The sequence below is a fragment of the Gammaproteobacteria bacterium genome, from assembly GCA_016712635.1.
Classification (GTDB): Bacteria; Pseudomonadota; Gammaproteobacteria; order SZUA-140; family SZUA-140; genus JADJWH01.
Genome location: JADJQS010000002.1, coordinates 627,001 through 684,671, shown reverse-complemented (window position 1 = coordinate 684,671; position 57,671 = coordinate 627,001). Strand labels below are relative to the sequence as shown.

Annotated in this window: 48 protein-coding genes and 2 pseudogenes (2 of these 50 only partly in view); 25 read left to right on the top strand and 25 right to left on the bottom strand. The window is 67.3% G+C overall.

What is annotated here, in order from left to right; genetic code table 11:
- Window positions 1-1,182: the 5' portion of an excinuclease ABC subunit UvrA gene (gene uvrA, locus IPK65_06510; protein MBK8162796.1), read on the bottom strand. 1,689 nt of this gene lie to the left of the window's left edge; the window shows 1,182 of its 2,871 coding nt (coding positions 1-1,182); the start codon lies at window positions 1,180-1,182; its stop codon lies beyond the left edge, outside the window.
- A gap of 84 nt (window positions 1,183-1,266) precedes the next feature.
- Here uvrA and IPK65_06505 point away from each other — a divergent pair, with 84 nt between their 5' ends.
- From IPK65_06505 to IPK65_06490, 4 genes and pseudogenes are all read left to right on the top strand, one after another.
- Window positions 1,267-2,661, top strand: coding sequence for an MFS transporter (locus IPK65_06505; protein ID MBK8162795.1), 1,395 nt, complete (start codon window positions 1,267-1,269; stop codon window positions 2,659-2,661).
- A 28-nt stretch (window positions 2,662-2,689) separates the two neighbouring features.
- Window positions 2,690-3,153, top strand: a pseudogene (gene ssb / locus IPK65_06500) (single-stranded DNA-binding protein).
- 88 nt (window positions 3,154-3,241) lie between these two features.
- Entirely contained in the window at window positions 3,242-4,912 is a 1,671-nt protein-coding gene (locus tag IPK65_06495; GenBank protein ID MBK8162794.1) for an NAD+ synthase, read from the top strand.
- Window positions 4,913-4,927: 15 nt separating this feature from the next.
- Window positions 4,928-5,266, top strand: a complete 339-nt coding sequence (locus IPK65_06490) for a P-II family nitrogen regulator (protein MBK8162793.1) — start codon at window positions 4,928-4,930, stop codon at window positions 5,264-5,266.
- Window positions 5,267-5,272: 6 nt separating this feature from the next.
- Here IPK65_06490 and IPK65_06485 read toward each other — a convergent pair whose 3' ends face one another.
- The 3 genes from IPK65_06485 to bamD form a co-directional block, all read right to left on the bottom strand.
- Window positions 5,273-5,830, bottom strand: coding sequence for a nitroreductase family protein (locus IPK65_06485; GenBank protein ID MBK8162792.1), 558 nt, complete (start codon window positions 5,828-5,830; stop codon window positions 5,273-5,275).
- A gap of 41 nt (window positions 5,831-5,871) precedes the next feature.
- On the bottom strand, window positions 5,872-6,603 hold the full coding sequence (locus IPK65_06480) for an outer membrane protein assembly factor BamD (GenBank protein ID MBK8162791.1): 732 nt from the start codon (window positions 6,601-6,603) through the stop codon (window positions 5,872-5,874).
- A gap of 73 nt (window positions 6,604-6,676) precedes the next feature.
- Window positions 6,677-7,957: an outer membrane protein assembly factor BamD gene (bamD, locus tag IPK65_06475; GenBank protein MBK8162790.1), complete on the bottom strand. Its 1,281-nt coding sequence runs from the start codon at window positions 7,955-7,957 to the stop codon at window positions 6,677-6,679.
- 81 nt (window positions 7,958-8,038) lie between these two features.
- On the opposite strand from bamD, the gene rluD reads away from it, so the two are divergent.
- The 4 genes from rluD (at window position 8,039) to phoU (ending at window position 12,224) form a co-directional block, all read left to right on the top strand.
- Window positions 8,039-9,022 carry a 23S rRNA pseudouridine(1911/1915/1917) synthase RluD gene (gene rluD, locus IPK65_06470; protein MBK8162789.1) on the top strand — a complete coding sequence of 328 codons (984 nt, stop codon included), beginning with the start codon at window positions 8,039-8,041 and terminating at the stop codon, window positions 9,020-9,022.
- Window positions 9,023-9,095: 73 nt separating this feature from the next.
- Window positions 9,096-9,782, top strand: a complete 687-nt coding sequence (gene phoB / locus IPK65_06465) for a phosphate regulon transcriptional regulator PhoB (protein MBK8162788.1) — start codon at window positions 9,096-9,098, stop codon at window positions 9,780-9,782.
- A complete protein-coding gene (gene phoR, locus IPK65_06460) occupies window positions 9,779-11,107 on the top strand; it encodes a phosphate regulon sensor histidine kinase PhoR (protein MBK8162787.1) in 1,329 nt (442 codons plus the stop codon). Before phoB ends, phoR begins: the two co-directional genes overlap by 4 nt.
- Window positions 11,108-11,474: 367 nt before the next feature.
- A complete protein-coding gene (gene phoU, locus IPK65_06455; GenBank protein ID MBK8162786.1) occupies window positions 11,475-12,224 on the top strand; it encodes a phosphate signaling complex protein PhoU in 750 nt (249 codons plus the stop codon).
- On the opposite strand, the gene IPK65_06450 is transcribed toward phoU, so the two are convergent.
- Window positions 12,204-13,466, bottom strand: coding sequence for an MgtC/SapB family protein (locus IPK65_06450; protein MBK8162785.1), 1,263 nt, complete (start codon window positions 13,464-13,466; stop codon window positions 12,204-12,206). The genes phoU and IPK65_06450 overlap by 21 nt on opposite strands.
- Window positions 13,467-13,549: 83 nt before the next feature.
- Window positions 13,550-15,436 (bottom strand): pyruvate kinase, encoded by a 1,887-nt coding sequence (locus IPK65_06445; GenBank protein ID MBK8162784.1) that lies wholly within the window; start codon window positions 15,434-15,436, stop codon window positions 13,550-13,552.
- Window positions 15,437-15,771: 335 nt separating this feature from the next.
- Between IPK65_06445 and IPK65_06440 the strand changes: the two genes are divergently transcribed.
- From IPK65_06440 to IPK65_06425, 4 genes are all read left to right on the top strand, one after another.
- Window positions 15,772-17,331 carry a CHAD domain-containing protein gene (locus IPK65_06440; GenBank protein MBK8162783.1) on the top strand — a complete coding sequence of 520 codons (1,560 nt, stop codon included), beginning with the start codon at window positions 15,772-15,774 and terminating at the stop codon, window positions 17,329-17,331.
- 12 nt (window positions 17,332-17,343) lie between these two features.
- Window positions 17,344-18,093, top strand: coding sequence for an AAA family ATPase (locus tag IPK65_06435; protein MBK8162782.1), 750 nt, complete (start codon window positions 17,344-17,346; stop codon window positions 18,091-18,093).
- Between the two features lie 117 nt (window positions 18,094-18,210).
- Window positions 18,211-18,729, top strand: coding sequence for a histidine phosphatase family protein (locus IPK65_06430; GenBank protein ID MBK8162781.1), 519 nt, complete (start codon window positions 18,211-18,213; stop codon window positions 18,727-18,729).
- 422 nt (window positions 18,730-19,151) lie between these two features.
- The gene (locus IPK65_06425) at window positions 19,152-20,942 is read left to right on the top strand and encodes a GSCFA domain-containing protein (protein ID MBK8162780.1); all 1,791 of its coding nucleotides are present in this window, start codon (window positions 19,152-19,154) and stop codon (window positions 20,940-20,942) included.
- Window positions 20,943-21,079: 137 nt separating this feature from the next.
- Here the strand turns inward: IPK65_06425 and IPK65_06420 are convergent, their stop codons facing one another.
- Entirely contained in the window at window positions 21,080-24,217 is a 3,138-nt protein-coding gene (locus IPK65_06420) for an efflux RND transporter permease subunit (GenBank protein MBK8162779.1), read from the bottom strand.
- A complete protein-coding gene (locus tag IPK65_06415; protein ID MBK8162778.1) occupies window positions 24,217-25,395 on the bottom strand; it encodes an efflux RND transporter periplasmic adaptor subunit in 1,179 nt (392 codons plus the stop codon). The genes IPK65_06420 and IPK65_06415 overlap by 1 nt, the downstream gene beginning before the upstream one ends.
- 180 nt (window positions 25,396-25,575) lie before the next feature.
- Here IPK65_06415 and IPK65_06410 point away from each other — a divergent pair, with 180 nt between their 5' ends.
- Together IPK65_06410 and IPK65_06405 are read left to right on the top strand one after the other, a co-directional pair.
- Window positions 25,576-26,028 (top strand): NfeD family protein, encoded by a 453-nt coding sequence (locus tag IPK65_06410; GenBank protein ID MBK8162777.1) that lies wholly within the window; start codon window positions 25,576-25,578, stop codon window positions 26,026-26,028.
- 40 nt (window positions 26,029-26,068) lie between these two features.
- The gene (locus IPK65_06405) at window positions 26,069-26,914 is read left to right on the top strand and encodes an SPFH/Band 7/PHB domain protein (GenBank protein ID MBK8162776.1); all 846 of its coding nucleotides are present in this window, start codon (window positions 26,069-26,071) and stop codon (window positions 26,912-26,914) included.
- Window positions 26,915-27,273: 359 nt separating this feature from the next.
- Here IPK65_06405 and IPK65_06400 read toward each other — a convergent pair whose 3' ends face one another.
- Window positions 27,274-28,356 (bottom strand): porin, encoded by a 1,083-nt coding sequence (locus IPK65_06400; GenBank protein MBK8162775.1) that lies wholly within the window; start codon window positions 28,354-28,356, stop codon window positions 27,274-27,276.
- 597 nt (window positions 28,357-28,953) lie between these two features.
- Between IPK65_06400 and ppk1 the strand changes: the two genes are divergently transcribed.
- The 7 genes from ppk1 to IPK65_06365 all read left to right on the top strand — a co-directional run bounded on the left by ppk1 (window position 28,954) and on the right by IPK65_06365 (window position 36,002).
- Window positions 28,954-31,062 (top strand): polyphosphate kinase 1, encoded by a 2,109-nt coding sequence (gene ppk1 / locus IPK65_06395; protein MBK8162774.1) that lies wholly within the window; start codon window positions 28,954-28,956, stop codon window positions 31,060-31,062.
- Between the two features lie 442 nt (window positions 31,063-31,504).
- Window positions 31,505-31,831, top strand: coding sequence for a hypothetical protein (locus tag IPK65_06390; protein ID MBK8162773.1), 327 nt, complete (start codon window positions 31,505-31,507; stop codon window positions 31,829-31,831).
- A 2-nt stretch (window positions 31,832-31,833) separates the two neighbouring features.
- On the top strand, window positions 31,834-32,694 hold the full coding sequence (locus tag IPK65_06385) for an HDOD domain-containing protein (protein MBK8162772.1): 861 nt from the start codon (window positions 31,834-31,836) through the stop codon (window positions 32,692-32,694).
- Between the two features lie 5 nt (window positions 32,695-32,699).
- On the top strand, window positions 32,700-34,778 hold the full coding sequence (locus tag IPK65_06380) for a response regulator (GenBank protein ID MBK8162771.1): 2,079 nt from the start codon (window positions 32,700-32,702) through the stop codon (window positions 34,776-34,778).
- A 51-nt stretch (window positions 34,779-34,829) separates the two neighbouring features.
- Window positions 34,830-35,195 (top strand): response regulator, encoded by a 366-nt coding sequence (locus tag IPK65_06375; protein ID MBK8162770.1) that lies wholly within the window; start codon window positions 34,830-34,832, stop codon window positions 35,193-35,195.
- A gap of 53 nt (window positions 35,196-35,248) precedes the next feature.
- On the top strand, window positions 35,249-35,551 hold the full coding sequence (locus IPK65_06370; protein MBK8162769.1) for an antibiotic biosynthesis monooxygenase: 303 nt from the start codon (window positions 35,249-35,251) through the stop codon (window positions 35,549-35,551).
- A 64-nt stretch (window positions 35,552-35,615) separates the two neighbouring features.
- The gene (locus tag IPK65_06365; GenBank protein MBK8162768.1) at window positions 35,616-36,002 is read left to right on the top strand and encodes a hypothetical protein; all 387 of its coding nucleotides are present in this window, start codon (window positions 35,616-35,618) and stop codon (window positions 36,000-36,002) included.
- Window positions 36,003-36,238: 236 nt separating this feature from the next.
- Here IPK65_06365 and IPK65_06360 read toward each other — a convergent pair whose 3' ends face one another.
- From IPK65_06360 to IPK65_06350, 3 genes are all read right to left on the bottom strand, one after another.
- On the bottom strand, window positions 36,239-37,087 hold the full coding sequence (locus IPK65_06360; protein ID MBK8162767.1) for an HDOD domain-containing protein: 849 nt from the start codon (window positions 37,085-37,087) through the stop codon (window positions 36,239-36,241).
- Window positions 37,088-37,243: 156 nt separating this feature from the next.
- On the bottom strand, window positions 37,244-38,176 hold the full coding sequence (locus IPK65_06355; GenBank protein MBK8162766.1) for an SdiA-regulated domain-containing protein: 933 nt from the start codon (window positions 38,174-38,176) through the stop codon (window positions 37,244-37,246).
- Window positions 38,177-38,242: 66 nt separating this feature from the next.
- Window positions 38,243-38,908, bottom strand: coding sequence for a lamin tail domain-containing protein (locus IPK65_06350; protein MBK8162765.1), 666 nt, complete (start codon window positions 38,906-38,908; stop codon window positions 38,243-38,245).
- Window positions 38,909-39,450: 542 nt separating this feature from the next.
- Between IPK65_06350 and IPK65_06345 the strand changes: the two genes are divergently transcribed.
- A complete protein-coding gene (locus tag IPK65_06345; GenBank protein ID MBK8162764.1) occupies window positions 39,451-41,145 on the top strand; it encodes an LTA synthase family protein in 1,695 nt (564 codons plus the stop codon).
- A 21-nt stretch (window positions 41,146-41,166) separates the two neighbouring features.
- On the opposite strand, the gene arsJ is transcribed toward IPK65_06345, so the two are convergent.
- The 8 genes from arsJ to IPK65_06305 all read right to left on the bottom strand — a co-directional run bounded on the left by arsJ (window position 41,167) and on the right by IPK65_06305 (window position 47,406).
- Window positions 41,167-42,396 (bottom strand): organoarsenical effux MFS transporter ArsJ, encoded by a 1,230-nt coding sequence (gene arsJ, locus IPK65_06340; protein MBK8162763.1) that lies wholly within the window; start codon window positions 42,394-42,396, stop codon window positions 41,167-41,169.
- A gap of 23 nt (window positions 42,397-42,419) precedes the next feature.
- Complete coding sequence (locus IPK65_06335; protein ID MBK8162762.1) at window positions 42,420-43,421, bottom strand: ArsJ-associated glyceraldehyde-3-phosphate dehydrogenase; 1,002 nt, start codon at window positions 43,419-43,421, stop codon at window positions 42,420-42,422.
- A gap of 31 nt (window positions 43,422-43,452) precedes the next feature.
- The gene (gene arsB / locus IPK65_06330) at window positions 43,453-44,565 is read right to left on the bottom strand and encodes an ACR3 family arsenite efflux transporter (GenBank protein MBK8162761.1); all 1,113 of its coding nucleotides are present in this window, start codon (window positions 44,563-44,565) and stop codon (window positions 43,453-43,455) included.
- 17 nt (window positions 44,566-44,582) lie between these two features.
- Window positions 44,583-45,095, bottom strand: a complete 513-nt coding sequence (locus tag IPK65_06325) for an arsenate reductase ArsC (GenBank protein ID MBK8162760.1) — start codon at window positions 45,093-45,095, stop codon at window positions 44,583-44,585.
- A 68-nt stretch (window positions 45,096-45,163) separates the two neighbouring features.
- Entirely contained in the window at window positions 45,164-45,517 is a 354-nt protein-coding gene (locus IPK65_06320; GenBank protein ID MBK8162759.1) for a metalloregulator ArsR/SmtB family transcription factor, read from the bottom strand.
- A gap of 117 nt (window positions 45,518-45,634) precedes the next feature.
- The gene (locus IPK65_06315; GenBank protein ID MBK8162758.1) at window positions 45,635-46,108 is read right to left on the bottom strand and encodes a GDP-mannose mannosyl hydrolase; all 474 of its coding nucleotides are present in this window, start codon (window positions 46,106-46,108) and stop codon (window positions 45,635-45,637) included.
- A gap of 52 nt (window positions 46,109-46,160) precedes the next feature.
- A complete protein-coding gene (locus IPK65_06310; GenBank protein ID MBK8162757.1) occupies window positions 46,161-46,775 on the bottom strand; it encodes an OmpA family protein in 615 nt (204 codons plus the stop codon).
- On the bottom strand, window positions 46,687-47,406 hold the full coding sequence (locus tag IPK65_06305; GenBank protein ID MBK8162756.1) for a porin family protein: 720 nt from the start codon (window positions 47,404-47,406) through the stop codon (window positions 46,687-46,689). Before IPK65_06305 ends, IPK65_06310 begins: the two co-directional genes overlap by 89 nt.
- Window positions 47,407-47,657: 251 nt before the next feature.
- Here IPK65_06305 and IPK65_06300 point away from each other — a divergent pair.
- Together IPK65_06300 and IPK65_06295 are read left to right on the top strand one after the other, a co-directional pair.
- Window positions 47,658-49,469 (top strand): annotated as a pseudogene (locus tag IPK65_06300) (ABC transporter ATP-binding protein).
- A gap of 149 nt (window positions 49,470-49,618) precedes the next feature.
- Window positions 49,619-50,539 carry an RluA family pseudouridine synthase gene (locus tag IPK65_06295; protein MBK8162755.1) on the top strand — a complete coding sequence of 307 codons (921 nt, stop codon included), beginning with the start codon at window positions 49,619-49,621 and terminating at the stop codon, window positions 50,537-50,539.
- A 145-nt stretch (window positions 50,540-50,684) separates the two neighbouring features.
- Here the strand turns inward: IPK65_06295 and IPK65_06290 are convergent, their stop codons facing one another.
- Window positions 50,685-51,623: a homocysteine S-methyltransferase family protein gene (locus IPK65_06290; protein ID MBK8162754.1), complete on the bottom strand. Its 939-nt coding sequence runs from the start codon at window positions 51,621-51,623 to the stop codon at window positions 50,685-50,687.
- A gap of 159 nt (window positions 51,624-51,782) precedes the next feature.
- Here IPK65_06290 and IPK65_06285 point away from each other — a divergent pair, with 159 nt between their 5' ends.
- Window positions 51,783-52,817 (top strand): helix-turn-helix domain-containing protein, encoded by a 1,035-nt coding sequence (locus IPK65_06285; protein ID MBK8162753.1) that lies wholly within the window; start codon window positions 51,783-51,785, stop codon window positions 52,815-52,817.
- Between the two features lie 138 nt (window positions 52,818-52,955).
- Here IPK65_06285 and ppx read toward each other — a convergent pair whose 3' ends face one another.
- From ppx to IPK65_06265, 4 genes are all read right to left on the bottom strand, one after another.
- Window positions 52,956-54,479, bottom strand: a complete 1,524-nt coding sequence (gene ppx, locus IPK65_06280; GenBank protein ID MBK8162752.1) for an exopolyphosphatase — start codon at window positions 54,477-54,479, stop codon at window positions 52,956-52,958.
- A 106-nt stretch (window positions 54,480-54,585) separates the two neighbouring features.
- A complete protein-coding gene (locus IPK65_06275) occupies window positions 54,586-55,122 on the bottom strand; it encodes a phosphatase PAP2 family protein (protein MBK8162751.1) in 537 nt (178 codons plus the stop codon).
- Window positions 55,123-55,215: 93 nt separating this feature from the next.
- Window positions 55,216-56,412, bottom strand: a complete 1,197-nt coding sequence (locus IPK65_06270) for a glycosyltransferase family 1 protein (protein ID MBK8162750.1) — start codon at window positions 56,410-56,412, stop codon at window positions 55,216-55,218.
- Between the two features lie 63 nt (window positions 56,413-56,475).
- Window positions 56,476-57,671, bottom strand: partial view of a glycosyltransferase gene (locus IPK65_06265; GenBank protein ID MBK8162749.1) — the 3' portion only. The gene runs 1 nt beyond the window's last position; only the last 1,196 of its 1,197 coding nucleotides appear in the window; the start codon is cut by the window's right edge — 2 of its three bases fall inside, at window positions 57,670-57,671; it ends in the stop codon at window positions 56,476-56,478.

The window sequence follows — 57,671 nt, the reverse complement described above, 5'->3', positions numbered from 1 at the left end:
GCGCACGATCTGCGAATCGGTCTCGCGGTAGCGCCGCTGCATGTTGGGCAGGATGCCCTCGAAGGAATGCCGGCGCAGGTTGTGCCCGCCGCGCTCACCGTTGTAGGTGAACTCGATCTCCTCATTGCCGCTGCCGTACAGGACCACCTGCCGGACCGCCTCCGGCAGGTCCTGGAACGGCGTCTCGACGTCGAACTTGTAATGGGCGGCGAGGGCGTGGATCATCTGCGCGTAATAGGTGTTGCGCAGGTCCCAGCCGCGCACCGCCCCGGCGGCGAGGCTCAGTTCCGGGTGCTGTACGACGCGCTCGGGGTCGAAGAACTCGATCACGCCGATGCCGTCGCAGGTCGGGCAGGCGCCGGCCGGGTTGTTGAAGGAGAACAGGCGCGGCTCGAGCTCGGCCAGGCTGTAGCCGCAGTGCGGGCAGGCGTAGCGCGCCGAGAATACCAGGTCCGTGCGCCCGGGCTCGTCCATGAAGGCGATGCGCACCAGTCCGTCGCTCTGGTGCAGCGCGGTCTCGAGCGATTCCGCCAGCCGCGACTGGGCGTCGGGGCGCACCTTCAGGCGATCGATCACCACCTCGATGACGTGCTTCCTGTGCGGATCGAGCGCCGGCGTCGCGTCGAGCTCGACCACCTTGCCGTCGACGCGCGCGCGCACGAAACCCTGCGCGCGCAGCTCCTCGAACACCTGCACATGCTCGCCCTTGCGGTCCTGCACCAGCGGGGCGAGCAGCAGCAGGCGCGTGTCGGGCGGCAGCGCGAGGATGTGGTCGACCATCTGGCTCACCGTCTGCGCGGCGAGCGCCTGCCCGTGGCGCGGGCAGCGCGGCTCGCCGGCGCGGGCGAAGAGCAGGCGCAGGTAGTCGTAGATCTCGGTTACCGTGCCGACGGTGGAGCGGGGATTGTGCGAGATGGTCTTCTGCTCGATCGAGATCGCGGGCGACAGCCCGTCGATGTGGTCGACGTCCGGCTTCTCCATCACGGAGAGGAACTGGCGCGCGTAGCTCGACAGCGACTCGACGTAGCGCCGCTGCCCCTCGGCGTAGATGGTGTCGAAGGCGAGCGAGGACTTGCCCGAGCCCGACAGCCCGGTGATGACGATCAGGCGCGAGCGCGGCAGGTCGAGGTCGATGTTCTTCAGGTTGTGGGTGCGCGCCCCGCGAATGAGGATCTTGTCCATGCGAATTCCCGCTCTTAAAAGCAACCTGTTAATATAGCCGCTTTATCACGGGCAAGGCAAAAAACCCTTATGTCGCATGAGAGTATGACGGCCGTCGAGCGCCGCGCCGCGCTGTCGCTGGCCGCGATCTTTTCCTTCCGAATGCTCGGCATGTTCATGATCCTGCCGGTGTTCTCGCTCTACGCCTCGGAGACCTTCGGCGCGGTCGAGCCGGTACTGATCGGCCTGGCCATCGGCGCCTACGGGCTGTCGCAGGCCGTGCTGCAGGTTCCGTTCGGCATGCTGTCCGACCGCCTCGGCTGCAAGCCGGTGATCGCCTTCGGCCTGGTCATCTTCGCGCTCGGCAGTGTGATGGCCGCCAGCGCCGATTCCATCTCCGGCATCATCCTCGGCCGCGTGGTGCAGGGCTGCGGCGCCATCGCCGCGGCGGTGATGGCGCTCGCCGCCGACCTCACGCGCGAGGAGCACCGCACCAAGGCGATGGCGATGATCGGCATCAGCATCGGCCTGTCGTTCGCGCTCTCGCTCGCGGCCGGCCCGGTCCTGAACCACTGGATCGGCGTACCCGGCATCTTCTGGCTGACCGCGCTGCTCGCCCTCGTCGGCATCGCCCTGCTGTACCTGGTGGTGCCCGATCCGGCGCGCCACCGTCCGCACCGCGACACCGGCGCGGTGCCGGGATTCTTCGGCCAGGTGCTGCGCGACCCGCAACTGCGGCGCCTCGACGGCGGCATCTTCGCCCTCCATTGCATCCTCACCGCGAGCTTCGTCGCGCTGCCGTTCGCGCTGCGCGATTTCGCCGGGGTCGAGATATCCCGCCACGGCTACGTCTATCTCCCGGTGCTGCTCGTCGCGCTGGCGGTGATGGTGCCGCTGGTGGTGATCGCGGAAAAGCGCCGGCGGCTGAAGGAGGTGTTCCTGTCCGCCGTGGCCGGCATCGCGCTGGCCGAGCTCGGCCTCGCCTTCTTCCACCATTCGCTGGCCGCGATCGTCGCCCTGCTGCTGCTGTTCTTCGTCGCCTTCAATGTGCTGGAGGCGCTGCTGCCCTCGCTGATCGCAAAGTTCGCCCCGGCGGACAAGAAGGGCACCGCGATGGGGGTCTACTCGACCTCGCAGTTCCTCGGCGCCTTCACCGGAGGGGTGGCCGGCGGTATGCTCTACGGACAGGGCGGCATCGGGGCGGTGTTCGGCTTCTGCGCCCTGGCCGCCACCCTGTGGTGGCTGTGGGCGCGCACCATGGCGCCGCCGCGCTACCTCAGTAGCTATATGATTTCCATGGGGGAAGGCCGCAAGAACGGACCCTCCGCCGAGGCCGCGCGACGGGAGCACGAGCTGCTCGCCCTGCCCGGGGTGGCCGAGGCGGTTGTTGTGATGGAGGAGGGGGTGGCGTATCTTAAGGTGGACAGCCGCGAGGTGGACTACGCCCGGCTGGACCGGCTGGCAGCCGAGTGGGCCGCAGGCGGGGCGATGAATTCATAGTATCTGTGCAAGCATCCGGGAGACGAGCATGGCAAGAGGCGTGAACAAGGTCATTCTGATTGGCAATCTGGGCAAGGACCCGGAGGTGCGTTACATGCCGAGCGGCGGTGCGGTGGCGAACGTCACGCTGGCCACCTCGGAGTCGTGGAAGGACAAGCAGTCGGGCGAGAAACAGGAACGCACGGAATGGCACAACGTGGTGTTCTATAACCGCCTGGCCGAGATCGCGGGCGAATACCTCAAGAAGGGCCCAAGGTGTACGTCGAGGGCAGCCTGCGCACGCGCAAATGGCAGGACAAGAACAGCGGCACCGACCGCTACACCACCGAGATCATCGCCAGCGAGATGCAGATGCTCGACGGCCGCGGCGGCGCGGGCGGCAGCAGCAGCGAGAGTTACGGCGAACGTTCCGGCCAGTCCCAGACCGCGCCGGCCGCGCGCGAGCAGGTCGCGGCGGGAGCCGACGACTTCGACGACGACATCCCCTTCTGAGCGGCGCGCTTGCCGTTTACCCCGCGCCGCGTCCGGTCCGAACGCCCGGCGCGGCGCACCCGCTTCTCTTCCGCAGAGGCAGTCCGCCGTGAGTGAATCCTTGCGCATCGCAATGGCGCAGCTCGACTTTCTGGTAGGCGACGTGGCGGGCAACGCCGGGCGCATGATCGCGGCCGCGGCCCGGGCGCGGGCCGAGCTCGCGGCCGATTGCGTGGTGTTCCCCGAACTCGCGCTGACCGGCTATCCCCCCGAGGACCTGCTGCTGCGCCCGGCCCTGATCGAGCGGGTGCGCGCCGGGCTGGAGCGCATCGCGCGGGAGACGCGCGGCATCGACGTGATCGTCGGCTATCCGCGCCTGTACCAGGAGCGCCTCTACAACGCAGCCTCGCTGCTGCGCGACGGGGCGGTCGTCGCGTCCTACCACAAGCAGCTGCTGCCGAACTACAGCGTGTTCGACGAGAAGCGCTATTTCGTCGCGGGCGCGGATCCCTGCGTGGTGCCGATCAGGGGCATACCGGTCGGCCTGACAGTGTGCGAGGACATCTGGCAGCCCGGGCCGGTCGAGCAGTGCGTCGGCGCCGGCGCGCGGCTGATCATCAACATCAACGCCTCGCCGTTCCATCTCGGCAAGCGCGCCGAGCGCGAGACCGCGCTGCGTGCGCGCGTGCTCGCCACGCGCGTTCCGATGCTCTACCTCAACCTGGTCGGCGGCCAGGACGAGCTGGTGTTCGACGGCGAATCCTTCGTGATGGACGCCGCGGGCGCGGTGACGCAGCGCATGCAGGCCTGGGAGCAGGGGCTTGTCCCGGCGGAGTTCAGTCTCGACGCTGCGGGACGCGTCGCCCCGCTGCCCGGCGCCGTCGCCGCCCCGCTCGCCGACGAGGCCGCGCTGTACCGCGCCCTCGTGCTCGGCGTGCGCGACTATGTCGACAAGAACCGCTTCTCCGGGGCGGTGATCGGGCTGTCGGGCGGGATTGATTCGGCCCTGACGCTCGCCATCGCCGTCGACGCCCTCGGTGCCGCGCGCGTGGAGGCGGTGATGATGCCGTCGCGCTATACCGCGGACATGAGCCGGGAGGACGCGCAGGCCGAGGCCGCCGCGCTCGGCGTCGACTACCGTGTGATACCGATCGAGCCCGCCTTCGAGGCCTTCCTCGCCATGCTGCGCGAGGAGTTCGCCGGAACGCGCGCCGACACCACCGAGGAGAACATCCAGGCGCGCTGCCGCGGCGTCATCCTGATGGCGATTTCCAACAAGAAGGGTAAAATCGTGCTCACCACCGGCAACAAGAGCGAACTCGCGGTCGGCTACGCGACGCTCTACGGTGACATGGCGGGCGGCTTCGCACCGATCAAGGACGTGCCGAAGACGCTGGTCTACCGGCTGGCGCGCTACCGCAACGCGCTGGGCGCGGTGATCCCGGAGCGGGTGTTCGAGCGGCCGCCGACGGCGGAGCTCGCGCCGAACCAGAAGGACGAGGACAGCCTGCCGCCCTATCCGGTGCTCGATGCGATCCTCGAGCGCTATGTCGAGAAGGACATGGGCGTGGAGCAGATCGTCGCCGAGGGCTACGATGCCGGCACCGTCAGGCGCTGCGTTGCGATGGTCAACCGCAACGAGTACAAACGCCGGCAGGCGCCGCCCGGCGTACGCATCTCGCGCCGCGCCTTCGGGCGCGACCGGCGCTACCCGATCACCTCGGGGTTCGAGGATGCCAACGGGGCGCCGCGGGACAAGCAGTCATCGAACCAGGGATAGAAGGAGGAGCAGTCCATGAAGAAGGTAGAGGCGGTGATCAAGCCGTTCAAGCTGGACGATGTGCGCGAGGCGCTGTCGGAAATCGGCATCGCCGGCATGACGGTGACCGAGGTCAAGGGTTTCGGCCGCCAGAAGGGTCACACCGAGCTGTATCGCGGCGCCGAGTACGTGGTGGATTTCCTGCCCAAGATCAAGGTGGAGGTGGTGGTGGACGACGACCAGGTCGAGACCTGCATCGACGCCATCACCAAGGCGGCGCGCACCGGCAACATCGGTGACGGCAAGATTTTCGTGACCGAGGTGCTGAAGGTGTTGCGCATCCGCACCGGCGAGACCGGTTCGGACGCCATCTGAACCCCGTCAGGGGAGGTGGCGGACGACCTCGTCGAGCGGCCGGCGCGGCGTGGGCGGCGGCAGCTCGGCGGGATACCCCACGCTGAGCAGCGCAATCGGCTGCAGCCCCGTTTCCAGCCCCAGCACGCGCGCCACCTCCGCCGCGTCGAAGGCGCCGACCCAGGTCGAGCCGAGTCCCGCCGCCACGACCGCAAGCTGGGCATAGGCCGCTGCGATGGTCGCGTCCTGCAGGGCGAACAGCGCGCGTCCGCGCTCCCCGTACTGTTCCGCCGCGCGCCCGGTATCGGCGCAGAACACCAGGCAGGCCGGCGCCGTCGGCCCCCGGGCCGGCCCCCGGCGCCGCCCGGCCGCCCCCCCCCCCCCCCGCCGCCCCCCCCCCGCCGGGCGCCGGCGCAGCTCCGCGTTCTCCACCACGTAGATGCGGTAGGACTGCAGGTCGCCGGCGGACGGTGCCGCGCAGGCCGCTTCCAGCACGGCGTGCAGCTTTTCCCGCTCGATCGCCCCGCCGGCGCGGTATTTGCGCACCGAGTGGCGGTGGCGCACCGTCTCAAAGAAATCCCACATGGCGTGTCTCCCCGCGTTCGTTCGCGTGCCGCGCGGCGCCGTCAGCCGTCCTGGCCCGCTTCGGCGGGCGGATTGAGTTCCAGCACGCGGCGCGCCCCGGCCGCGAGGTCGTCCAGGCCGAGGCGGTCGTAGGCCTCGGCCATCACGGCGAGGGCGTGCGGCACCGAGCCGGTCTGCGGATAGGTCTCGATGACGTACCTGGCGCGGTTGGCTGCCGCGACCCAGGCGCCGCGCTGCATGTAATAGTCGGCGACGAACATCTCGTGCTTGGCGAGATAGTTTTTCAGGTGCACCATGCGCTGCACCGCGTCCGGCGCGTAGCGGCTGTCGGGATAGCGCTTGACCAGTTCGGCGAAGTGCTGGAAGGACTCGAGCGCGGCGCGCGGGTCGCGCCGCGACGGATCGATGCGGGCGATGCTGTCGAGGATGGCGCTGGTCTGGCCGAAGTTGGCGAGACCGCGCAGGTAGTAGGCGTAATCGACGTCGGGGTGGCGCGGGTAGGTCTTGATGAAGCTGTCGGCGGTGCTGATCGCCTGCTCGGGCTGGTCGTACTTGTAATAGGCGTAGGCGAGGTCGAGCTGCGCCTGCGCGGCGGCGTCGCCGAAGGGGTAACGCGCCGCCAGATCCTCGAAATGCTTGATCGCGGTCTCGTAGTAGCCCTCGCGCAGCGCCTCCTTGCCGAGCTGGTAGAGCCGCGCGGCGTCGGTCTCCGGCCCGTTGTCGCCCGAGGTGGCGCAGCCGGCGAGCAGCACGGCGAGCAGTCCGGGGATCAGAAATTCGCGCATGCGCATGGGAAGGCCTCGCACCATGAAGGACGCCATTATAGCCCGCATCGCGCGCCCGGGGTCACTGCGGAGATGCCGCCGGAAGGAACGCCTGGATCTCGCCCATGCGGCGGATCCAGGGCTGCGGCAGATTGAGGCCGGCGGGCAGCTCTGCGGCGGCGGCGCGCGCGCCCGCTGCATCCGGATAGACGCCGTGGATCAGCGAAAACCAGGGAAACCCCTGCCGCCGGGTCTCGAACCAGGCCAGGTCGGGCAGCGCGTGACGGCGGACGAAGCGCTGCAGGGCCTCCGCGTCGGCGACGCTGAACAGCTGGAGCGTGTAGGCGCCCGGATCCTGTCGCGCGATCCAGTCGGCGCCGTGCAGCCCGGCCTGCGCCGGGACCGTGGAGCCTTCTCCCTGGACCCCCGCGGCTTCATCGACGGATTCCGCCGGCATTGCTGACGCCGCGGCCGGATCCGGGGCATCCATCGTCACCTGCTGGTCAGCGACCGGTCCCGCGCTGTCCGGCGACGCCGCGGCCGGCACCGCAGGACCGGCATCCGTGCTTCCGGCGTCGGGCTGCTTGTCCTCCGTCGGCGCGACGGCGACCCCGCCCGGCGGACCCTGGTGGAGATCGAGCATGCGGTAGGCCATGTTGGCCACCATCGCGGCCTCGGTCTTGACGCTGGACTCGGGGTAATTCTCCAGCGCCGCGCGGGCGTGCAGCCCGGCGTTCACGTAGTCGCCCCGGTTGAGATAGATCTTCGCGGTGTCGAGTTCGAAGTTCGCCAGTCCGTTCTGCAGCAGGGGGATGCGCGCGCGCGCGTCCTCGGCGTACTTGCTCTGGGGATAGCGCGCGACCAGTGCGCTGAAATATTCCAGCGCGAGGTCGGCGGCGGGCGGCCGCGGCCGGATCTCCACGCTGTCCTGCGCCAGCGCCGCCCGCGCCTGGTTGAACATGGCGAGGCCGCGCAGGTAGTACACGTAATCGAGGTTGGGGTGACCGGGTTGATCGCGGATGAGCCGCTCGGAGGTCACCAGCACGGCGGCGATGTCGTCCTGCCTGTAATAGGCGTAGATCAGCTCCGCCTGTCCCTGCAGCGTCTCGGGGCTTGCGGGATAGAGCGACTCCAGGGTGCGGAACTGCTGCGCCGCGGTTGCAAAATCCTCCTGCTGCATGGCCGCGTGGCCGGCCTCGTAGAGCGCGGCGGCGGCCGGTTGTCCGGCGGGGCGGGTGTTCGCCGCGCCGCCGCTGCACGCGGCCGCGGCCAGCGCGAAGGCCGCGATCAATGCGAAGGCCGGTGCGGGGAACGGCAGCCGCCGGGCGGGCCGCTGCTGCTCCGGATAAGCGTCGCCCGGCATGATCAAGTAGAATGGGTGCCAATCATCGGCGCCATTATGGTCCGATATCCTGCTGAAAGAAAAGAGCATATGGGGATGGGCATGCCGTCAGCGCCGGGAGAGGCGGATCCGAGGGTCTACGAGCGGCGGCTGACGGCGCAGGTTCCGGACGCGCTGGCGGGCATGCGCCTCGACCGCGTGCTGGCCGAGCTGTTCCCCGACTACTCGCGCGCGCGCCTGCAGCAATGGATGCAGGAGGGCCGGGTCAGCATCGACGGACTGCACCCGCGGCCGCGCGACAAGGCGCGCGGCGGGGAGCGCATCGATCTGGTCGCGCGCGTGGAGCCGGATACCGCGTGGCAGGCGGAGGAGCGCGCCCTCGACGTCGTGTACCAGGACGCCGGCCTGCTGGTGATCAACAAGCCGGCCGGGCTGGTGGTGCATCCCGCCGCCGGCAACCGCGCCGGCACCCTGCTCAACGCCCTGCTGCACTACGCGCCGGAACTCGCGCTGCTACCGCGCGCGGGCATCGTGCACCGCCTCGACAAGGACACCAGCGGACTGCTGGTGGTGGCGCGCACGCTGGAGGCGCACAAACGGCTGGTCACCGCCCTGCAGGCGCGTGCGGTGGAGCGCGAGTACGAGGCCATCGTCTGCGGCGTGATGACCGCCGGCGGCCGCATCGACGCGCCGATCGGCCGCCACCCCACCCAGCGCACCCGCATGGCGGTGCGCGAACAGGGCCGGGCGGCAGTGAGCCATTACCGGGTGCTGGAGCGCTTCCGCGCCCATACCCATGTGCAGGTCAGGCTCGAATCCGGGCGCACGCACCAGATCCGCGTCCATCTGGCGCACATCCACCATCCCCTGGTCGGAGATCCCGTCTATGGCGGGCGGCTGCGCCTCCCGCCCGGCGGCGGCGCGGCCCTCGCCGAGGCGCTGCGCGGTTTCCGGCGCCAGGCCCTGCACGCGCGCAGGCTGGCGCTCCGGCATCCCGCGAGCGGGGAGGAGATGTCATGGTCCGCGCCGCTGCCGGCCGACATGACGGGCTTGCTCGCGGCCCTGCGTGCGGATATGTTGCAATAGCGTGACACTGTCATATTTATGCAATCTGAAAGGCTTAGCCTACATAGCTTGAAAAATATCGGGTGAATCCGGAATGATGCCCAAGCTGCTGCTGGTCGAAGACGAGGCGCCCGTGCGCGAGATGCTGAAGTTCGCCCTGGCGGACGAGGACTTCGAGATCCTCGAGGCCGCCGACGCCGGCGAGGGCTTCACCATCATGCAGGGACAGCGCCCGGACCTGATCCTGCTCGACTGGATGCTGCCCGGCATGAGCGGGGTGGAGTTCGCGCGCCGGCTCAAGAAGGACGCCGCCAACCGCGACATCCCGATCATCATGCTGACGGCGCGCGCGGAGGAGGACGACAAGGTGAAGGGCCTCCAGGAGGCGGACGACTACATCACCAAGCCGTTCTCCACCCGCGAACTGAAGGCCCGCATCCAGGCCGTCCTCCGGCGCGTGACCCCGGGCGGGCAGCAGGAGCTGATCCAGGTCAGCGGCCTGTGCCTGGACCCGGTCGGACACAAGGTGACCGTGCTGGGCGAGGTCCTCGACATGGGGCCGACGGAATTCAGGCTGCTGCATTTCTTCATGACCCATCCGGAGCGGGTATACACCCGCGAGCAGCTCCTGAATAATGTGTGGGGACAGAACGTCTATGTCGAGGAGCGCACCGTCGACGTGCATATCCGCCGCCTGCGCAAGGCGCTGGGGTCCACAGGCTATGACCGCCATGTGCAGACGGTGCGTACGGTAGGGTACCGCTTCTCCACCCAGGTGTGAGCTTGATCGGCTACTGGCTGAAGGAACTCTGGCGTCTCACGCTTATCCTGGCGGCCAGCCTCCTGGCGGGGGGCATCTTCGGACTGCACGGCGCCTCGCTCGCCGCCGGTGTGCTGGTCTTCCTGGGCTGGCACCTGCTCAAGCTGCACCGTTTCGCCCGCTGGCTGATCTACGGCTACGAGCCCGAGGCCGGTTTCTCCGAAAACATCTGGAGCGAGCTCTACTACCAGGTCCACAAGCTGCGCGAACGCGGCCGCAAGCGGGAGCGCAAGCTCAAGAACCTGGTCGAGCGCTACCGCGAATCGGCGGAGGCCTTTCCGGACGCGGCCCTGGTCCTGCGCCGCGACAATGCCATCGAGTGGATGAACGAGGCCGCCTCCAGCCTGCTCGGGCTCAGCCTCACGCACGACATCGGGCAGCGCGTCGACAATCTGGTGCGCCAGCCCGCCTTCGTCGAGTACCTGCAGTCCGGCGACTACGCCGAGCCGCTCGTGCTGAGCTCGCCGGTCGACAGCGTGTCGACCATGCAGATCTACATCGTGCCGTACGGCGACAACCAGCGCCTGCTGATCGCGCGCGACATCACCAAGCTGCACCGCCTGGAGGTGATGCGGCGCGACTTCATCGCCAACGTCTCGCACGAGCTCAGCACCCCGCTGACCGTGATCAGCGGTTACCTCGAGAGCCTGGTGGGCAAGCAGCGCAAACCCGAGCAGATGGAGCAGGCGCTGCGGCAGATGCAGCAGCAGACCGAGCGCATGCGCAACCTGGTCAACGACCTGCTGCAGATCTCCCGCCTCGAGATGAACGAGATCCAGGAGAACGAGATGGACGTCAACGTGCCGGCAATGCTGCAGGGCCTGCTGGCCGACGCGAAGATGCTCGGCGGGGAGCGCCGCCACGAGATCGTGCTGGAGGCCGACGAATCGGTGTGGCTGCACGGTGTCAACCAGTATCTCTACAGCGCATTCGCCAATCTGGTGCGCAACGCCGTGCAGTACACGCCCAGCGGCGGTCGCATCGCCATACGCTGGGGCGCCGATGCGGCGGGGGCGTACTTCTCCGTGGCGGACAACGGAATCGGCATCCCGCCGCACCTGATCCCGCGCCTGACGGAGCGCTTCTACCGCGTCGATACCGGGCGCTCGCGGTCGGTGGGCGGCACCGGGCTCGGCCTGTCCATCGTCAAGCACGTGCTGCGCAACCACCAGGCGACGCTGGAGGTCCAGAGCACGCCCGGCGAGGGCAGCACCTTCAGCTGCCGCTTCCCGCCCGCCCGCGTGGTGGTCAGGACGGGCGGACCGGAGATGCGCCTGGTGAAATAGGCGCGCCGCGGCGGGCCTTAATCAAATCTTCTGCGTTTCATCATCCAATCGTCACACGCTTTCCCTACAGTGTCGCGAAGCGGCGGTGATCCGGGTACGTCCACGGCGGACCCGGCGATCCGCCGCTATCCCCCACTTGGCTCCTATCCTCTCGGGAGCACCAGGCCGCGCTTGCGGCCTTTTTTTTTGCGCCGCCCGCCCGCCGCCTTCCGTGTCAATAAACTGTAATATTACAGTTCTATGATCACCCGGGCGGTGCGGCCGGATTACCGCAAACGGGGGAGTATCCCCCGGATTAAAGCACGCTATACTTACAGCCATCTTTTTCACTGCAGGCGGGACAGCCCGAGTCCGCCGGAGGCATGCCATGATAGAAAACATGTTCGGACACCACATCTCGGCCCAGTACAACGAGGAGCTCGAGGATCTGCGCAACCGCGTGCTCAACATGGGCGGGCTGGTGGAGCAGCAGATCACCGACGCGGTGACGGCGCTGGTCGAGGGCGACGGGGAGCGCTGCGAGCTGGTGATCACGCGGGACTATAACGTCAATTCGATGGAAGTCGAGATCGACGAGGAATGCACGCGCGTGCTGGCGCGGCGGCAGCCCGCCGCCGGCGACCTGCGCCTGATCGTCGCGATCATCAAGACCATCACGGACCTGGAGCGCATCGGCGACCAGGCGGAGAAGGTCGCCCGCATCGGGCTGCACCTGATGGAGATGGAGCGGCCGAAGAACCGCTACATGGAGATCTACACCCTGGGCGATCGCGTGCGCCAGATGATGCACCACACCCTCGACGTGTTCGCCCGCCTCGATCCCGAGGCCGCCCTGCAGGTGACGCGCGAGGACCAGAACATCGACAACGAGTACGAAGGCGTGATGCGCCAGATGGTCACCTACATGATGGAGGACCCGCGCACCATCCGCCGGTCGCTCGACATCATGTGGTCGCTGCGCGCGCTGGAGCGCATCGGCGACCACTCGAAGAACATCTGTGAGTACGTCATCTACCTGGTGAACGGCAAGGACGTGCGCCACCTCAGCCTGGAGCAGATGGAGAAAGCGGTGCGCGCCCGCCAGTCACGCGTGGGTTCAGGCGGTCAGGCGCAGTAATTCCGCCAGGTATATCCCCAGCGCGCCCGCCGCAACGGTGAGCCCGAACACGGGCAGTACCCGTTGCGCCATCTCCTTCCCCGCGATCGCCACGGCGAGCGCCCCCTTGAATGCCGTGTTGACCAGCGCCGCGATCACGATGCCGCGCGCCGCGGCGTATTCGGCGACCGCGCCGTGCGCCATCTGTGCCAGCGACAGCGTGATGGCGTCCACGTCGGTCAGGCCGGAGACGGCGGCGGCCGCGTAGAGTCCCTCCTGTCCCAGCCATTCGTGCATGCCGTGCGTGAGCAGCATCACCAGCGCGAGCAGTCCGCCGAATTTCAGCGCCGGCAGCAGTTCCATCGGGTTGCCCAGCTCCAGCGCCGGCTCGGGTTGGCCGCCGCTCCGCCGCCGCACCAGCCACCAGGCGCCGGCGGCGGTGGTACAGGTCATCAGGCCAAGGGGCAGTGCGAGCGCCGGCAGCAGCGCGGCGTTGATCACGGCGACCTCCACCAGCATGCGCGGGAACATGACCGCCGCGGCCAGCACGATGCCGGCGGCGAATATGTCGTCGACGCGCTGTTCGCGCGCGAGCCGCGCGAAGGTCAGCGTCGTCAGGGTGGAGGAGACCATGCCTCCGAGCAGGCCCGTCAGCAGCAGGCCGCGCCTCGCGCCGGCCCACTTGATCGCGATGTAGCCGGCGAACGACAGCGCGGCGATCAGGATGACCATCCACCAGATGCGATAGGGGTTGAGCGCCTGCCATGGACCGTAGCCCTGGTCCGGCAGCGCGGGCAGTACCACCACGGAGATCAGCAGCAGCTTGATGACGGCGGTGAGGTCGCGGGATTCCATCCGGCGCAGCCAGTGGTGCAGCACCGGTTTGAGGCTGAGCAGCGTCATGGTGAGCACCGCCCCGGCGGCGGCAACCCCGGCCTGGCCGAGTACCGCGAGGGCGCCGAGGGCGAATGTCACTAGGGCGGCGACCACCGTGGTGATGCCGAGGTCGCGGTTGCGGCGCACATCCTCCCGGTGCGCGAGTATCATCAGCGCCGCCAGCACCGCGAAGGCGAAACCGAGCAGCAGCGCGCCGAGCTGCTCCGCCAGCACCGCCCACAGGCCGCCGAGAAAGCCGATCAGTCCGAAGGTGCGCAGCCCGGCGATGCGTGAACCCTCCGGCGCCGCGCGTTCCTGCCAGCCGCGCTCGAGGCCGATCAGCAGGCCGATGGCGAGCGAGACGACGAGCTGGAGGAACAGGTCCATCGGTACGGGGGCGGTCCTGTGCGGGAGGGGTGGGGATATCTAATCATCCCGGCCGTCCCGTGGCAATGCGCGGCGCGCCGGACTCACCAGTGCAGCGCGCGATAGCGGGAGAATTTCTTGTATTGATGCTGCTGGAGGCGCGCGAGGATGTCGTCCAGCACGCGCACCGACTGCAGCACGTAGCGTCCCTTGTTGAGCATCACGCATTCGGCGCGCGCAGACATGGCCGCGTCGGTGAACTCGGCGCGGTTGATCGCGCCCTTCTGCGTCAGCGTCTCGAGCACCTGCGTCGCCCAGATCGCGGGGGTGTGCGCGGCCTCGCACAGCCACAGGATCTCCTCCTGGATCTCGGACATGCGCTCGCCTCCGAGCTCGACCGCGAGGTCGCCGCGCGCGATCATGACGCCGAACGGAAAGCGCCCGATGGTGCCGAGGATCAGCTCGGGCAGGTTCATCACCGCGCGCTGCGTCTCGATCTTGGCGATGATGCCGAGCTCCGTAGCCCCGCGCCGGGTCAGCTCCCCGATCAGCTCCTCCATGTCGTCCAGGGTTTCCACGAAGGAGAATCCCACCATGTCCGCGAGGCGGCATACGCTGTCGAGGCAGGCGCGGTCCTCCGCCGTGAGCCCCGAAAGTCCGAGGTCGGCGCCCGGGAAATTGATGCCCTTGTCCGCGCGCAGGCGCGCCCCCTCCGGCCTCGCGTGGGTGATGCGGACGAGGGCGCCGCCGGCGTCGACCGCTTCGACCACGCCGCCGATCTTGCCGTCGTCGAACCAGGCCGGCTGGCCCGGTTTCAGTCGCGTCAGCACGTGGGGATGGCTGCAGCCGATGACGGCCGGTTCCGGTCCGTGCGCGCCGGGGGCGGCCGGGCGTCCCGGCGCGGGGGCGACAGACAGCAGCAGGCGGTCGTCCCTGTGCAGGCGGATCTCGATGTCTTCGGACGGATGGCGGCTGAAGCGATGGGTTCCGCCGATGTGGTGATAGTCGAGTCCGTCACCGGCGCGCTCCAGCTGCAGCACGGTCTCGTCGGACACATAGGCATTTTCCCAGCATTCGCCGCGCCAGCATCCCGATTCCTCCCGCGCCAGCACGTTGATGGCGCGCGGCTTGCCGCGGGTGTCGCGGAAGCTCAGCCGGTCGCCGTCCCGCAGCGCATCGCAGAGTTCCGGGGCCATGCTGAACCGAAAGTCGGCGGCCGCATCCGCGCAGTTGCCGGCGCCGTCTGCGCACAACAGCACCGTGGCCGGGGCGAGGGTGCGGCCGTAGCGGTCGCGCCGGGTGCGCAGATGGACCACCGCGGGGATCTGTTCCACCGCGCCGGTGCGCAGCTTCGTGCCGGCGAGATCCATCAGGATGCGGCACCCGGTCCCGGTCTCGGCCTCCGCGCGCCTGACGTTGCGCGCGAGCCTCTCCCAGACGTCCGGGTCGTCGTGGGCGCAGTTGATGCGCGCGCAGTTCATGCCGCCGGCGAGCAGTTCCCGGATCAGCGCATAATCCTCCGCTCCCTCCGCCGGCAGGGTGACCATGATGCGGGTGTAGCGCCTGGCCGCGCCGGCGCCGAACATGCGCCGGGTGTGTTCCGCCAGCAGCGCCTGGCCCGCCTGCGGCCCGGGCGGGATGTCCGCCAGGGCTTCCGCGGGCGCGGCGCCGCCGAGCAGACCGATGACCTGGTTCAGAGTTGGCAGCACGTGCGCCTCGCAGCGGCCGAGCGAAGAGATTCCGAACTCCGCCAGCGCGTCCTGCAGCGGACGCAGGTCGAAGCGGCGCAGCGCGAGGTAGTGGGCGAGGTTGCGCGCGCTGGCGCTGTACGTCCCGCCGGGGTAGCAGTCATGGAACCGTTCAAGGCGCTGCGCGGCCTGCGTGATCACTTCCGCGTGCAATTCGATCAGCTGCCGGCGCAGCGACTCGCGCGAGGTCTCCGCGGACGGTGAACAGCCCGGCGCGGCGGGTGGGGCGGAATCCTGGTTCATTGGTTTTCAAGACAAAGACTTATGGTCCCAATCGATGCTATCACGGCTGTGTCACACTTATATTACAGCTCTGTAGCAGGCGATTTCCTTGCAAGAAACGCCTGTTTCTTGCACACTTGACGGCGGAGAACACTTCCGACGACCCCGTCGCTGACTCGCAAACGGATTTCCACCTGATACATGACCGCCGCCCGGGACTGGCAGGCAGCGGTGTAGCGGTAATTTCGCAGTCGTTCCGGCCGTTTCGGAACCAGATTGCCGCACGGTCCGTGCGCAGAGTCGTCATTGTGGAAGAGTTGATGCAACGGGGCTGCCGTTTTCTGGCCGGAACGTCTATGTCTTTAAATAGCTATCAGTACATCATGCCGCGCGGCGTGAACGCCGAAGGCCTGGCGGAAATCCTGCGCGGTCACGGCCTGCGACTCGAACTGCAACCCGCGACCTCCACCGAGCGCGAATTCTACGACACCTTCGACTGGCGCCTGTACGCCGCCGGGCTGGTATGCTTCATCGACCGGACCCGCGAGCAGGCGCGGCTGCACCTGCGCGCACTGTCCAACGGCCTCGACGTCGTCAGCTCCGCGGCGGCGGAGGTCCCCGGCTTTGCGCAGGACCTGCCCGCCGGCGCACTGCGCGACCGCCTGCTCCCGCTGGTGGAGTCGCGTCGCCTGCTCGACATCGCCGCGATGAAGTGCGCGAGCCGCTGTTTCAAGGTGCTGGACGAAGAGGGCAAGACGGTGGCGCGCGTGTACATCGAGCGCCACAGTGTGGTGACCGGGGAGGGCGCGCGCCGGCTCGGGCTCGGCGAGCGCCTGGTGGTCGCACCGGTGCGCGGATACCCGGAGCCGCTGCAGCATCTGCGCGCCCTGTTCGAGCACCAGCTGGGGCTGGTGCGCCTGAACGGCGCCGCGTTCGAGGAGGCGCTCGCCGCGCTCGGCCGGCATCCGCTCGATTATTCGTCGAAGCTGCGCATACCGCTCACCGCCGACGTCACGGCCGGGGAGGCGGCGCGCCGCATCCTGGCCGCGTTGCTGGGCACCATCGAAGCAAACGAGGACGGTGTGCGCCAGGATCTCGATCTGGAATACCTGCACGACCTGCGCGTCGCGGTCAGGCGCACGCGCTCCCTGCTCGGCCAGATGAAGGAGGTGCTGCCGCGGTCCTTCGCGCACTACCGCCAGGAATTCGCCTGGATCGGGCACGCGACCGGCGCGGTGCGCGACCTCGATGTGCACCTGCTCGCCTTCCCGGGCCACGCCGCCGCGCTCGGGCCGGGCGGCCTCGGCGATCTCGAGCCGCTGCGCGAGGCGATGCGGGCGCAGCGCAGCCGCGAGCGCTGCGAGCTGCTCGAGGCCCTCGCCGCGCCGCGCTACCGCCGCCTCAAAAAGGACTGGCGCACGCTGCTGGAGGCGGAGGACGCGTCGGCGTGGACCGGCGGCGAGGCGCAGCAGCCCGCGCTCGCGCTGGCCTCCGCCATGATCCGGCATCGTTATCACAAGGCCTTCAGGCTGGGTGCCGGGATCACGCCGGATTCCCCCGACGCCGACATGCACCGGCTGCGCATCCAGTGCAAGAAGCTGCGCTACCTGCTCGAATTCTTCGCTGCGCTGTATCCGCGCGACGACCTGAAGCAGCTGATCAGGGCGCTGAAGGCGCTGCAGGACAATCTCGGCGATTACCAGGATCTCAGCGTGCTGATCGAGTCGCTGCCCGGCTACGCGGAAAAACTGAACGGCGGCGAGCGCGCCAACCGGGCGCGCAACGCGCTCGAGCCGCTGCTGGCGCATCTGCGCGGACGCAAGCAGGAGGTACGCGCCGGGTTTGACGAGGTGTGGGCCAGGTTCGCCCACCCGCAGCACCAGAATCGGTTCAACAAGGTATTCGGTTCGGAATAGATGGGAGATTGAATGAAGGTTATCGCCTGTTACAACATCAAGGGAGGAGTGGGCAAGACGGCCTCGACGGTGAACCTCTCGTATCTGTCGGCGCGGGAAGGCTTCCGCACCCTGGTCTGGGACCTCGATCCGCAGGGGGCCTCGAGTTTCTATTTCCGCATCCGGCCCGCAGTGGGGCCGGGCGCAGCGGGGCTGGTGCGCGACGAGCTCGCGCTCGACAAGGTGATCAAGGGCACCGACTACGAAAACCTTGACCTGGTGCCGGCGGATTTCTCCTATCGCAACATGGACCTGTTCCTGGACGGCGAGAAGAAGCCGAAGCAGCGGGTGGAGAAGCTGCTGAAACCGCTGGCGGACGACTATGACTACGTCTTTCTCGATTGCCCGCCGGGGATTTCGCTGCTGTCGGAAAACGTCTTCATGGCCGCCGACGTGCTGCTGGTGCCGCTCATCCCGACCACGCTGTCGCTGCGTACGCTGGACCAGCTCCTGCAGTTCTGCCAGCAGGAGGGATTGAGTGATTTCAGCATACTGCCCTTCTTCACCATGGTCGACGTGCGCAAGGCGCTGCACCGCCGCATCGTCGAGGAGCTGCCCAAACGCATGCCCAGCGTGCTGACCAACCACATCCCGTACAGCAGCGAGATCGAACAGATGGGCCTGCGCCGCGCCCCCGTGAACATCTTCGCCGGTCACAGCCGCTCCGCGCAGTCCTATGAAGACCTGTGGTGGGAGATCAAGATCCGCCTCGAGTGGCTGTAATAAGAAGGGAATAAAACGGGGACAGATTTATTTTTAGGTAATTCCTCTTAGTAAATTTGGGTTAAATTACATAAATAAATCTGTCCCCGTTTTTTCCATGTATCGGGAGGTGCTGGTATGACGACGCGCACCCTGCTCATTCTCCGCCACGCCAAATCGGACCGCGACGGCGCGGCCGCCGACGACTTCGAGCGGCCGCTCGCCGCGCGCGGGAGGCGCGACGCGCCGCGCATGGGCCGCTGGCTGCGGGCGCACGGCCTCAGGCCGGACCTCGTGCTGAGCTCGCCCGCGCTGCGCACGCGCCAGACGACGGAGGCGGTGCAGGAGGCGCTCGAGCTGCCGGCGGAGCGGCTCCGCTTCGATGACCGCCTCTATCTTCCCGCGCTCGCCACCCTGCTTGCGGTGATCGCGGACTGCCCCGCGCGTACGGGCACCTTGCTGCTGGTCGGCCACAATCCCGGCCTGGAAGAGCTGCTGGAGCATCTCTGCGCCGAGGCGCCGCCGCGCAACGCCGCGGGCAAGCTGCTCACCGCCGGCGCGATCGCGCGTCTGACGGTGCGGCAGGGATGGAAGAAGCTGGAACCGCACGGCGCGGCCCTGGTCGAGCTGGTCCGCCCGCGCGAACTCGACGACTGACAGCAGTTGCGCATATTTGTTCCCGGCAATATCCCCGAAGCCCGTTCTGCACCCTGTTCGCCAGGCGGGATCCTCTGTTTGTCCCGAAATTATTGTGGTTAAAGCCCCTCGCCTTGTGCGCGACGTGCATGGTATTGCCACGTTATCTGCACTATTAATCCACAATTAAATGATTTGATGTCTCAGTCGGGGTGAAGTCCGGGGCATCAGGCGGATTTCCCTCGATATCTCCGGCGCGCAGCCATCATCAGGCGCGGGTAAATAGCTTCATTCTGAGACTATCCTGGACCGGGGATTCGAAAGTCTCCCGGCATGTTCATCCCGGCCCTTCCTCGCATGTTCATTCGGGATCAGGTGGCCGGGCGCGCTGTGGTCGACTCTGCCTGCGTCGCAGGGCGCATACGCGTCCCTTGGAGTGCCTTATGAATCCCTATGAGCAATTGCCGGGCTACGCCTTCTGGAAGACGGCCGTCGCGCAAAAGAGCATGTTCGATGTCGATCATCTGTGGATGCCGAAATTCAGGCTGTCCCAGGATGACAGGGTCGTCACTTTTGGTTCATGTTTTGCCCAGCACATCGGTAATGCGCTGGTCACAAGAGGATTCAACTGGTATGCCGCAGAGCCGTCCCCGCCGGGCCTGTCGGCAGAGGACGCGAGGAAGAGGAATTACAACGTCTTCTCGGCCCGGACAGGGAATATCTATACGACCTCGTTATTGCGGCAGTGGACGGAATGGGCGTTATTGAAAAAGGACATGCCTGCCGAGGCATGGGAGGGGGATGGACGCTTCTTCGATCCGTTCCGCCCGGCGATCGAACCCGGCGGATTCAGTGACATCGATGCGCTCAGGCGATCACAATCCGCGACATTGGCATCATTTCGCAACTGCATCGAGCAGGCGAAATACTTCGTTTTCACGCTTGGATTGACGGAAAGCTGGATCAACAGGGACGGCCTGTACGAATATCCGGCGTGTCCGGGCACGATCGCGGGGGAGTTTGATCCGCAGCAGCACCGGTTCGTCAATCAGAAGTTCGAGGACGTCAGGGACAATCTGCTTGCGTCACTGGATTTGATGCGGGTGGTCAATGCGGATCTGAGATTCATCCTGACCGTCTCCCCGGTGCCCCTGACCGCGACCAATTCGGGAAGGCATGTCCTTGTCGCGACGATGGCGTCAAAATCCGTATTAAGGGCCGTCGCGGACGAGGTGGCGGCTGATCGCACCTATGTCGATTATTTTCCGTCCTACGAACTCATCAACAGCCCCGTATTCAAGGGGATCTATTTCGAGCCCAACCAGCGTAATGTGAATCCCAGGGGCGTTGATTTCGTCATGGAGCACTTTTTCTCCTGCGCGGCGGAATCTCCCGGCCCATCGCACAGGGATGATTCGCTCCTGTCGCGCGGGAAGTTCGATCCCGACTGCGAGGAGGCCTTGCTCGAGACGTTCAATGGTTCGCGCCCCGGCCCGTCATTGGATGAAAAGCAGCGGGTCGTGCTGGGTAACAGCCATCTGGCAGGGTTCAAGGACGCCCTCGCGGCAAGACGGCCGCTGCTCAACGGTATTGCCTATGTCCCGCAGTACTGGCTGAAAGATTCGATCCAGGACCTGATCCGGATCAACAGGCTGACGGAATTTACCTTCAGTGAGGAATACGAGGAGGCGATCGCCCGCGTTCGTATAGAGCATCCGGAGATCCTGATCCTCGTGGGACTTGGCCTCGCGGGCGATGGCATCATCCGTGCGTTTGGCCCCCTCAAGGCGGGCTTCGCCGGCTGCTCCGGTCATGAAATAAGCCCGACTGTTCCGATCATCACGGGTATCGACGGGCAAGTGGTGGATTTCTACAGAAGACCCGCCCGCATCATGGTGAATTTCGCGCGCCAGATAGAGGACGAAACGCCGTACAGCAAAATCGTATGGATCGCTGCGCCGGACATGCCGCTGCATGCGGCGGTATTCAGGTTTGGCAGGGAGTTTGTCGAGAGCGGCACCTATAAACTGCACAAGCGTGCGTACATGAAGGCGCTACTGGAAGAGAACGCCATGCTTCGGAAAACGCATTTCGTCTTTCATTCAGAGGATAAGTGCTGCGACAGGACGGGTTTCAGCCTGGATGGTTATCGGGCGTCGGGCAATGACTGGGACATTCATTGCAGCAGGGAATATTACGCGGATACCGTGGAGCATCTTGCTGAATTGATATGACCGGCGGCGCCGGCAACCATCAATGGATCTGGCGGTGTTTCATGGATGAAGCGGGGACAGATGCATTATTGGCCGTTCCCGCTCAATACTTCCTGAAGTTCCGGGTAAAATACGGCTCTCCCCGCTTCGATCTTCAGCTACTCCTGGGCTGCTCCCGGCGCATCCCGGCGCGGTTCCGGCTGCTCGGACATCTCCTTCTCCAGCCGCCGCGCGACGTCGCCGGGCGAGCCGGTGTGCCGCGCCAGAAGCTGGTAGGCGACGGGCACCACAAACAGGGTGAAGAAGGTCGCCGCGATCACGCCGCACAGGATCACCGTGCCGATCACGGCGCGGGTCTCGGTGCCCGGCCCGGATGAGAGCAGCAGCGGGACGGCGCCGGCCGCCGTCGTCAGGTTGGTCATGATGATCGGACGCAGGCGCACCTCGGACGCCTCCATCAGCGCGTCGCGGAAGGCCCGGCCGGCGTCGCGCAGCTGGTTGGCGAATTCGACGATCAGGATGCCGTTCTTGGCCGCCAGCCCGACCAGCATGAGCAGGCCGATCTGGCTGAAGATGTTCAGCGTCATATCGAAGGCGTACAGGCCGAACAGGGCGCCGATCATGGCAAGCGGCACGGTGAGGATGATGATGAGCGGATGGATCCAGCTCTCGAACAGCGCGGCCAGCACCAGGAACACCACCACCAGGGCGAGCAGGAAGATGAAGGTGATCGAGCCGGTGCTGAGCTTGAAATCGCGCGACTGGCCCTTGTAGTCGATGATGGCGTTCGGCGGCAGGTGCTCGCGCGCGAGATTCTCCAGGTGGTCCAGCGCGTCGCCCAGGGCGAGGCCGTCGGCCAGGTTGGCCTCGATCGTGATCGCGCGCACGCGGTTGAAGCGGTTGAGCGAGATGGAGTCCGCGAAATCGTTCAGCGTCACCAGGTTCGAGAGCGGGATGAGCTGGCCGCTGCGGTCGGAGCGGATATAAATGTTCTCCAGGCTGGCGGGACTGCGCTGTGCGGCGCGCTCGCCCTGCAGGATGACGTCGTACTCCTCGCCGTCGTCGAGATAGGTGGTGACGCGGCGCGAGCCCAGCATGGTCTCCAGCGTGCGGCCGATGGCGCTGACGGAGACGCCGAGGTCGGCGGCGCGGTCGTAGTCGATGGTCACGCCGAGCTGCGGCTTGGTCTCCTTGTAATCCCAGTCGATGCCCTGCAGACCGGGGTTGTCCTCGTTGATCTTCTCGAGCAGGATATCGCGCCACTGTGCCAGCTCCTCGTAGGTGCCGCCGCCGATGACGAACTGCACCGGCTTGCGGGTGCGGGCGCCGAAGCCCTGCCGCATCACGGGGAAGGCCTGCACGCCGGTGAGGCCGTCGAGACGTGCACGCACGTCGTCCATGATGTCCCAGGCCGGGCGCCTTTCGCCCCACTCCTTGAGCACGACGATGGCGATGCCGCGATTGAAAATTTCGACGTTGCCGAAGGCGGTCGGCGCGCGCACCAGCAGGCGGGTGATCTCGCCGTCCTCGACCAGAGGCATCATGCGCCGCTCCACCTCGTCCATGTAGCGGGCGATGTATTCGTAGGAGGCGCCCTCCGGCGCGGTCACCATGACGAAGAAGGCGCCGCGGTCCTCCTTCGGCGTGTATTCATTCGGGATCTCGCGCAGCAGCCAGATGGCCGCCGCAAGGATGCCGACGAAGATCACGCCGACGACCCACGCGTGCCGCAGCGTCCCGAGCAGCGCGACATGATAGCCCCGCCGCACCCTGTCGAAGGCCGCGTCGATCCCGCGCGTCAGGCCGGTGCGCGCGCTGCTTCCCAGCACCCGGGAGGCGAGCATCGGCGACAGCGACAGGGCGACGAAGGCGGAGAAGCCGACCGCCGCGGCCATGGTGAGCGAGAACTCCGAGAACAGCCGGCCGAGATCGCCCTGCAGGAATACGATCGGTACGAATACCGCGATCAGCACGATCGTGGTGGCGATGACGGCGAAGCCGACCTGGCGCGTGCCGCGATAGGCGGCCACCAGGCGCGACTCGCCGTACTGCTCCATGCGGCGGTGGATGTTCTCGATCACCACGATGGCGTCGTCGACGACGAGGCCGATCGCCAGCACCAGCGCGAGCAGGGTCAGGATGTTGATGGAGAAGCCGAGGATCTGCAGCACGGTGAAGGTGGCGATCAGCGACACCGGCACCGTGACCGCGGGCACCAGGGTGGCGCGGAAGCTGCCGAGGAACAGGTAGATCACGCCGATCACCAGGGCGATGGCGATGAACAGCGTCTTGTAGACCTCGTGGATGGCCCCTTCGACGAACACCGAGGAATCATAGCTCTGGCGGATCTGCATGCCCTCCGGCAGGGTGGCATTGATGCGGTCGGCCTCCTCCCTGGCCAGGCGCGCCACCCCCAGTGTGTTGGCGGTCGACTGCTTGATGATGCCGATGCCGACCATCGGGATGCCGTTGCCGCGGAAGAACAGGCGGTCCTCCTCGGTGCCGCGCTCCACCCGCGCCACGTCGCCCAGGCGGACCAGGTAACCGCCCTCGCCGCGCGCCAGCACCAGGCGGGCGAAGCTGTCCGGGGAGGTGAAGGCCCGCTGTACGCGTACCGTCAGCTGGCGGTTGCCGGAGTCGATGCTGCCGGCCGGCAATTCGATGTTCTCGGCGCGCAGCGCGTCCTCGACCTCGGTCACCGTAAGGTTGCGCGCCGCCAGCGCCTGGCGGTCGAGCCAGACGCGCATGGCGTAGATCTGCTCGCCGCCGATGCGCACGCGGGCCACGCCTCCCAGCACCGAGAAGCGGTCGACCAGGTAGCGGTCGGCGTAATCGGTCAGCTCCGGCACGCTCATGCGGTCGCTCTCGAGGTTGAGCCACATGATGACGTCCTCGTTGCTGTCGACCTTCTGGATCTCGGGCGGGTCCGCCTCGTCCGGCAGGTCGTCGAGGATGCCGGCGACGCGGTCGCGCACGTCGTTGGCGGCGGCGTCGATGTCGCGGTCCACCTCGAACTCGATGGTGACGCGCGAGCGGCCGTCCTCGCTGATGGATTCGATGAAGCGGATGCCCTCGACGCCGGCGATGCGGTCCTCGATCAGCTTGGTGATGCGGGTCTCGATCACGCTGGCGGAGGCGCCCCGGTAGGCCACCTCGATCGATACCACCGGCGAGTCGATGTCGGGATACTCGCGCAGCGGCAGGCGCTCGAAGGACACCAGGCCGAAGGCGATCAGCAGCAGCGACAGCACGGTCGCGAAGACCGGCCGCTTGACCGAGATGTCCGACAGCAGCATTACGGCATCTTCTCCAGCAGTTCGCGCAGCGGCACCGTGCCGTCGTCCACCGCCGCGACGGCGACCTGGTCACCCGGCTTCACCCGCGTGGTGCCGTGGGTGATCACCTTCTCGCCCGCCCGCAGCCCCTCCAGGATCTCGGCCTGGCCCGGCCGGCGCGCGCCCAGGCGCACCTCGCGGCGTTCCACCGTGTTGTTGTCCGCCTCGTTCACCACCAGCACGAACTGCCTGTCGCCGAGCGGCATCAGTGCCTCTTCCGGGATCACGATGCCGTCCCTGACGTTGCGCAGCAGGTGCACCTGCATCAGCAGGCCGGGCCTGAGGCTGCGGTCGGGGTTGGGCAGGATGGCGCGTACCAGCACGGAGCGCGTGACCGGATCGACGCGGCTGTCCACGGCGGTGACCGCGCCGTGGAACTCGCGCGCGCCGAAGGCCGCCGTGACGGCGACCACCGGCAGACCGGTCGCGAGGCTGCCGAGGTAGAGGCTCGGCACGGAAAACTCCAGCTTCATCCGGTTGTCGTCATCCAGGGTGGCGATCAGGTCGCCGGGTTCCACCAGCGCCCCCACGCTCACGTTGCGCAGGCCGATCACGCCGGCGAACGGCGCCTTGATGATACGGTCCTTGAGGCGCGATTCGATCGCGCCGAGGCGCGCCCGCGCGGTCTCCAGGTCGCGCTGGCGCTCATCGAGCAGCGAGGCGGCCGCGGTGCCCTGTTCCTGCAGCGACTGTACGCGCTCGTACTGGCGGCGCGCCTCGTCGACGGTCGCGCGCGCCTCTTCGAGCTGCGCGTGCTCCTCGTCGCTGGTCATCTCCACCAGCGGCTTGCCCGCGGGGACGCGGTCGCCGTCGTCGAAGTAGACCGCACTCACGGTCTCGGTGATCGAGGACGAGATCTGCACCGACTCGCTGGACCTGAGCGTGCCCAGCGCCTCGATGCGGTCGTCGAGGCGTTCGACCCGGGCCGGGGCGACGATCACCTGGGTGGCCGCGATCGCGTGACCCGCCGCCGCGAGGGAAAGCAGCAGGGCGAGGAGCGGGGCTGCACGGCGGGAAAGGCGGGCGCGGGATGCGGCGGGCACGACTATCTCCTTGTCGGGAGTGGTGAAATAGACCGGATACAATCTTCTACCGTAACAAAAAAACACCGCGCGTGTCGATGGGCGCGGCGGCTCCATTGTATGACAGGCGGCGCGCCGTTCGAGTTCAGGCGGCCTGGGACCCGGCCGCGGGCGTATCGCCGCGGGATTCAGCGGCGCGGACGGGGACACTGTCGGCCGGTGGCCGTTTACGGTATTTTATGCGGTGCACAGGCGTGGCAGTGGCGGCACGGCGTTTTCAACGGAGAGGGGCGGCGGATGGACTACGGGATCCACGACTGGCACTGGCTGGTCCTCGGCATGCTGCTGATGATCGCCGAGATCTTCCTCGCGAGCTTCTTCATCTTCTGGTTCGGCCTCGGCGCCATGGTAGTGGCCGCCGTGCTGTGGTTCCACCCCGCGCTCGGCCCCGGCGCGCAATTGCTCCTGTGGGCGCTGTCGTCCTCGCTGTTCGCCTTCCTCTGGTTCCGCTATATCAAGCCGCTGATGACCGACCGGACCAAGGCCGGCATCCCGCGCGAGGCGATCGTCGGGGAAAGCGGCCAGGTCATCCGCGTGCCGGCCGGCAGGACACGCGGCGTGGTGCGTTTCTCGACGCCGCTGCTGGGCGCGGAGGAATGGCCGTTCCTGTGCGAGCAGGGCGTCGAGCCCGGCGACCGCGTCTTCGTCAAGGACATCTCCGGGAATACCCTCATCGTCGAGAAGCGGTGAGCGCCGTACGGATCAATCTGCCGACAGGGGGTAAACATCCATGATAGTCGTAGCGGTCTTCGTCGTACTGGTGATCATCACCATCGGGCTCGGCGTGCGCATCGTGCCGCAGGGCTTCAAGCACGTGGTGCAGCGGCTGGGCAAATACCACACCACGCTCGGCCCGGGCCTCAACGTCATCGTCCCCTACATCGACAGCGTGGCGTACAAGGTCACGACCAAGGACATCGTGCTCGATATTCCCTCGCAGGAGGTTATCACCCGGGACAATGCCGTGATCATCGCCAACGCGGTCGCCTACATCAACATCATCGCACCCGAGAAGGCGGTGTACGGCGTGGAGGACTACGCGCTCGCCATCCGCACCCTGGTGCAGACCTCGCTGCGCGCGATCATCGGCGAGATGGACCTCGACGACGCGCTGTCCTCGCGCGATCTGATCAAGGCCCGGCTCAAGACCGGCATCTCGGACGACATCGCCGACTGGGGCATCACGCTGAAGACGGTGGAGATCCAGGACATCAATCCGTCGCAGACCATGCAGAAGGCGATGGAGGAGCAGGCCGCCGCCGAGCGCCAGCGGCGCGCGACGGTGACGCGCGCGGAGGGCGACAAGACGGCCGCGATCCTGCAGGCCGAGGGCAGGCTCGAGGCCTCGCGGCGCGATGCGCAGGCGCAGGTGGTGCTGGCCGAGGCGAGCCAGACGGCGATCGACAAGGTGAGCCAGGCGATACGCGACCAGGAACTGCCGGCCGTCTACCTGCTGGGTGAAAAATACATCGAGGCGGTCAGGCATCTGTCCCTCTCGCCGAACTCCAAGATCGTCGTCCTGCCGGCGGATCTCCCCGCCGCCGTCCGCGGCATCATGAGCACGCTGGGCAGATAGGCTTCCGCGCGCGGCGGCCGAGCGCCCAGGGCAGCAGGGCGAGACAGCACAGCGCGTCCAGCCCGCCGCCGCCGCGCGAACCCTGCGCCTCATTGTCCGCGGGCGGATCCACGACGCTTGCGTCGGCGCATGATCGAAAGGCCGGATGTCATGGATCGTTCTGCATAGACAGAAGGGCGGCAAGGTTCTGCTGCTTGAGAAATACAGGCTCATTAGTGCGGCTTATTGCGCCGTTTTCGACATGCACCCGGAGGCGGTGTCATGCATCACGCGATATCTCTCCGATCGTTCGAATACCAGGGATTAAAAAAGGGGCGCCCTGAGGCGCCCCGCGGGATAGAACCAGGGGAAAGTTCGGATTACATGAACTTGCCGCTGAAGTTCTTGACGATACCGAAGCTGAACGAGGAGATCGTCGGGCCCGTGGCAGTGCCGGGGAAGCCGACGCCGTCCAGCCTGTACTCACCCTCGTCATCGTTGCTGACGCTGGCGAACAGCGCGTAGAGCTCGGTGTCCTTCGACATCTTCTGCGAGATGCCCAGCGCCAGGTACGTCGCACCGGTATCTTCATTAAAGTCACTGTCGCTGTCGAGACCATCGGCCTGTCCGACGGCCGCCTTCAGCGTCGTGTTGTCGCTCATCTTGTGCATCGCGCCGATGTAGAAGGCGTCGCGGCTTTCGTCGGTGACGCCAGACTCGGCCGACTCGAAGATGAAGCTGAGCTTGGTGCCCTGGCCGAGATCCCAACCCGCGCCCAGCTTGACCGCCTGCGCATCGTCGGTCGGCTCGCCGGTCTCTGCCTGGATGCCGAAGGTCTCCATCGCGACGCTCAGCGACAGCGGACCCTGGTTGTACATGCCGGCGAGGCTGATGCCGGTGTTGTCGGGCTCCTCGGCGTCCGGCAGGTCATCGTCGGCGGCGGCGTTACCCAGGATGTACGCACCCTGGAACTGGAAGCCGCTCATGTCGGGCGAGATGTACAGGATGGTGTTCGGGGTACGCTCATCGAAGAGCACGCTGCCATGCACATTGCCGATGATCGCGTTGTAGTCGGCGCGGGTATCGCTGAACATGTCGTAGGTGGCGCTCTTGTAGGGGCTGTCGTGCAGTCCCGCGCGCACCTCGCCGAAGCCGCCCATCAGGCCGACGTAGGTGTTGCGGCCGCCGCCCCAGCCGCCGGAGTCGAGGTCGATGACGGTCTCGGCCTGGTAGGTCACGGTCAGGTCTTCGCTGAGCTCTTCCTTGCCCTTGAAGCCGATGCGCGAGGCGTTGTTGGTGAATGCCAGCGTGCTGTCTTCCTGGCCGGTGGCCTCTTCGTCGTTGCTGGAAAGATCGACCGAGCCGTGGAGCTTGCCGTAGATCTCCAGGGCCGAAGCGGTCGATACCCACAGGGGCAGCGCAAGCATGCCCGTCACAGCGATCGCAATACTCTTTCTTTTCATCTCCAGTCTCCCTTGTTGTTTCCTGATAGTTGCTTGGTTTTATGAATCCACTTGTGAAACGGATTGTGCGTATTACATCCGTAATCGCCCCGCGTTACAAGCTTTGCGTCGCATTTTTACGACAGGCGAACGCATGCGATTCACATGGCGTCTCAAGCACTAAGTAGCCTCGAGAGCGCCGCGGTGCATTATCAACACAGGGCGGATTATGTTTCCCGAATATTTCAGGTTTATGACAAAGAGTGTTGGGCGGGGATTTTTGGCTTTTCCCTGAGGCGTGTGAGTATATAAGGCCATGAGTCCCGCCATAATCATACGGTTGATAACGATGAGAGATGGTTATGCAAAAACGCGGGTTGTCGCGGCCAGGTGCATTGATGATGGAAATGGCGGCGGGTACTGCCAATGACGAGCTCAAATGTTGCCGTTGTTGCCGTTGTTGCCGGTCTTCCGGTCAAGAGGCTGATCGTCAGTCCGATATATGAAGCACCAGACGGGAAATCCCTCCGGAACGGCGATGCGATCGGCCATGGTATACTTTGAAAATCAATGCCTGTAGCGCGCGTGACTGTCATGGGCCTGTAACAATTCAGCCATATGCTCGATAAATCATCAAAATCCCCCAGGCCGGCTGACGTGGACCTGAAGCAGCCCGACCTCTACATCAACCGCGAACTCAGCCACCTCGAATTCAACTGGCGCGTGCTGCTCCAGTCGGAGGACGAGAGCATCCCGCTGCTGGAGCGCCTGCGTTTCCTCTGCATCGCCTCGATCATCCTCGACGAGTTCTTCGAGATCCGCGTGGCCGGATTCAAGCAGAAGGTCGGCGTGGGTTCCTCGCAGGGCGGGCCGGACAACCTGGCGCCGGCCGATGTGCTGAAGACGATCCATGCGCGCGCGAAGATGCTGGTCAAGCGCCAGTACCAGATCCTCAACGATGTCGTGCTGCCGAAGCTCGCCGAAAACAACATCCGCACCATCCGCCGTGCCGGCTGGACGGAGAAACAGGAAGCCTGGCTGCGCAAATTCTTCCACGACGAGCTGCTGCCGATACTGAGCCCGCTCGGGCTCGATCCCGCGCACCCGTTCCCGCGCATGCTGAACAAGAGCCTCAACTTCATCGTCTCGCTGACCGGCAAGGACGCCTTCGGGCGCAACAGCGGCCTGGCCGTGGTGCAGGTGCCGCGCGCCTTGCCGCGCATCATCCGCCTGCCGCAGGAGGAGACCGGGGGCGGTCCGCACGACTTCGTGTTCCTGTCCTCCATCATCCACGCCTACGCCGATGACCTGTTCCACGGCATGAGCGTTACCGGCTGCTACCAGTTCCGCGTCACGCGCAACAGCGACCTGTTCGTGGACGACGAGGAGGTCGATGACCTGCTGCGCGCGGTGGAGGGCGAGCTGTTCTCGCGCCACTACGGCGACACCGTGCGCCTGGAGATCGCGGACAACTGCCCGGACGACCTGGTCGACTTCCTGCTCGAGCAGTTCGGGCTGACGCGCGACGACCTCTACCAGGCCGACGGTCCGGTCAATCTCCACCGCCTGATAGACATCGTCGACACGGTCGACCGGCCGGAGCTCAAGTTCCCCTCGTTCACGCCCAGCCGGCCCGCGCAGCTCGTCGCGGGGGTCGACATGTTCGAGGCCATACGCAAGGGCGACATCCTGCTGCATCACCCGTTCGAATCCTTCGCCCCGGTGATCGAGTTCGTGCGCCAGGCGGCGACCGACCCGCACGTGCTCAGCATCAAACAGACGCTGTACCGCACCGGCTCCGACTCGGCCATCGTCGACTCGCTGGTCATCGCGGCGCGCAGCGGCAAGGAGGTCACGGTGGTGATCGAGCTGCGCGCGCGCTTCGACGAGGAGGCCAACGTGAAGCTGGCCAACCGCCTGCAGGAGGCGGGCGCGCATGTCGTGTACGGCATCGTCGGCTACAAGACGCACGCCAAGATACTGCTGGTGGTGCGGCGCGAGGGCCGCCAGCTCAACAACTATGTGCACCTGAGCACCGGCAACTACCATTCACGCACTGCGCGCCTGTACACCGATTACGGCCTGTTTACCTGTGACAAGGCGACGGGCGAGGACGCGCACAGCGTGTTCCAGCAGCTCACCAGCCTCGGCAAGGTGAGCAAGCTCAACCGCCTGCTGCAGTCGCCCTTCACGCTGCACAAGAGCCTGCTGCAGAAGATCCAGCGCGAGGCGGACAACGCCGCGGCGGGCAAGCCCGCGCGTATCATCATCAAGGTCAATGCGCTGATCGAGCCGCAGCTGATCCAGGCGCTCTACGCCGCCTCGATGGCCGGCGTCGAGATCGACCTGATCGTGCGCGGCATCTGCAGCCTGCGCCCCGGGCTGGCCGGGATCTCGGAGCGCATCCGCGTACGCGCCCTTATCGGGCGCTTCCTCGAGCACACGCGCATCTATTATTTCGAGAACGACGGCGCGCCCGAGATCTACTGCTCCAGCGCGGACTGGATGGAACGCAACATGTTCCGCCGCGTCGAGGTCGCCTACCCGATCCAGGATGCCGCACTGCGCAAGCGGGTGTACAAGGATCTGCAGTATTACCTCAAGGACAATCTGCAGGCCTGGACCCTGAACACCGACGGCAGCTACGAGCGCATCGGCGTCAAGGGCCGCGCCCATCCGTTCTCGGCCCAGCAGACCTTGCTGGAGACGCTGGCGGAGCGGGCGTAGCCGCGCCAATCGGCGTCACGGCGGCAGTACCGAGGGGGCGGATTGAAATCCGTCCCCTTTTTTTATCCCCGCGCGAGGACGGCACTGCGCCATCCCGCATCATGATTTCCCCACTGATGCCGAGATAATACCTATGGGTAATGCCACGCGTGGCCGGGCGTGCGTCCACAGACGGATTTCGGTCCGGTAGCGCGGGGCCGCCACGGTCCGGAACGGGGATATTCTGTCAACTGATTGAAAACAAAAAACTTGTGAACGGAAATGTCCCCGTCCACGACATATATATGGAGAGAGCCGGTCATGAACCCAACGCTGGATTCCCGCTGATGGCCTCCCACCTGGGCGCGAGATCACGAGGCGGCCATGCGTCCGCGAGCGGGCGCACCTCACCGGTCCACGGATCAGGCTGCATGACGGGTCATTGAATATGCCGCACCTGGGGATGGAAAAGATCGAGCCGGGCATGGTCCTGCTGGAGGACGTCGTGCACATGAACGGGCGCATCCTGATGCGGGCCGGCAGCGAGATCACGGACAAGAACCTCAGGATCCTGAAGACCTGGGGCATCCTGACGGTCAACATCACGCAGGATGCGCAGGCCGTGGCGGGGGCGGACGACACGCCCGCCGCCGACCCGGAGCAGATCCGCGCGGTGGAGGAAGGGCTGCGGGACCTGTTCCGCCACGCCGACCTCTCCCATCCCGCGCTGGCCGAGCTCTACCGCCACCGGGTCCGGCAGGCGCTGGACGGTACGGAACGGGAGGGATAGCCGTGCTCACTCCCCAGAGCCTGGTCGCGCGCTCCAAAACAGTTTCCTCCCTGCCGTCCGTATTCCTGCGGCTGCAGAATGTGGTGAACGACGCGCGCAGCTCGAACCGCGATATCGCGAACGTGATCAGCGATGATCCCGGCCTGGCGGTCCGGCTCCTGCGCGTGGCGAACAGCGCCTTCTACGGCTTCCCGTCCAAGATAGACACCGTCACCCGCGCGGTGACGGTGATCGGCGGCAAGCAGCTGCGGGATATCGCGCTCGCGACCTCGGTCATCGACCTGTTCAAGGGCGTTCCGCAGGAGCTCGTGACCATGGAGTCCTTCTGGCGCCACAGCCTCGCCTGCGCCGTCGCGGCGCGCATCCTGGCCACCTACCGGCGTGCCAGCAACGTCGAGCACTTTTTCGTGGCCGGACTGCTGCACGACATCGGACGGCTCATCATGTACACGGAGATACCGGACCAATGCCGGCAGCTGTTCGCGCAGCGCGAGGCGGAGAACTGCCTGCTCTACCCGCTCGAGAAGAAGCTGCTCGGCTTCAATCACGCGGATGTCAGCGGCGCGCTGCTGGAGGCATGGAAGCTGCCGCCGGCGCTGTCCGAGCCGGTGGCGCGCCATCATCGCCCCGCCGATGCGGCGAGCACCCCCGAGGCCGGCGTGTCCGCCGCGCTGATCCACCTCGCCGACATCATCGCCCATGCCATGGAGATGGGCAGCAGCGGTGAACGCTATGTCCCGCCGCTCAGCGCGGAGGCCTGGCAGCGCCTGTCGCTGCCGGAAAGTATCCTGCCCGCCGTGCTCAAGCAGCTCGAATACCAGTACGGCGATGCGCTCGCCCTGATCGACCAGGCCGCGGACTGATTGCCATGGTGGACGGCATCGAACCCTGTATCGCGGAGGTGGAGTCGCAGCGCGAGTGGTATGAGAACGCGCTGGAGGCGGGCCTCACGCTGGCGGAGGAGCGCGCGCGCCCGGAGGCCGGCGTCGATCCGGACGCGATCCTGCGCGACGTGCTGCGCCGCCTGCAGAAACTGTACGGTTTCACCAGCCTCGGCTTCGCCCGCGTCGACGAGACAGACCAGAGCTTCGTCCTGCACAACTGCCTCCCCGAGGACAGCACGCCCTATATCCAGCAGGAGATGGATCACCAGATCGAGGCCGGCACCTTCGGCTGGGCGCTGACGCAGACCCATGCGCTGCTCGGCCGTTCGCATGACCGGCGCTTCACGACGGTCACGCACGTCATGTCGACACGGTCCCGCATCCGCGGCATGTTCATCGGATTTCTCGACAGTCCGCTCGGCGACGTCAAGGATTCGACCATGCATGTGCTCTCGATGATCCTGCTCAACGCGGCCAACACCATCGAGAGCCAAGTCCTGTACCACCTGCTGCGCGAACAGAACCGCAATCTGGAACAGATCGTCGACCAGCGCACCGCGGACCTGAAGAAGGCGCGCCTGGAGGCGGAGACCGCGAACCAGGCCAAGAGCCAGTTCATCGCGAACATCAGCCATGAGATCCGCACCCCGCTGACCTCGATCATCGGCTTCGCCGAGCTGGGCGGCCGCGCGGGCGCCGGCCTGGATGCGGGCGAGTACCGTGACGCGCTGACGACCATCCACACCGCGGGTCGGCACCTGCTGGAGATCATCAACAACATACTCGACCTGTCAAAGCTGGAGTCGGACCGCCATGAACTGGAAACGCTCCCCGTCTCTCCGCTGGAGATCGCGGCGCGGGTGAACGCCGTGATGCTGCTGGAGGCGCGCAAGAAGGGGCTCGATTTCGCGCTGCACTGCGAGTTCCCGGTGCCCGCCCGGATCTCCACCGACCCGACCCGGCTGACCCAGATCCTGCTCAACCTGTGCGGCAACGCCATCAAATTCACCGCGCACGGTTTCGTCAGGGTCATGATCGGTTACGCGGCGGAGCGGCGCGAGATCCGCTTCACGGTGGAGGATTCCGGCATCGGCCTCTCCGAGGATCAGAGCAGAACGTTGTTCCGGCCCTTCACCCAGGCCGACGCATCGACCACGAGGAAATACGGCGGGACCGGTCTGGGACTGTATATCTCCAAGCAGCTGGCGGAGAAGCTCGGCGGATCGATCGCCGTGGACAGCGCACCCGGGCGCGGCAGCCGCTTCGCCGTGACACTCCCGACGGGCATGGCGCAAGACGACGAACTGGTTTATGCGTGGCCGCGCGAGCGCGGGGCGGAAGCCGCGCCGGAGGCCGCCACGGAGGCGCCGATGCTGCGCGGGCGCGTCCTGGTCGCGGAGGACGACACAAACATCCAGCGCCTGATCGCACTCTACCTGCGCGGCACGGATGTCGATCTCACAATGGTGGAGAACGGCAGGCAGGCGGTGGAACAGGCCCTGGCCGGCGAGTATGATCTGCTGGTGACGGACTTGCAGATGCCCGAGATGGGCGGCCTCGAGGCCGCAGAGTGGCTGCGCAAGGCGGGGTTCAGGAAGCCGATCATCGTCCTGTCGGCCAATGCCGGGAGCGGTCTGGCGGAACGATGCCGGGCCGCGGGTTGCACCGACTATCTGCCGAAGCCGTTCGAGGGGCGGCAGTTGCTCGGCCTGCTCGGCAGGTATCTTGACGGCGCGGCGGATGCGGATGAGGGCGCCCGGCTCGAACACGACCCCGATTACCTGAAGGCGCGCGCCGTGTTCATGACGATGCTGGCGGGTGCTCCGGAGGCCATGGCGGCCTGGGCCGCGCGCGGAGACTGGGATGAGATGCGCCGGCTCGCCCATCGCATCAAGGGCTCGGCGGGCGCCTTCGGCCATGCGGAGGCCGGCATCGCGGCGGGCAGGATCGAGGCGCAGATTGCGGAGGCGCGCTTTGACTCCATCGCTGCGGCTGTGCAAGGATTCAATGACGAGGTCTCCCGGGCGCTCTGGTCCGGCGATACCGCCAGGGCCGCGGGTTGAGGCGGTTACGGGATACGCGGCGCGACCGCGCCGGCCACACAGGATGACTGCATGGATACTATCCAGATACTTGTAATCGATGACGATCCGTCGGCGCGCGATCTGCTCGCCTCCACCCTGCGCACCATCGGTTACCCGCGCGTGCATACGGTGGCGGACCAGGCGGCGGCGGAGCTTATGCTGAAGAAGGCCAGGATCGACGTGGTGTTTGTGGACATCGAATTGTCCGGCGAGAACGGCTTCGAGGTGATGCAGGCCCTGAAGCAGGAGGCCCCGAAGATCGAGATCGTCATGGTCAGCGCGCACAGTACGGTGGATAATGTGAAGCAGGCGATCAAGCTGGGCGCCAAAGGCTTTGTCGTCAAGCCCTATTCGCTCGGCAAGGTGAAGGACGTGATGGCGCAGTTTGCGGGGTGATGCCGCTGAGGTCGATGGCGCCGCACTGCCGCGGAATGAAAATCGGAGGGGGCATGTTTGTCGCGATGAACCGGTTCCGGATCGCGCCCGGGCGCGAAGAGGACTTTATCGCCGTGTGGAAGAACCGCGAGAGCCATCTCGAAGGGGTGCCCGGATTCCGCGAGTTTCACCTGCTCCGGGGGGCCGGGGACGGGCAGGGCACACTGTTCGCGTCGCATTCGTTGTGGGATTCCCGCGCCGCGTTCGAGGCGTGGACGCGCTCGGAGGCGTTCCGCCGCGCGCATGCCGGCGCCGGCGCATCCAGGGACCTCTATCTGGGGCCGCCGCAGTTCGAAGGCTTCGACGCGGTGATCTGACGGGCGGGTAGCGGGACCGATGCCGCGGCTCAGGCCGTCCAGTTCTTCCGGAGTCCGAAACTCCATGCACGTCTCCGGCCTGCGCCAGCTGGCCTGCGTCGCTGCGCTCTGTCTTCCTCTCGTCGCATCCGCTGCCACGTATATCGCGCCCTCGGGCTACTTTCAGATTGTCGGTTACAAGCTGCAGCGCGGCGGCGCGCACGGGCTTTCGGTGGCCGGCTGGGTGCAGGCCCTGGCGGACTGCCGCGGCGCGGAGCTGCTGTTCGACGTGCTGGACGCCGCCGGCGCACCGGTCGGTACGATCCGCGTCACGCACGGCGCCTTCTTCCGCCATGACCGCTGGGATCTGGGTCCCGGCGAATTCATCCCGCTGGGTACCGACGTTGTGCGGGCAGTCGCCGCTGCGGATCGTGTCGAGGTGCGCACGGCGGAGTGTGCAGAAAATCGGTGAGGCGTGAGGGGTTAGGGGTTAGGAGAAAAAAATAAAAATCTGAATCTACAAAGTCGTTGACAGGAAAGATGAAGCCGTCATGCTCTTGTCGCCTCACGCCTCACGCCTCACGCCTCACGCCTCACGCCTCACGCCTCACGCCTCACGCCTCACGCCTCACGCCTCACGCCTCACGCCTCACGCCTCACGCCTCACGCCTCACGCCTCACGCCTCACGCCTCACGCCTCACGTTTAGTCACATAAACATTCCCCGCACATCCCCGAACTGCGCCTGCGCGGCGCGCACGGCCCGTTCGATGATGTCCTTTTCGAGCCCGGCCGTGCCCCAGGCGGCGGGCTCGGTGAGCAGGGCGTCGTCCTCCTGCACGCTGTCGACCTCGGCCAGCTGCGCGATGCTGTTGGCGATGTGGACGAGCGCCGCCTCGAGGGGAAACTGCCGCGCCAGCGCGGGAGCATGGTGGAACTCCGTGCATTCGACCAGCAGCGACGGGAAATTCCACCGGCGCAGCAGCGCCGCGCCCACCTGCGCGTGGTCGAAGCCGAGGATGCGCTGCTCGGCGTGATGGAGGGCGAAGTCCTCGTCGCCCTCGATGGACAGCAGCAGCGCCTGCTTCGATTCCCGCGGCAGCTTGCGGAAGATCACCAGCTGTCCGACGTCGTGCAACATGCCGGCGATGAACAGCGTCTCGGTGTTGCGCAGGCCGCGCCGTTCGGCCAGGAAGCGCGCCGCCAGTCCGCAGTACAGGCTGTGACGCCAGAAGTCTTCCATGCTGACCAGTTCGTTCGGGATGCCCTCGAAGGCGTGCATGGCGGCGCCGGCGAGCACGATGTCGCGGATCTGCCGGGTGCCGAGCACCGTGACCGCGCGCGATACCGTGTCGATCTGCGCGGAATGGCCGAAGGCGGCGCTGTTGGCGATCTGCAGCAGTTGCGCCGTGAGCGCGGGGTCACGGCTGATCACCGCGCCGAGCTGTGCGGCGGTGGTGGAGGGGTCGTTGACCATCTCGTTGACGCGCAGGCCGACGGCCGGGAAGGATACGAGGCCGGTGATGTCCTGGATCAGATCCGTAACCGGTTCGCTCACGGAAGCTCCATGTTTCGGCGCGGCCAGCCGCGGGAGTCCGTTCCAATCTAACCATTGCCCGTACGGGCGTCAACACGGGACGGCCGGGCGCTGCGGCCGGCGTGCGGCGGGGAGGGGCCGCCGCCCCGTGCAGGGCGGCGGCTGTTCGGGAGGGGATCAGGCCTTGCGGCGGCGCATCACGCCGGCGAGGCCGGCGAGCGCGCTGCCCAGCAGGACCAGGGCGGGCGGCAGTGGCACCGGGGCGGGTGAGAGCTCGAACAGCAGCGGGTCGTCGCCATTCTCCGCGACGACATAGATATTGCCGTTCGCGTCGATGGTGACGCCTTCCGCCGAGTCCGCCAGCGCGCTGAAATCGTACTGGCTGAGGACATTGCCGGAGCGGTCGACCTCGAGCAGGCGTGCCGATTCCTGGCTGAAGACGAGCAGGTTGTCCTCGTCCGCCGTACCCGTCAGCGATGGTACGGTGGCCAGCACCTGCACATCCGACAGGTCGATCACGCCCAGGTTCGGCGTGAACAGGCCCGTCACCGCGGCCGTGCCGGTGCCGAAGTCGATCACGTTCCTGTTGACCTCCTGGGGATTGATCTCCTTGACTGTAATGAACGAGCCGTCGCGCGGATCATAGGAGATCCCCTCGATGCCGGTGTTCCCCACCGTGGCGCCGAGATCCGCCATCGCGAGTGTCGAGCTGTCTGCGCTGCCGCCGGCGGAGTAGCTGAGCAGGTAGGCGTTGCGCAGGCGTTCCTCGGTCAGCACGAACTGCCCGCCGCCGATGTAGGTCAGGCCTTCGGTGTCGGCGAAGCCGGTCAGCGTCATCATGCCGATCTGGGCGCCCGTTCGGTTCACCTCGACGAGGGCGTCACCCTCGTCACCGAGCACGAACAGCGTATCGGTCGTCCAGTTGTAGGTGACCGCCGAGGCCTCGGCGGCGGCGATGCCCGGCAGGGTGTAGGTGCCGGTGAGCGTGTAGTTCGCCAGGTCGAGCGCCGTAATGGCGGCGGAGGCACCGGACGGGGCGAGCAGCGCCAGTCCGGCCTGCGCGGCCAGGATGGCCGCGGCGAAGGTTGATGTCTTGAAGGGTTTTTTCATTCCATGTGTCTCCGATGAGTAATTGGCCGCGCGCATGCCGTGATCCTGCGGCGTCGGGTTGCGTGATCAGGCCTTGCGCCGCCCGATGCCAATCAGGCCGGCGAGCGCGGAACCCAGCAGCCAGACTGCGGCCGGAACCGGAACGGGATTCAGGGAACCGATGGTGCCGGGATTGCCGAGGTCGGCATTCGCAGACAGGTAGGAGCCGTACTGGTCGCCGGCAGTCGACAGTGCCCAGAGCGCGGGATCATTCGCGCCGAGCGCGGCGAGGCTGAGCGGGCTGCCGCTGGCGCCCTGGGTGCGGATCGTCCCCGCGAAGGTCTGGTCGCCATAGGTCAGGCGATCGACCAGCGCATCATTTACGTCGAAGAGATTGATCTCGTCGTTGCGTCCGAGGTTGTTGGTGTATCCGCCGAGCACCTTGATCGAAGACGCCAGGCTCCAGTCGGCGCTGAACTGCGCGGCGGAGCTCTCGGTGATGATGACGGACTCGCCCGCGGCGACCACGCCGAAACCGGACAGGTCGAACACTCCGGCGAGCCGTGAGTCGTCATCGTAACTCCAGCCGGTGAAGTCGATCGCCGCGCCGCTGACGTTGGTGAATTCGATGAACTCGCCGCCGCTGCCGGCATACATCCATTCGGTGATGGCAACGGTGGCGGCCAGGCTCGGCCCGGCGGCGAACAGGCTGCCGGCGACAACGATAGATTTGATCAGTGATTGATTGGACATGGGTGCTCCTTGTTTTATCTGCAACATTGATATGTGAAGCGACGCCCGCGCGTGCGCGGCGCCGAGCGATCCGAAGGATCGATTGCAGAATCGCATGGAACTGTTTCGGTAACGTTACCGAAGCGGACATGGAACCCGGGAGATGATGCATCATGCGCGCGAGCCGGCAGTGTTCATGATCGTAAACAAACGACGCACAGACTGATTGCGGCGCGCAGTCGCTTGCAGCGCGAAATGTAAACGCGCTGTGCGCCCGGTTCGCAGTGACGGCACGAAGAAGCGTGATGCGCCGCTGCGTGTCCGGACACCGGGAGCCGGGACTCGACAGTGTCCGTTCCCGCACCGTCCGTCCATGGCGCGGGATGCGGCGCGCACCTTCCGGCGGGAGGCGCCATGCCGCGCGATATCCCCCGCCGCCCGGCCTGCGGGCGGCGGAGGCGGCCCAGCCGGGGTCGCAGGTCGGTCCTAGCGGAAGAATGTTGCAGTTTGATGACAATGGCGCGACAATTCGGCTCCCTTGTCCTGCATCCGTCCCTGCCGCCATGAGTTTGCCCCCGCCGGATCACTGGCGTAAGCCCCTCCTCCATGTCGCCCTGCTGCTCGCGGCCCTGGCGCTCTATGCGAGGCTGGTGGAGGTCTACGGCGGATTCAGCGCCAAGCTCCTGTACCTGCAGTGGCCCGAGCTCGCGTGCGTGCTGTACCTGTACGGCCTCGCCTATGTCGCGCTAAAGCCGTCGAGCCTGCGCCCGGTGCTGGCGGCCGTCCCGATCTTCGCGGTCTACCTGGTGCACGACGTGTTCTACCTGGTGTACGGCAAGGTGTTTCGCCTGATCAACCTGTCCGAGCTGCCTGAGCTGCTGCAGATCCTGCCGCTTCCGTACGCGATCCTCCTGACGCTCGCCTTCGTCGTGCCGTTTCTGGTCCTGTTCGCGCGGATCGACTACGGCCGGCCCTGGCGCCTGGTCGCGGGCGTGATGCCGCTGTGCGTGGTCGCGCTGGCCATCCGCGCCGCGCCGGACGCCTTCGCCACCGGCTTCGAGTCCTTCGCCCATGAGATCGTGACCTATTCCGATGGCAAGAGTGTGGAGAGCAACGGTCGCGTGGCCATGCTGCTCTATCGCGAGGCGCAGCGCGCCGGTACGCTCGAGCAGATAGAGCCGTACCGCGATCGTGCCGCCTTCGATGCACGCTTCAGGGGAGAGGTCGAACGGATCCGGCTCCAGCTGCGGCCGCGCAACGTCCACTTCGTCGTGCTGGAGAGCTTCCTCGACCCGCGCCTGTTCAGCGGGTTGAAGTTCTCGCGCAATCCGGTTCATCCGGACTTCGAGCAGCTGTTCGGCGATGCGCTCGGCCTGTCTCTCTCGCCGGTCTTCGGCGGCGGTACTGCGCAGGCGGAATTCGAGGTGCTGTGCGGGGTGCCGGCCCTCGAGCGCCTCTCCAGCGTCGAGTTCAACGCCTTTACCGGCGCCCCGGCGCACTGCCTGCCCGGACTGCTGACGGAGCTCGGCTACCGCAGCGTCGCGAGCAACAGCTACAAGCCCAATTTCTTCAACGCCCAGCCGGCGTACCAGGGCATCGGATTCACCGAGCAGCAGTATCCCGCGGAGTTCTACTCCGCCGCGCCCACCTACCTGCACGCCGGCGACCCCGGCGTCGAGGACTACCAGTTCGACGGCGACCTGTTCGCCCAGAACCTGGGTTTCGTCGCGGAGCATCTGCGCCGGCATCCGGGGCAGCCCCTGTTCAACTACCTGCTGACCATCTACGGTCATACGCCGCACAACATCGACAGCGCCAGGCGCCCGCCGGTCGTCCGGATCGAGTCCGGTTTCAGGGACGAGCACCTGGAGCGCGTGGTCAACCAGTTCTACTATCGCACGGAGGCCATCGCCCACTACGTGCGCCGGCTCATCGCGCTCGATCCCGACAGCCTGGTCGTGCTGGTGTCGGACCATGTGCCGCCGTTGCAGTTCGGCCCCAATACCTACAGCGCGCTGCGCTACCTGGACAACCGCGAGCGCAGTCAGTACTACAACCGCATCGCGATCGTCGACGGGGGAAAGCCGGTCAGGCCCGCTGCGATGCATCACTACGACCTGCCGGACCTGGTGCTCGACAGGCTCACCGGCGGGACCCGCTGCGCGGCGGGGGGCTGCGATTTCCTCGCCGCCGGCGCGGCGCCGCGCGCGGACCGTCTCGAGCGCTATCTGGTCCTGATGGCGCACGCCTCCGAGTAGCGCGCCGAAATCCCCTCCGTCTCAGCCCTCGTCCGCGCTGCGCGCCGTCGGGAGCGGCGCGTCCGCGCGGACCGGCGGCAGCCTGAAGGAAAGCAGGGCTGCGGCGAGCACGAAGGCGCTGGACCACCACAGGCAGCCCTCCAGCCCGTGCGCCTGGTAGGCCCAGCCGGACAGCACCGTGCCGGCGAGGCGCCCGCCCGCGTTGGCCATGTAGTAGAAGCCGACGTTCAGCGCCACCCGGTCGTGCTCGGAGTAGGCGAGGATCAGGTAGGAGTGCAGCGCCGAGTTGATGGCGAACACGATGCCGAACAGGATCAGCCCGCCGATCAGCACCGGTGCCGGTTCCCACCCCTGGCCCAGCGCCAGCGCGATGCCGGCCGGCAATGCCGCGAGCACGCCGGCCCAGCCGCGCGCGGCGGCGCCGCCCGGGGGGCCGCCGCGGCCGATGATGCGCGGCGCGGCGGCCTGCACGAAGCCGTAGCCGATCACCCACAGCGCGAGGAACGCGCCCACCTGCATGAACGACCAGCCGAGCACCGCGTAGAGATACACCGGCAGGCCGACTACGAACCACACGTCGCGTGCGCCGAACAGGAAGAAGCGCGCCGCCGCCAGCCGGTTGATCGCGGGTTTGTTGGAAAACACCTGGGAGAATTTCGGTTTCGTCTTCATCCTGCCCACGCCGGCCGGCAGCAGCAGTGCGGTGACGATCAGTATGCACAGCAGCGACCCGGCGAGCACGGCGAGCGCGCCGCGGAAGCCGAGCCCCTGCAGCAGCGCCGCGCCGGCGAAAAAGCCGGCGCCCTTCAGCGCGTTCTTCGATCCGGTGAGCGCGGCGACCCAGGTGAACAGGCGCGATTCACCGCCGCTGCCGGCGAGCGCCTTCACGCTCGCCTTGGCGGACATCTTGTTGAGGTCCTTGGCGATGCCGGAGAGCGCCTGCGCCGCCATCACGTAGGGCACCGACAGCCAGGCGTCCGGGACGGTGAGCAGCATGAGCGCGACGACCTGCAGGCCCATGCCGATGTGCATGGTGAGGTTGAGCCCGATGCGCGCGCCCAGCCAGCCGCCGACCAGGTTGGTGACGATGCCGAAGAATTCGTAAAACAGGAACAGCAGCGCCACCTCGAGCGGCGAATAGCCGAGCAGGTGGAAGTACAGCACTACCAGCATGCGGATGGCGCCGTCGGTGACGGTGAAGGCCCAGTAGCCGCCGGTGACGACGAGGTAGTTGCGCTGACCGGGATCCATGTCAGGGCCGAGCCGCGGGCGGATCAGAGGCGCGCCGCCAGCATGCGCGCGATGTCCATCATCCGGTTCACGTAGCCCCACTCGTTGTCGTACCAGGCCAGCACCTTCACCTGGGTGCCGTCGACGACCATCGTGGACGGCGCGTCGACGATGGAGGAGCGCGTGTCGTTGAGGAAGTCGGCCGAGACGAGCGGCCGTTCCTCGTAGCCGAGGATGCCGCGGAGCTCGCCCGCCGCCGCTTCCCGGAAATATCCGTTGACCTCCGCCGCCGAGACCGGCCGCCGCGCCTCGAACACGAAATCGGTGAGCGAGGCGTTGAGCAGCGGCACGCGCACGGCGAGTCCGTTGAGCTTGCCGGCGAGTTCGGGAAATATTTTCGTGATCGCCCGGGCCGAGCCGGTGGTGGTGGGGATCAGCGACTGGCCGCAGGCGCGCGCGCGGCGCAGGTCCTTGTGGCCCTTGTCGACGATGGTCTGCGTGTTGGTGATGTTGTGAATGGTGGTCATGGCGCCGTGCACGATGCCGATGCGCTCGTGCATGACCTTGACCACCGGCGCCAGGCAGTTGGTGGTGCAGGAGGCGGCCGTGACGAGGTGGTGTGTCGCCGGGTCATACAGGCGGTCGTTGACGCCGTAGACGATGTCGAGCGCGCCCTCGGTCGGCGCGGCGACGAGGACCTTCTTCACGCCCTGATCGAAATAACTGCGCAGTGTCTCCGGTTTCTTGTGGTGCTTCCCGGTCGCCTCGATGACGATGTCGCAGCCCGACCAGTCGGCCTCGGCGATGGACGCGCTGCGGCTGCAGGCGATGCGACGTCCGCCGACGATCAGGGCGTCGCCGTCGGAGGTGCACTCCTCGGACCAGGTGCCGTGCACCGAATCGAACTTGAGCAGATGCGCGGAACCCGCGGCGTCGGTCGCGGTCTCGTTGATGCGCGCGAATGCCAGGCCCGCGCTGTTCCAGCCGGCGCGCAGGCCGAGCCGCCCCATGCGCCCGAATCCGTTGATGCCTATCTGAACCGTCATCTCGCTTTTCCTCTGTTCCTGCAGTTCGCCGTCAGGCGCCGGGAGGGATGCCGCCCGGCGGATGGGTCCTTGCGGCGCCGCGCTCGTACCAGTCCCGCGTGGAATTGACAATCCTCACCACCGACAGCATCACGGGGACCTCAACCAGCACACCCACCACGGTGGCCAGGGCTGCACCGGAATCGAAACCGAACAGCACGATGGCGGTCGCCACCGCCAGCTCGAAGAAATTGCTCGCCCCGATCAGCGCGGACGGCGCCGCCACGCTGTGGGCCACGCCGAACCGCCGGTTCAGCAGGTAGGCGAGGCCGGAGTTGAAATAGACCTGGATCAGGATCGGCACGGCCAGCAGGGCGATCACCAGCGGCTGGCGCAGGATCTGTTCGCCCTGGAATCCGAACAGGAGCACGAGCGTCGCGAGCAGGGCGGCGAGCGAGAGCGGGTGCAAGGCGTCGAGCAGTGTCTTCAGCGCCGCCTCGCCGCCGCGGCGCAGGATCCGGCGCCGCCACCACTGGGCGAACAGCACCGGCAGTACGATGTAGAGCGTGACCGAGAGGAGGAGCGTGTTCCACGGCACCGTGATCGCCGAGAGGCCGAGCAGCACGCCGACGATCGGCGCGAAGGCGAAGATCATGATGGTGTCGTTCAGTGCGACCTGGGAGAGCGTGAAGTTGGCGTCGCCGCCGGAGAGGCGGCTCCAGACGAACACCATCGCCGTGCACGGCGCCGCGGCCAGCAGGATCAGTCCCGCGACATACGCATCCAGTTGATCTGCAGGCAGGTACGGCGCGAATATGCCGCGGATGAAAACCCAGGCGAGGAGCGCCATCGAGAAGGGCTTGACCGCCCAGTTGATGAAGAGCGTGACGCCGATGCCCCGCCAGTGCTCCTTCACCCGGTGCAGGGCCCCGAAGTCGACCTTCAGCAGCATCGGGATGACCATCAGCCAGATGAGCAGGGCCACCGGCAGGTTTACCTGCGCCGCTTCCATCTGGCCGATGACGCGGAACGGCGCGGGGAACCAGTGTCCCAGCGAGATGCCCGCCGCGATGCACAAGCCCACCCACACGGTGAGATAGCGTTCGAACAGGCCCATCGTGCCGGCCGCGGCGCGTCTGGCCGCGACTTCGCATTGCGCGCTCATCGCCGTGGGGCCGCCGGCTAATCCTGGTCGGAGAGCCGGATGCGGCCGATCTCGTCCAGCTTTTCCTGCAGGCGCAGCCGGTCCAGCGATTTGAAGGGCAGGTTGACGAAGATGGAGATGCGATTCTGGAGCTCGCGAAAGGCGGTTACAAAGGCGGCATTTTTCGTGAGCTCGTCCCCCTCGGCGGCGACCGGATCCTCGACGCCCCAGTGCGCCGTCATGGGCTGGCCCGGCCACACCGGGCAGACCTCCGCCGCCGCGCGGTCGCAGACGGTAAAGACGAAATCCATGCGCGGGGCGCCGGGCGCGGAGAATTCGCTCCAGTCCTTGCTGCGCAACCCGTCGGTCAGGTAGTTGTTGCGCTCCAGTTCATGGATGGCCCGCGGATGAATCCTGCCCTTCGGGTGACTGCCCGCGCTGTAACCGCGGAAGGTTCCTCTTCCCAGGCGGTTGATCAGGCATTCGGCGAAGATGCTGCGCGCCGAATTTCCCGTGCACAGAAACAGTACGTTGAACGATTCGTCGGTCATGGCCGCAGCCCCGCGTGGTTGGAGTGGATGAGCAGAAGATCGCCGGCCATGTCGGGCGCTCCGTCGTATCAGGCGCAGCGCGGCGCGCCCGGACGGTTCGGCATGGCCGACAGCGCCGCCTGGTCGTCCGCGAACGGGGTGTCCTGCGCCTTGGCGTGCGCGGTCTCGCGCAGGATGTTGAGTGCCCAGGCCGGCAGGTCGGGATGGAGACGGTAGTGGATCCACAGGCCCTGGCGCCGGTCGCTGACGACACCCCAGGCGCGCAGCTGGGCGAGATGCCGCGAGATCATCGGCTGCGACACATCGAGCGCATGGCACAGCTCGCATACGCACAGTTCACCCTGGGCGTGCAGCAGCAGCAATGCGCGCAGGCGCAGCGGGTGGGCGAGGGCGGTGAAGATTTCATGGGCGTCGAGGGGCATGCCGCGTAATATATGAGAATCCATATATAACGTCAACCATATATACGATTGCATATGACGCCGCCCCGTGACGGCGTCCAGCAGGAATTGCGGGTGTGAGGCGCGGGTATGGGCTGATCAGCGGCCGCAATAGTTGCGGACGTAGGGATGCACGTCGGTCCGGCTGAGCACGTCGGATTCCGCCATCCATTCATAGCGGCTGTGCTGGTCGAGGGGGAGGTCGAAGTCGGCGGCGGCGCCGTCGACGGCGTAGGCGAGCACGATATAGTGGGTGCCGAAGCCGGATTCACCGGCGAAGTTGTCGTCGTACAGGTGCTCGTACACGCCGATGAAGCGCGCATCGGCCAGGGTCAGCGCGCGGCCGAGTTCCATGCAGCTGATGCGGCGGAAGGCCTGCTCGATGTGTTCGTCCTTGCCGATGCGGCCGCCCGGCACGAACCAGTAACCCTGCGCCGGACGATTTTCGCGCAGGCCGAGCAGCATCCGCCGTGCCTGATCGCGCACCACGAGGTCGATCGACACCAGCGGCGTAGAGCGTACGACCCGGGCGAATTCCTCCCGGGTCAGCGGTGTCGGCGTCGTATCGCTCATGTCCCCTGGCAAGGGCGCCCCCGGCCGCGCGTGCAGCCGGGGGTATGCCTGTTTACTGGGCGATCTTCAGTTCCACCCGGCGGTTCGCGGCGCGGCCGGCGGCCGTCGCGTTGTCCGCCACCGGGCGGTCGGGTCCGTAGCCCTGGGCGGTGAGGCTGCCGGCCGCCACACCCTGGCCGACCAGGTAGTTCATCACCGACTCGGCGCGCTGCTGCGAGAGCTTCACATTGAATGCGCGTGAACCGCTGCTGTCGGTGTGGCCCGCCACCTCGGCCCTGATCTCCGGGTGCTTGCGCAGCGTCGCCGCCGCCTCGTCGAGAATGGCGGTCGATTCCGGCAGCAGGCGTGCCGAGCCGGTCTCGAAGTTCACGCCCGGCAGTTCGATGACCGCCTTGATCTCGCAGCCGTGGATGTCGACCTTCACGCCCGCCGCGGAGTCGGGGCAGCGGTCGGCGCTGTCGGTGACGCCGTCGCCGTCGCTGTCCTTCTCGCAGCCCTGGGCATCGACCGCGATCCCAGCGGCGGTGCCCGGGCAGCGGTCCGCGCCGTCGGTCACGCCATCACCGTCGCTGTCGGGCTCACAGCCGCGCGCATCGACCCTGGCGCCGGCCGGGGAATCCGGGCAGGCATCGCTGGCGTCGAGGACGCCGTCGTTGTCGCTGTCCATGGGTGCGGCTTCTGCAGCCACGGCGGGTGCAGAGGCCGCGATCGGCGCCGCGGCAGGCGCCGGGGTGCCGGAGCCGCCCAGCGGGATATTCAGGCCGAGGGTGATGATCCAGTCGCCGAACGAATGTCGTCGGCGAGGCACTGCTGTCGTCACCGTCATAGCGGTAACGGGCCTCGCCGCGCAGGGCCACCGCATCGCCGAGGACATTCGACAGGAAGCCGATGCCCGCGTTTAACATCGGATTGGTGCCCTTCTCCCCGGCGAACCGGGTATTCATTACGCCGGCGCCGACGAGGGCGTAGGGCGCGAAGCCGGGATTCCGGTCGAAGAAGTACAGGCCGTCGAGGGCAAGACCGCGCTGCTTGAACTCGTCGGCGCCGTCCTCGCTGTCCAGGGTGTCGAGCTCGAGCACGCCCTCCAGGTTCCAGGCCTCGTCCAACTGCCTGCCGAGCCCGATCTGGAATCCGGCGTCATCATCCGCGTCACGGTCGCCGTCGGCAATGATGTAGTTCAGCGCCGGGGCGAGGTACCACCCGGCATCCGTATCCGCCTGCACGGCGGGGGCCGCCAGCAGTGCGACGGTTGCGAGCGTGAGTATCGACGGGTGACGGATGTTGCCGGTCGCTTTCATTGTGTTCTCCATGGATCCGGGTGGGTGTCTGGGTGCGGCATTCGTCCCGTCGGCGCGGCGCGGACGGCAGGGGCGGGTTCGGATGATATCCCGCCACGGGGGAGATTACAACGCGCCGGCGGCGCGTCCGGGTCAGGACGGAAATTCGGACGGACGCTGAAGTACCGGCAGGAATCCGGCGCGGTGCGGCCTCCGGCCGGTGCTATACTCGCGGCACCGGGTATGGCGGCCGCTCGCGGACCGCCGACGTCATCCCACCGTCCGAGGATCCCGCGATTCAGACATTTCAGCGCGCGCCCGGCACGCCCGCATTGCCGGCCAGTCCGTTCCGCTTCATCTGGTATTTCGTGGCGCAATACCGCTGGTGGTACTTCGGCATGCTGGCGTTCGAGACCGCGAACGCCACCTGCGGCATCCTGATCCCGTACGCGCTCGCGCGCATCATCAAGAGCGTGATGGCGGCGCAGGAGACCTCCATGGCGGTGGTCTCCCACCTGCAGGGACCGCTGCTGCTGTTCGTCGCCCTGTGCGTCGGCGAGCTGATATTCGGGCGCCTGGGCGGCGCGATCCAGATCCGCCTCGGGCCGCGCCAGCGCCAGGCGGTGACGCGCGCGATCTATCACTACCTGCAGCATCATTCCTACCGCTACTTCAGCAGCAACTTCGCGGGCGCGCTCGCGCACCGCATCTCGGAGACCTCGCTGGGCGTGACGCAGACGCTGTGGGCCCTGATCACCGAGTTCTGGCCCATCGTCATCGTGATCGCCATCGCCGTGGTGCTGCTGTTCCAGGCGCACGCGCAGCTGGGCTGGTTCGCGCTCGCGTGGGCGGTGTTCTTCATCGGCATCTCCTACCTGCTGGCGCGGCGCTGCCGGCCGTACGCGCAGGCGGCCGCGGCCGCGCGCAGCGAGACCACCGGCACGGTGGTGGACTCGGTGACCAACCTCACCAGCGCGCGCCTGTTCGCGCGCCTCGGTTTCGAGCGCGAGAACCTGGAACGTGATCTGACGCGCGAGATGCAGGCGATCCTGGTCTCGCACCGCTATTCCGAGCGCATCCGCTGGTTCCAGTTTTCGGCGGCGGCGGTGCTGAAGATCGGGCTGCTGTACTACGCGCTGCGCCTGTGGGGGCAGGGCCGGATCGGCGTCGGCGACTTCGTGCTGGCGGTCAGCCTGTCGCTGATGGTCATCAACGAGGCGCGTAACCTGGCCCGGCGCTTCCTGGAATTTTTCGAGTACATCGGCAACGTCTCCAACGGCGTGCACACCATCGTGCGCGCGCACGAGCTGGTGGACGCCCCCGACGCGCAGGCGCTCCCCGTCCGGCGCGGCGAGATCGAGTTCCGCGCGGTCGAGTTCGGTTACACGCCGCCGCGCAAGGTGTTCGACCGGCTCAGCGTGCGCATCCCGGCCGGCCAGCGCGTCGGACTGGTCGGCCTGTCGGGCTCGGGCAAGTCGAGCTTCGTGAGCCTGATCCTGCGCCTGTACGACCCGCAGGGCGGCGCCATCCTGATCGACGGGGTCGACATCCGCGCCATGACCCAGGAATCGCTGCACGCGCAGCTGAGCCTGATCCCGCAGGACCCGGGGCTGTTCCACCGCACGCTGCGCGAGAACATCCGCTATGGCCGGCTGGAGGCGAGCGACGCGGAGGTGGTCGAGGCCGCGCGCCTGGCGCATGCGCACGAATTCATCGCGCAGATACGGGAGGGCTATGAATCGCTCGTCGGCGAGCGCGGCGTGAAGCTGTCCGGCGGGCAGCGCCAGCGCATCGCGATCGCGCGCGTGATCCTCAAGAACGCGCCCATCCTGATCCTCGACGAGGCCACCTCGGCGCTGGATTCGATCACCGAGCACGCGATCCAGGAGACGCTGGACACGGTCATGCGCGGCAAGACCGTCATCGTCGTCGCGCACCGCCTCTCCACCATCGCGCACCTGGACCGCATCCTGGTGTTCGAGGACGGCCGCATCGTCGAGGACGGGTCGCACGCGGAGCTGCTGGCGCGCGGCGGCGCGTATCATCGCCTGTGGAGCCGGCAGGCGGGCGGTTTCCTGCCCGAGGCCCTCGCCGGCGAGACGGGCGCCCGGACGGGGGGATTGACCGCGTTGTCGGCGCCGGCGGACGCCCCGCCGGTCGCCGGGAAGAAGCACGGCGAACCGGACGATGCTGCCGGTGAATCGGTCCCGCCGCCGGCATGAGGGTGACCGCGATGGATGCCGCGAACGCGCGCCTCAACCGGGGCTATGATTATCGCGAGACGCTCGGTCCGGCGGCGGACGGGTTGCGTCTGCTGGACTATCTCAGCCTGCGCTACCGGCATGCGACCGCCGCCGAATGGGCGGCGCGCATCGCCGCCGGCCGGGTGCTCCTCGATGCGCAGCCCGCGCAGGCCGACAGCCTGCTGCGGCGCGGCGGCGAACTCGTCTGGCGGCGCGAGCCGTGGGTCGAGCCCGAGGCGCCGCGCACGTTTACCGTTTTGTACGAGGACGAGGATCTGCTCGCGGTGGACAAACCGGCGGGCCTGCCGACGCTGCCCGGCGCGGACTTCCTCGAGGCGACGCTGCTCTACCGGCTGCGCGCCTGTACGCCCGACGCCGCGCCACTGCATCGCCTGGGGCGCTGGACCTCGGGCCTGGTGCTGTGCGCGCGCACTCATCAGGCGCGCGCGGCGCTGACCGGGCAGTGGTCGACGCGCGCGGTCGTGAAGCGCTACCGCGCGCTCGCCGGCGGGGATCCGGCCCGCGACGGGTTCACCGTCGAGACGCCGATCGGCCCGGTGCCGCATGCCGTGCTCGGCACGGTGCACGCCGCCGCGCCGCAGGGCAGGCCCTCACGGTCTGATGTGACGGTGCTCGAGCGCCGCGCGGATGCCTTCCTGTGCGACGTGCATATCGCCACGGGTCGCCCGCACCAGATCCGCATCCACCTTGCCGCCGCCGGGCATCCGCTGCTGGGCGATCCGCTGTATGCCGCGGGCGGGCTGCCGGCGCCGGGTTCGCGCGCCCTGCCCGGTGATCCGGGCTATCACCTCCATTCCGCCGAACTGCGCTTCCGCCATCCGCGCGACGGGCGCCCGATGGTCATCGCGTGCGCGCCGCCGCCGCTGCTGCGGCGCGCGGGAGAGGCGTGACAAATCAAGATTGGGGACAGATTTGAAATCTGTCCCCATGCGCTTGTAAGGAATGGGGCGGATAAATCCGTCAAGTAGGTGTGTGGGAAGATTTGAATTCATTCGATAAGGAATAGGGACAGATTAAAAATCTGTCCCTATTCTCTTAGATCAGCTCCCGGCACATCGCGTCGATATGACGGTGGTCGGTGCCGCAGCAGCCGCCCGCAACGGCCAGGCCGGGCAGCAGCGCGCGCAACGCGCGGTACTGTCCGCCCAGCTCGTCCGGATCGCCGGCGTCGAGTTCCGTGCTGGCGTCCAGCTCCGCGTGGCTGCGCCTCGATGCATTCGCGCGCAGGCCGCGAATGCGCCCGCGCCAGGCGCCGCCGTCGCTCAGCACCGTCGTGAAATGTTCGGGGTGCGCGCAGTTGATCATGTAATAGGCGGGATATCCGCCGGTTCCGGCGTCCGTGCGCCCGATCGCGCCGGCGAGGGTGTCGCCGGAGGGCAGGCGCCCGTCGGTCTCGACCGTGAACGCGATGGCGACCGGCAGCTCGGCATCACGCGCGGCGAGGGCGATGCCGATCGCCTCTTCCGGGTAATTCATCGTGAATGCGGCGACCATGTCGGCGTCGGTGCCGGCGAAGGTGCCAACCTGCGCCGCATGATAGGTGCGCGCCGCATCGACGTCCATGCGCGCGTCGGCCCGGTAGCCGTCGCCGCGCGGGCCGAGATTGCCGCTGACAACGATCGGCGTCCGCCGCGTCTCCAGCGCGGCGCGGAGCTCGAGCAGCAGGCCGATTCCCCGCCGGTTCGCGTCCGCCAGCGCGGCCGCGTCATAGCCGAGCCGGGCGCCCCAGTCCGGGTTGGCGCGCCAGGTCGGGCTCTCCAGCACGATCCCGACGCCGCGCGCGCGCGCGATGTCGACATAGCGCGCGAAATAGCGGCGCAGGGTCTCCGTCCCGTCCTCGTCCTTCAGGAGATCGAAGGCCGCGAAGGCGGGCAGATCGATGCCGTCGTGATAGATCAGGGTCGTCTCGAGGCCGCCGTCGGTCAGAAACAGGCGTCCGTCGAGCTGCGGCAGTCGGTGGCGGTACTTGCTCATGGCGATGCTCCTCCAGGTTGTGGCGGCGGCGGGCCGTTCCATCGTCGAGGGCCGGATGGCCTGCCGCCGCGTTTTCCGGCTATAGTGACGGGTGTAAAGGTACGTCCGTTTAGCCAGGCCGGCTAAAGCCATTTGTGCAAGGAATCTGACAAATCGGCCATGAACGACCCGCGCCCATCCACCGCCGTCGCCGTGCTCGCCTTCCCCGAGACCAGCGCGTCGGTACTCTATGGCATGTACGACCTGTTCATGGCCGCCGGACGCGACTGGCCGCTCATCGTGGACGGCCGGGCCGGACCGCAGCTGATGCGGGCGCTCGTCGTTTCGGCCCGCGCCGGTGCCTTCGAGGTGGGCAACGGCGTGCGCATCGCGCCGCACGCCACGCTGGAGGATTGCCCGCGGGTCGACGTCGTGTGCGTGCCGGAGGTGAACCTCCCGCCGGGCGAGGTCCTCGCCGGGCGTTTCGAGGCGGAGATCGCCTGGCTGCGTCGGCGGCACGCCGACGGCGCCGTGCTCGCCGCCGCGTGCTCGGGGGCGATGCTGCTCGCGGAGGCGGGCCTGCTCGCCGGCTGCGAGGCGACCACGCACTGGGCCTGGTGCGACGTGCTGCAGCGGCGTTTCCCCGACGTGCGGGTGCGCGCGCACCGCGCCCTGGTGGTCTCGGGCGAGGGGCAGCGCCTGGTCATGGCGGGCGGCGGCACGTCGTGGCTGGATCTGTCGCTGTACCTGATCGCGCGCTGCGCGGGCGTCGACGCCGCGATGCAGGTCGCCCGCGTCAACCTCATCGACTGGCACGCCGTCGGCCAGCAGCCGTTCGCCCGCCTCGCGTCCACGCGCCAGGCGGATGACGCGGTGATCGCCCGCTGCCAGCACTGGATCGCCGGGCATTACCAGGAGCGCGCGCCGGTCACCGCGATGGTCCGCCTGAGCGGGCTGGCCGAGCGTTCGTTCAAGCGCCGCTTTCAGCAGGCGACCGGCATGTCGCCGCTCGAGTATGTGCACACGCTGCGCCTCGAGGAGGCGAAACAGATGCTCGAATCCGGCAGCCTGCCGGTGGAGGCCGTCGCGCAGGAGGTCGGCTATGAGGACGCCGGGTTTTTCAGCCGCCTGTTCCGGCGCAAGGTGCGGCTGACTCCGGCGCAGTACCGCAGGCGCTTCGGCGCGCTGCGCAGGTCGCTGGAAACCGGCGTGTGATCCGGCGCGCCGCGACCGGGAGATGGACTGCCATGACGCCGGGAAACGCTGGCGCAAGCCGTACCTGATCCGGTGCGCCGGCGGCGGAGCCTCCTGCGGCGGGCGCATCGCGCCCGTGCATGGCGGTACGCGCCGGTGCTAGCCGAAGTCCAGCGCGATGTCGATCTGCGCGAGGTACTGCGCCTCGCGTTCCAGGTCGGTGCGGGTCAGCGGATGGGCGTCGAGCCACCCGGCGGGCAGGCGCAGGGACAGGCGCCGCTTGTCGCCCGTCAGCCGGAATTCGGGCAGGGGTACCGCGCTGCGGCTGCGGTGCAGGACCGCGGCGAGGCGCAGCAGCAGTGCGAGACGTTCGGCCTGCTTGCCCCAGATGCTCTTGAGGTCCTTGAACGCGCGCGCCGGGAACTTGCGCCGGTGGGCGAGCACCAGCGAGGCGAGCAGCTGCTGCTCCTGGAAGGAGAAGCCGGCGAGATCGGCATGCGCGATCACGTAGGCGCCGTGCTTCTGGTAATGGCTGTGGGCGATGTCGAGCCCGAGCTCGTGCAGGCGCGCCGCCCAGCCGAGCCAGTTCGAGTTCATCTCTTCGTCCAGCTTCCACTCCGGCGCGACCTGGCGCAGGCACTTCAGGGCGGTGGACTCCACGCGCGCCGCCTGCTCGCGGTCGACGTGGTAGCGCGCCGCGAGCGCGTCCACGCTGGCCTCGCGCGCGTCGCCGGTATGGTGGCGTCCGATCAGGTCGTAGATCAGCCCCTCGCGCAGCGCACCGTCGGATACGAGCATCCTGTCGATGCCGAGGCCGTCGATCACCGCGAGCAGGATGATGACGCCGCCGGGCAGGATCGCGGCGCGCTCGCGGCTCAGGCCTTCGAGCCGGAGCAGGTCGATATCCCCGGCCTTGAGCATGGCGTCGGTCAGCTTGCGCAGGCCGGCCAGCGTGATGCCGTCCCTGCCCCAGCCGTTGGCGGCGAGGATCCGGTTGATGGCGAGGGCGGTGCCCGAGGCGCCGATGGCGCTGGCCCAGCCTCTCTCGCGGTAGATCTCGATCTTGGGTTCGAGTTCGACGCGCGCCTCGAGCAGCGCGCGGTCGATACCGCTGGCGGTGATCTTGCCCCCGGGGAAGAAGCGGTTGGTGTGCGTGATGCAGCCCATGTACAGACTTTCCATCAGGAGCGGGGAGAAGCCGCGGCCGATGATCATCTCGGTGCTGCCGCCGCCGATGTCGACCACCAGGCGGTTGCTGTCGCCGTCGGAGGCGAGGCTGTGGGCGACGCCGCTGTAGATCAGGCGCGCCTCCTCGATGCCGGAGACGACCTCGATCGGGTAGCCGAGTACCTGCTCGGCGCGGTCGAGGAATTCCGCCGCGTTCTTCGCGCTGCGCAGGGTGTTGGTGCCGACGACGCGCACGTTGCCGGGAGGCAGACCGGTCAGCCGTTGGGCGAAACGGCCCAGGCACTGCAGCGCGCGCTCCTGCGCCTCCGCGTTCATGTTGCGCGACTTGTCGAGCCCGTCCGCGAGGCGCACCTGTTCGCGCAGGCGGTCGATCAGCTTGAATCCGCTGGCGTGCATCTGCGCGATGATCATGTGAAAGCTGTTGGAGCCGAGGTCGACGGCGGCGATCTGCTCGGGGGCGGCGGAGGGTACGGCGTTCTGCGTCGAGGTCTTCATGGAATGCAGCTGCATTATAGTGCGGCTCGCGGGGCGAGTATAGCCGAAGTCCCGCTGCGGACGGCGGGATGCGCTGCGCTTCATGAGTCTGAATCCCGTGAAGGATTCAGATGCCGACGCTGACGGCGCCGAGCAGGAGGCCGATGACGATGCCGGCCGCGACATCGGTGGGATAGTGCAGGCCGAGGATCATGCGCGACAGCGCGACCAGCGCGGTGAACACGGCGAGGGGCGCGAGCAGGAACGGGTAGTAGGCGCATGCCACCAGCGTGAACGAGAAGGCGTGCAGCGTGTGGCCGGACGGAAAGCTGTACTGGTCGAGCGGAGCGGTGCACAGCTGGATGCCGGCGTGGCGCGTGAACGGGCGCGGGCGCACGGTCTTGGTCTTGAGCAGCTTGTAGATGGCGACACCGGCCAGGCCGGTGAGCAGCATGTGTCCTGCGGCGATCAAACCCTGTTCGGTGTCGAGCACGGCGATCAGGGCGATCAGGGTGTACCAGAAGACGCCGTTGCCGAGGCGGCTGATGACGGTGAAGAAGGTCCGCAGCAGCTGCACGCGGCTGATGCGGTTGATCTGGTAGCAGATCGCCGTATCAATCTCGAACAGGCGGTTTACGATTGCCGTTGTTCTGGTCGAAGCCATGTGGCACCTCGCGGTTTCCCAGCTGTGCCCAGTATCGGCGCGGAATGTGACGGTGGCGGGTCAGTTATATGAATTATTTTTGACAACCGTGGGTTAGCCGCCGGAGTTCCAGTTGAAGCCGAGGGCGTAGGCGCCCTCTCCGTGGAGCTGCCGCCGCAACAGTGCCTCGAACTGCTCCCCGATCTGCGGCCAGCTCTGGGTCAGGGCGTGGCGGCGCGCGTTGGCACGCAGCTTCTGGCTCAGCGCGGTGTCCGCGAGCAGGGTGAGTGCGTGCTGCAGGAAAACGGTCTCGTTGCCGCACGGCGCGGTGAGACCATTCTCGCCGGGGCGGATGTGCTGGCTTGCCGCGGCGTAGTCGTAGGCGACCACCGCGAGCCCGCTCGCGAGCGCCTCGAGCAGCACGTTGCCGAAGGTCTCGGTCAGGCTGGGGAACAGGAACATGTCGCCGGAGGCGTAATGCGCGGCGAGGTCCGCGCCGGTCCGCATGCCGCAGAAGATGAAATCCGGATGCTCCGCCCGCAGGCGTGCGGCGAGCGGGCCGTCGCCGACCAGCACGAAGCGCGCCTCCGGCCGCACGCCCTGCAGCGCACGGAAGGCGCTGACCGCGAGCTGCAGGTTCTTTTCGGCGGCGAGCCGGCCGACGTAGATGACCGCGGGCGCGTCGTCCGCCACGCCCCAGGCGGCGCGCAGGCCGGCGTCGCGCCGCGCCGGGGTGAACAGATCGGTATCGATGCCGCGGCCGAGCACCTGCACGTTGCGCAGCCCGCGCGCCGCGAGTTCCGCGCGCAGCGCGTCGGTCGGCACCAGCGTGGCGCCGGTGCGGTTGTGGAAGCGGCGCAGATAGGCGAACACCGCGGGTTCCAGCCAGGCGAGCCGGTAGTGGCGGCAGTAGGTGTGGAAGTTGGTGTGGAATCCGCTGACCACCGGAATCCCGTGCCGCCGGGCGGCGCGGACCGCCGAGGCGCCGAGCGGGCCCTGCGTGGCGACGTAAAGCACGTCGGGTGCGCGCCGCCGCCACAGCCGGTGCATCCTGCCCGCCGCAGGCAGGCCGAAACGCAGGTCCGCGTAGCCCGGGAGGGGCAGTCCAGGGACCTCGCACAGATCGGCGTCGCCGCCACCGCGCTCGGCGCGGCGCGGGCAGACCACGCTGACCCGGTGCCCGTTGTCGCGCAGGGCGGCGGCCAGCCGCGCGAGCGTCATCGCCACGCCGTTGATCTCGGGCAGATAGGTTTCGGTGACGATGCCGAGGTGCAGGGAGCGGTCCCGCACCGGGTTCAGTGCTTCGCGCATGCGTGCGGCAGGGGATGGTTGCGGTAGCGCGCGGCCCGCGCCGCCGCCCGGCCCGCGACGGCCTCAGCGCTGGGCATGATGCGGCTCCAGCGCGCGGCGCGCCGCCGCGGCCTTGTCGATGATTTGCACATAGTATTCCTCCAGCTTCCGGGCGCAGGACTCGTTGGACCAGGTGCGGGCGTAGTCGAGCGCACGCCGGCTCAGTTGCTCATACAGCCTGCGGTTGCGCAGCAGGGTCAGTACCTTGTGCGCGAAATCACGGACGTCGTCCTCGGCGATCAGCGCGCCCTCGCCCTCGCGCAGCACATCGCGCGTGCCCATCACCGCCTGGGCGACGACCGGCCGCCCCATCGCCATGGCCTCGAGCAGCACCAGGCCCTGGGTTTCCGTGCGCGACGAGAATACGAACACGTCGGCGGCCGCGTAGCAGTCGAGCAGGGCGGACTCGCGGTCGAGGTAGCCGACGAAGGCAACCTGCTGTCCGAGTCCGAGGCGTTCCGTGAGACGGCGCAGGTGCGGCTCGGCCGGTCCCTCGCCCGCGATCAGGAGCAGCACGTCGGGCAGCCGCTGGCGCACCTCGTTCACCATGTGGAGCAGGAAGTCGATGTTCTTCTCGAAGGCGACGCGGCCGACGAAGAGCAGCACGGGGCGGCCGGGGTCGATGCCGAGCCGGCGCCGGAAGGCCGCGCCGTCGCCGCGGGTGAAGTGCTGCATGTTGAGGCCGGTCGGGATGATGCGCATCTCGCTCCTGACGCCGTAGCCGCGCAGCTTGTCGTGCATGGCATGCGAGGGCACGACGAGCGCGTCGACGGCATTGCCCTGGCCGGCGGAGAAGCGCCGCGCCAGTACGCGCAGTGATCCGCGCGGCAGCATCGGGATGTAGTGGTAGAGGTATTCCTCGAAATAGGTGTGGTAGGACTCGATGACGGGGAGTCCCAGCGCGCGCGCGATACGGATCCCGGCGTAGTGGGCGACGAACGGCGTCTGGATGTGCACGATGTCGAAGGCGCGGCCGCGCAGCGCCTCGCGCATCGTCACCAGCACGCGGTAATGCATCATGCGGTCCTCGGGGTCGAGCGGGAGACCACGCGACGGGATGCGCACGGTATCGGCGTCGTCCGAATAATCGGCCGGATAGGCGGGCGCGAGCAGGGTTATCTCGTGCCCCAGCGCGCGGAAGGAGTCGCGGTAGGTGGCGATCGAGGTCGACACCCCGTTGATGCGCGGGAAATAGACATCCGAGATCATCAGGATGCGCA

Bases quoted from the DNA above. Each gene is read 5' to 3' on its own strand.
- IPK65_06505 (MBK8162795.1), top strand. From the start codon at position 1,267: ATGACGGCCGTCGAGCGCCGCGCCGCGCTGTCGCTGGCCGCGATCTTT.
- IPK65_06490 (MBK8162793.1), top strand. From the start codon at position 4,928: ATGAAGAAGGTAGAGGCGGTGATCAAGCCGTTCAAGCTGGACGATGTG.
- IPK65_06485 (MBK8162792.1), bottom strand. From the start codon at position 5,830: ATGTGGGATTTCTTTGAGACGGTGCGCCACCGCCACTCGGTGCGCAAA.
- bamD (MBK8162790.1), bottom strand. From the start codon at position 7,957: ATGCCGGGCGACGCTTATCCGGAGCAGCAGCGGCCCGCCCGGCGGCTG.
- rluD (MBK8162789.1), top strand. From the start codon at position 8,039: ATGCCGTCAGCGCCGGGAGAGGCGGATCCGAGGGTCTACGAGCGGCGG.
- phoB (MBK8162788.1), top strand. From the start codon at position 9,096: ATGATGCCCAAGCTGCTGCTGGTCGAAGACGAGGCGCCCGTGCGCGAG.
- phoU (MBK8162786.1), top strand. From the start codon at position 11,475: ATGATAGAAAACATGTTCGGACACCACATCTCGGCCCAGTACAACGAG.
- IPK65_06450 (MBK8162785.1), bottom strand. From the start codon at position 13,466: ATGGACCTGTTCCTCCAGCTCGTCGTCTCGCTCGCCATCGGCCTGCTG.
- IPK65_06445 (MBK8162784.1), bottom strand. From the start codon at position 15,436: ATGAACCAGGATTCCGCCCCACCCGCCGCGCCGGGCTGTTCACCGTCC.
- IPK65_06440 (MBK8162783.1), top strand. From the start codon at position 15,772: ATGTCTTTAAATAGCTATCAGTACATCATGCCGCGCGGCGTGAACGCC.
- IPK65_06435 (MBK8162782.1), top strand. From the start codon at position 17,344: ATGAAGGTTATCGCCTGTTACAACATCAAGGGAGGAGTGGGCAAGACG.
- IPK65_06430 (MBK8162781.1), top strand. From the start codon at position 18,211: ATGACGACGCGCACCCTGCTCATTCTCCGCCACGCCAAATCGGACCGC.
- IPK65_06425 (MBK8162780.1), top strand. From the start codon at position 19,152: ATGAATCCCTATGAGCAATTGCCGGGCTACGCCTTCTGGAAGACGGCC.
- IPK65_06420 (MBK8162779.1), bottom strand. From the start codon at position 24,217: ATGCTGCTGTCGGACATCTCGGTCAAGCGGCCGGTCTTCGCGACCGTG.
- IPK65_06415 (MBK8162778.1), bottom strand. From the start codon at position 25,395: ATGGAGCCGCCGCGCCCATCGACACGCGCGGTGTTTTTTTGTTACGGT.
- IPK65_06410 (MBK8162777.1), top strand. From the start codon at position 25,576: ATGGACTACGGGATCCACGACTGGCACTGGCTGGTCCTCGGCATGCTG.
- IPK65_06405 (MBK8162776.1), top strand. From the start codon at position 26,069: ATGATAGTCGTAGCGGTCTTCGTCGTACTGGTGATCATCACCATCGGG.
- IPK65_06400 (MBK8162775.1), bottom strand. From the start codon at position 28,356: ATGAAAAGAAAGAGTATTGCGATCGCTGTGACGGGCATGCTTGCGCTG.
- ppk1 (MBK8162774.1), top strand. From the start codon at position 28,954: ATGCTCGATAAATCATCAAAATCCCCCAGGCCGGCTGACGTGGACCTG.
- IPK65_06390 (MBK8162773.1), top strand. From the start codon at position 31,505: ATGGAAAAGATCGAGCCGGGCATGGTCCTGCTGGAGGACGTCGTGCAC.
- IPK65_06380 (MBK8162771.1), top strand. From the start codon at position 32,700: ATGGTGGACGGCATCGAACCCTGTATCGCGGAGGTGGAGTCGCAGCGC.
- IPK65_06375 (MBK8162770.1), top strand. From the start codon at position 34,830: ATGGATACTATCCAGATACTTGTAATCGATGACGATCCGTCGGCGCGC.
- IPK65_06370 (MBK8162769.1), top strand. From the start codon at position 35,249: ATGTTTGTCGCGATGAACCGGTTCCGGATCGCGCCCGGGCGCGAAGAG.
- IPK65_06365 (MBK8162768.1), top strand. From the start codon at position 35,616: ATGCACGTCTCCGGCCTGCGCCAGCTGGCCTGCGTCGCTGCGCTCTGT.
- IPK65_06355 (MBK8162766.1), bottom strand. From the start codon at position 38,176: ATGAAAAAACCCTTCAAGACATCAACCTTCGCCGCGGCCATCCTGGCC.
- IPK65_06350 (MBK8162765.1), bottom strand. From the start codon at position 38,908: ATGTCCAATCAATCACTGATCAAATCTATCGTTGTCGCCGGCAGCCTG.
- IPK65_06345 (MBK8162764.1), top strand. From the start codon at position 39,451: ATGAGTTTGCCCCCGCCGGATCACTGGCGTAAGCCCCTCCTCCATGTC.
- arsJ (MBK8162763.1), bottom strand. From the start codon at position 42,396: ATGGATCCCGGTCAGCGCAACTACCTCGTCGTCACCGGCGGCTACTGG.
- IPK65_06335 (MBK8162762.1), bottom strand. From the start codon at position 43,421: ATGACGGTTCAGATAGGCATCAACGGATTCGGGCGCATGGGGCGGCTC.
- arsB (MBK8162761.1), bottom strand. From the start codon at position 44,565: ATGAGCGCGCAATGCGAAGTCGCGGCCAGACGCGCCGCGGCCGGCACG.
- IPK65_06325 (MBK8162760.1), bottom strand. From the start codon at position 45,095: ATGACCGACGAATCGTTCAACGTACTGTTTCTGTGCACGGGAAATTCG.
- IPK65_06320 (MBK8162759.1), bottom strand. From the start codon at position 45,517: ATGCCCCTCGACGCCCATGAAATCTTCACCGCCCTCGCCCACCCGCTG.
- IPK65_06315 (MBK8162758.1), bottom strand. From the start codon at position 46,108: ATGAGCGATACGACGCCGACACCGCTGACCCGGGAGGAATTCGCCCGG.
- IPK65_06310 (MBK8162757.1), bottom strand. From the start codon at position 46,775: ATGGACAGCGACAACGACGGCGTCCTCGACGCCAGCGATGCCTGCCCG.
- IPK65_06305 (MBK8162756.1), bottom strand. From the start codon at position 47,406: ATGAAAGCGACCGGCAACATCCGTCACCCGTCGATACTCACGCTCGCA.
- IPK65_06295 (MBK8162755.1), top strand. From the start codon at position 49,619: ATGGATGCCGCGAACGCGCGCCTCAACCGGGGCTATGATTATCGCGAG.
- IPK65_06290 (MBK8162754.1), bottom strand. From the start codon at position 51,623: ATGAGCAAGTACCGCCACCGACTGCCGCAGCTCGACGGACGCCTGTTT.
- IPK65_06285 (MBK8162753.1), top strand. From the start codon at position 51,783: ATGAACGACCCGCGCCCATCCACCGCCGTCGCCGTGCTCGCCTTCCCC.
- ppx (MBK8162752.1), bottom strand. From the start codon at position 54,479: ATGAAGACCTCGACGCAGAACGCCGTACCCTCCGCCGCCCCCGAGCAG.
- IPK65_06275 (MBK8162751.1), bottom strand. From the start codon at position 55,122: ATGGCTTCGACCAGAACAACGGCAATCGTAAACCGCCTGTTCGAGATT.
- IPK65_06270 (MBK8162750.1), bottom strand. From the start codon at position 56,412: ATGCGCGAAGCACTGAACCCGGTGCGGGACCGCTCCCTGCACCTCGGC.